General features: G+C 58.4%; 53 protein-coding genes and 1 other annotated feature (1 of these 54 only partly in view). Of the genes, 17 read left to right on the top strand and 36 right to left on the bottom strand.

The features are described 5' to 3' along the window. The 14 genes from QZL71_RS02515 to ybaK form a co-directional block, all read right to left on the bottom strand. On the bottom strand, window positions 1–863 hold an 863-nt coding region (locus QZL71_RS02515), incomplete at its 3' end, for a cell division protein FtsX (protein WP_294647620.1). Next, a complete protein-coding gene (gene ftsE, locus QZL71_RS02520; protein ID WP_097781588.1) occupies window positions 860–1,627 on the bottom strand; it encodes a cell division ATP-binding protein FtsE in 768 nt (255 codons plus the stop codon). The genes ftsE and QZL71_RS02515, both read right to left, overlap by 4 nt. Window positions 1,628–1,735: 108 nt before the next feature. Next, window positions 1,736–2,821 carry a PucR family transcriptional regulator gene (locus QZL71_RS02525; protein ID WP_005944450.1) on the bottom strand — a complete coding sequence of 362 codons (1,086 nt, stop codon included), beginning with the start codon at window positions 2,819–2,821 and terminating at the stop codon, window positions 1,736–1,738. A gap of 264 nt (window positions 2,822–3,085) precedes the next feature. Beyond that, window positions 3,086–3,787: a pseudouridine synthase gene (locus tag QZL71_RS02530; RefSeq protein ID WP_294647621.1), complete on the bottom strand. Its 702-nt coding sequence runs from the start codon at window positions 3,785–3,787 to the stop codon at window positions 3,086–3,088. Between the two features lie 251 nt (window positions 3,788–4,038). Beyond that, window positions 4,039–5,484: an adenylosuccinate lyase gene (purB, locus tag QZL71_RS02535; RefSeq protein WP_097775220.1), complete on the bottom strand. Its 1,446-nt coding sequence runs from the start codon at window positions 5,482–5,484 to the stop codon at window positions 4,039–4,041. A gap of 167 nt (window positions 5,485–5,651) precedes the next feature. Next, window positions 5,652–9,344 (bottom strand): phosphoribosylformylglycinamidine synthase, encoded by a 3,693-nt coding sequence (locus tag QZL71_RS02540; RefSeq protein WP_294647622.1) that lies wholly within the window; start codon window positions 9,342–9,344, stop codon window positions 5,652–5,654. Window positions 9,345–9,546: 202 nt separating this feature from the next. Further along, entirely contained in the window at window positions 9,547–10,851 is a 1,305-nt protein-coding gene (gene purD, locus QZL71_RS02545; protein ID WP_294647624.1) for a phosphoribosylamine--glycine ligase, read from the bottom strand. 14 nt (window positions 10,852–10,865) lie between these two features. Further along, window positions 10,866–12,047, bottom strand: a complete 1,182-nt coding sequence (locus QZL71_RS02550) for a phosphoribosylaminoimidazolecarboxamide formyltransferase (RefSeq protein WP_097775217.1) — start codon at window positions 12,045–12,047, stop codon at window positions 10,866–10,868. Window positions 12,048–12,076: 29 nt separating this feature from the next. Then, entirely contained in the window at window positions 12,077–12,883 is an 807-nt protein-coding gene (locus tag QZL71_RS02555; RefSeq protein ID WP_097775216.1) for an IMP cyclohydrolase, read from the bottom strand. 120 nt (window positions 12,884–13,003) lie between these two features. Next, on the bottom strand, window positions 13,004–13,600 hold the full coding sequence (purN, locus tag QZL71_RS02560; RefSeq protein ID WP_005944461.1) for a phosphoribosylglycinamide formyltransferase: 597 nt from the start codon (window positions 13,598–13,600) through the stop codon (window positions 13,004–13,006). Next, window positions 13,594–14,640 carry a phosphoribosylformylglycinamidine cyclo-ligase gene (gene purM, locus QZL71_RS02565; protein WP_097775215.1) on the bottom strand — a complete coding sequence of 349 codons (1,047 nt, stop codon included), beginning with the start codon at window positions 14,638–14,640 and terminating at the stop codon, window positions 13,594–13,596. Before purM ends, purN begins: the two co-directional genes overlap by 7 nt. A 4-nt stretch (window positions 14,641–14,644) precedes the next feature. Then, window positions 14,645–16,123 (bottom strand): amidophosphoribosyltransferase, encoded by a 1,479-nt coding sequence (gene purF, locus QZL71_RS02570; RefSeq protein ID WP_097775214.1) that lies wholly within the window; start codon window positions 16,121–16,123, stop codon window positions 14,645–14,647. Between the two features lie 10 nt (window positions 16,124–16,133). Continuing rightward, window positions 16,134–16,634 carry a 5-(carboxyamino)imidazole ribonucleotide mutase gene (gene purE / locus QZL71_RS02575; protein ID WP_294647626.1) on the bottom strand — a complete coding sequence of 167 codons (501 nt, stop codon included), beginning with the start codon at window positions 16,632–16,634 and terminating at the stop codon, window positions 16,134–16,136. Window positions 16,635–17,080: 446 nt separating this feature from the next. Continuing rightward, window positions 17,081–17,563, bottom strand: coding sequence for a Cys-tRNA(Pro) deacylase (gene ybaK / locus QZL71_RS02580; protein WP_005944468.1), 483 nt, complete (start codon window positions 17,561–17,563; stop codon window positions 17,081–17,083). Window positions 17,564–17,960: 397 nt separating this feature from the next. Here ybaK and aroF point away from each other — a divergent pair, with 397 nt between their 5' ends. Continuing rightward, the gene (gene aroF / locus QZL71_RS02585) at window positions 17,961–18,974 is read left to right on the top strand and encodes a 3-deoxy-7-phosphoheptulonate synthase (protein WP_097775212.1); all 1,014 of its coding nucleotides are present in this window, start codon (window positions 17,961–17,963) and stop codon (window positions 18,972–18,974) included. A 220-nt stretch (window positions 18,975–19,194) separates the two neighbouring features. Here the strand turns inward: aroF and QZL71_RS02590 are convergent, their stop codons facing one another. Beyond that, entirely contained in the window at window positions 19,195–20,541 is a 1,347-nt protein-coding gene (locus tag QZL71_RS02590) for a hypothetical protein (RefSeq protein ID WP_294647628.1), read from the bottom strand. 881 nt (window positions 20,542–21,422) lie between these two features. On the opposite strand from QZL71_RS02590, the gene QZL71_RS02595 reads away from it, so the two are divergent. Together QZL71_RS02595 and QZL71_RS02600 are read left to right on the top strand one after the other, a co-directional pair. Next, window positions 21,423–21,845: a DUF3783 domain-containing protein gene (locus QZL71_RS02595; protein WP_294647630.1), complete on the top strand. Its 423-nt coding sequence runs from the start codon at window positions 21,423–21,425 to the stop codon at window positions 21,843–21,845. Further along, complete coding sequence (locus QZL71_RS02600) at window positions 21,842–22,924, top strand: FAD:protein FMN transferase (RefSeq protein WP_294647632.1); 1,083 nt, start codon at window positions 21,842–21,844, stop codon at window positions 22,922–22,924. The genes QZL71_RS02595 and QZL71_RS02600 overlap by 4 nt, the downstream gene beginning before the upstream one ends. A gap of 54 nt (window positions 22,925–22,978) precedes the next feature. Here QZL71_RS02600 and QZL71_RS02605 read toward each other — a convergent pair whose 3' ends face one another. From QZL71_RS02605 to fucO, 3 genes are all read right to left on the bottom strand, one after another. Further along, complete coding sequence (locus QZL71_RS02605) at window positions 22,979–23,941, bottom strand: calcium/sodium antiporter (RefSeq protein WP_294647634.1); 963 nt, start codon at window positions 23,939–23,941, stop codon at window positions 22,979–22,981. Between the two features lie 239 nt (window positions 23,942–24,180). Continuing rightward, window positions 24,181–25,488: a putative ABC transporter permease gene (locus QZL71_RS02610; RefSeq protein ID WP_294647636.1), complete on the bottom strand. Its 1,308-nt coding sequence runs from the start codon at window positions 25,486–25,488 to the stop codon at window positions 24,181–24,183. 236 nt (window positions 25,489–25,724) lie between these two features. After that, the gene (gene fucO / locus QZL71_RS02615) at window positions 25,725–26,873 is read right to left on the bottom strand and encodes a lactaldehyde reductase (RefSeq protein ID WP_112090254.1); all 1,149 of its coding nucleotides are present in this window, start codon (window positions 26,871–26,873) and stop codon (window positions 25,725–25,727) included. A gap of 260 nt (window positions 26,874–27,133) precedes the next feature. On the opposite strand from fucO, the gene QZL71_RS02620 reads away from it, so the two are divergent. The 3 genes from QZL71_RS02620 to QZL71_RS02630 are packed head-to-tail and all read left to right on the top strand — an operon-like array spanning window position 27,134 to window position 29,011. Beyond that, a complete protein-coding gene (locus QZL71_RS02620) occupies window positions 27,134–27,511 on the top strand; it encodes a GntR family transcriptional regulator (protein ID WP_120020920.1) in 378 nt (125 codons plus the stop codon). Next, the gene (locus QZL71_RS02625) at window positions 27,504–28,205 is read left to right on the top strand and encodes an ABC transporter ATP-binding protein (RefSeq protein WP_097775205.1); all 702 of its coding nucleotides are present in this window, start codon (window positions 27,504–27,506) and stop codon (window positions 28,203–28,205) included. Before QZL71_RS02620 ends, QZL71_RS02625 begins: the two co-directional genes overlap by 8 nt. Then, on the top strand, window positions 28,199–29,011 hold the full coding sequence (locus QZL71_RS02630; protein WP_294647638.1) for an ABC-2 transporter permease: 813 nt from the start codon (window positions 28,199–28,201) through the stop codon (window positions 29,009–29,011). Before QZL71_RS02625 ends, QZL71_RS02630 begins: the two co-directional genes overlap by 7 nt. A gap of 161 nt (window positions 29,012–29,172) precedes the next feature. Here the strand turns inward: QZL71_RS02630 and QZL71_RS02635 are convergent, their stop codons facing one another. The 9 genes from QZL71_RS02635 to QZL71_RS02675 form a co-directional block, all read right to left on the bottom strand. Next, entirely contained in the window at window positions 29,173–30,021 is an 849-nt protein-coding gene (locus QZL71_RS02635; RefSeq protein ID WP_120120292.1) for a sugar phosphate isomerase/epimerase family protein, read from the bottom strand. Window positions 30,022–30,193: 172 nt separating this feature from the next. Continuing rightward, the gene (gene atpC, locus QZL71_RS02640) at window positions 30,194–30,601 is read right to left on the bottom strand and encodes an ATP synthase F1 subunit epsilon (RefSeq protein ID WP_154259085.1); all 408 of its coding nucleotides are present in this window, start codon (window positions 30,599–30,601) and stop codon (window positions 30,194–30,196) included. Further along, the gene (gene atpD / locus QZL71_RS02645) at window positions 30,601–32,013 is read right to left on the bottom strand and encodes a F0F1 ATP synthase subunit beta (RefSeq protein ID WP_097775203.1); all 1,413 of its coding nucleotides are present in this window, start codon (window positions 32,011–32,013) and stop codon (window positions 30,601–30,603) included. The genes atpC and atpD overlap by 1 nt, the downstream gene beginning before the upstream one ends. Before the next feature lie 33 nt (window positions 32,014–32,046). Continuing rightward, a complete protein-coding gene (gene atpG / locus QZL71_RS02650; RefSeq protein ID WP_097775202.1) occupies window positions 32,047–32,928 on the bottom strand; it encodes an ATP synthase F1 subunit gamma in 882 nt (293 codons plus the stop codon). After that, window positions 32,915–34,669 carry a F0F1 ATP synthase subunit alpha gene (gene atpA / locus QZL71_RS02655; protein ID WP_005944488.1) on the bottom strand — a complete coding sequence of 585 codons (1,755 nt, stop codon included), beginning with the start codon at window positions 34,667–34,669 and terminating at the stop codon, window positions 32,915–32,917. Before atpA ends, atpG begins: the two co-directional genes overlap by 14 nt. Next, window positions 34,659–35,150 (bottom strand): ATP synthase F0 subunit B, encoded by a 492-nt coding sequence (locus QZL71_RS02660; RefSeq protein ID WP_005944489.1) that lies wholly within the window; start codon window positions 35,148–35,150, stop codon window positions 34,659–34,661. The genes atpA and QZL71_RS02660 overlap by 11 nt, the downstream gene beginning before the upstream one ends. Window positions 35,151–35,165: 15 nt before the next feature. Next, on the bottom strand, window positions 35,166–35,393 hold the full coding sequence (gene atpE / locus QZL71_RS02665; RefSeq protein WP_005944490.1) for an ATP synthase F0 subunit C: 228 nt from the start codon (window positions 35,391–35,393) through the stop codon (window positions 35,166–35,168). Window positions 35,394–35,432: 39 nt separating this feature from the next. Then, window positions 35,433–36,116, bottom strand: coding sequence for a F0F1 ATP synthase subunit A (locus QZL71_RS02670; RefSeq protein ID WP_291014986.1), 684 nt, complete (start codon window positions 36,114–36,116; stop codon window positions 35,433–35,435). 504 nt (window positions 36,117–36,620) lie between these two features. After that, window positions 36,621–37,085, bottom strand: coding sequence for a DUF2798 domain-containing protein (locus tag QZL71_RS02675; RefSeq protein ID WP_294647639.1), 465 nt, complete (start codon window positions 37,083–37,085; stop codon window positions 36,621–36,623). A 1,167-nt stretch (window positions 37,086–38,252) separates the two neighbouring features. On the opposite strand from QZL71_RS02675, the gene QZL71_RS02680 reads away from it, so the two are divergent. The 8 genes from QZL71_RS02680 to QZL71_RS02715 all read left to right on the top strand — a co-directional run bounded on the left by QZL71_RS02680 (window position 38,253) and on the right by QZL71_RS02715 (window position 43,960). Further along, window positions 38,253–38,570, top strand: a complete 318-nt coding sequence (locus QZL71_RS02680; RefSeq protein ID WP_294647641.1) for a hypothetical protein — start codon at window positions 38,253–38,255, stop codon at window positions 38,568–38,570. Between the two features lie 19 nt (window positions 38,571–38,589). Then, window positions 38,590–38,901 carry a hypothetical protein gene (locus QZL71_RS02685; protein WP_223389121.1) on the top strand — a complete coding sequence of 104 codons (312 nt, stop codon included), beginning with the start codon at window positions 38,590–38,592 and terminating at the stop codon, window positions 38,899–38,901. Between the two features lie 9 nt (window positions 38,902–38,910). Then, window positions 38,911–39,132 carry a hypothetical protein gene (locus QZL71_RS02690; protein ID WP_294647643.1) on the top strand — a complete coding sequence of 74 codons (222 nt, stop codon included), beginning with the start codon at window positions 38,911–38,913 and terminating at the stop codon, window positions 39,130–39,132. A 74-nt stretch (window positions 39,133–39,206) separates the two neighbouring features. Continuing rightward, entirely contained in the window at window positions 39,207–39,509 is a 303-nt protein-coding gene (locus tag QZL71_RS02695) for a Dabb family protein (protein WP_294647645.1), read from the top strand. Between the two features lie 45 nt (window positions 39,510–39,554). Continuing rightward, window positions 39,555–39,796 (top strand) — a binding site (T-box leader). Window positions 39,797–39,865: 69 nt separating this feature from the next. Then, window positions 39,866–41,863, top strand: coding sequence for a methionine--tRNA ligase (metG, locus tag QZL71_RS02700; protein WP_294647647.1), 1,998 nt, complete (start codon window positions 39,866–39,868; stop codon window positions 41,861–41,863). A 3-nt stretch (window positions 41,864–41,866) separates the two neighbouring features. After that, entirely contained in the window at window positions 41,867–42,826 is a 960-nt protein-coding gene (locus tag QZL71_RS02705) for a DMT family transporter (RefSeq protein ID WP_294647649.1), read from the top strand. After that, window positions 42,823–43,638 (top strand): TatD family hydrolase, encoded by an 816-nt coding sequence (locus QZL71_RS02710; protein WP_294647651.1) that lies wholly within the window; start codon window positions 42,823–42,825, stop codon window positions 43,636–43,638. The genes QZL71_RS02705 and QZL71_RS02710 overlap by 4 nt, the downstream gene beginning before the upstream one ends. An 88-nt stretch (window positions 43,639–43,726) precedes the next feature. Continuing rightward, window positions 43,727–43,960 carry a hypothetical protein gene (locus QZL71_RS02715; protein ID WP_005944505.1) on the top strand — a complete coding sequence of 78 codons (234 nt, stop codon included), beginning with the start codon at window positions 43,727–43,729 and terminating at the stop codon, window positions 43,958–43,960. A gap of 148 nt (window positions 43,961–44,108) precedes the next feature. Here QZL71_RS02715 and QZL71_RS02720 read toward each other — a convergent pair whose 3' ends face one another. From QZL71_RS02720 to QZL71_RS02735, 4 genes are all read right to left on the bottom strand, one after another. Further along, window positions 44,109–44,921, bottom strand: coding sequence for an ATP-binding cassette domain-containing protein (locus tag QZL71_RS02720; RefSeq protein ID WP_165852618.1), 813 nt, complete (start codon window positions 44,919–44,921; stop codon window positions 44,109–44,111). Between the two features lie 7 nt (window positions 44,922–44,928). Beyond that, a complete protein-coding gene (locus tag QZL71_RS02725; RefSeq protein WP_294647653.1) occupies window positions 44,929–45,870 on the bottom strand; it encodes an ABC transporter permease in 942 nt (313 codons plus the stop codon). A 371-nt stretch (window positions 45,871–46,241) separates the two neighbouring features. After that, window positions 46,242–47,339: an ABC transporter substrate-binding protein gene (locus tag QZL71_RS02730; protein ID WP_097781564.1), complete on the bottom strand. Its 1,098-nt coding sequence runs from the start codon at window positions 47,337–47,339 to the stop codon at window positions 46,242–46,244. 446 nt (window positions 47,340–47,785) lie between these two features. Next, window positions 47,786–50,173 (bottom strand): YfhO family protein, encoded by a 2,388-nt coding sequence (locus QZL71_RS02735; protein WP_294647655.1) that lies wholly within the window; start codon window positions 50,171–50,173, stop codon window positions 47,786–47,788. 131 nt (window positions 50,174–50,304) lie between these two features. Here QZL71_RS02735 and yfbR point away from each other — a divergent pair, with 131 nt between their 5' ends. Then, entirely contained in the window at window positions 50,305–50,895 is a 591-nt protein-coding gene (gene yfbR, locus QZL71_RS02740; protein WP_005944511.1) for a 5'-deoxynucleotidase, read from the top strand. An 8-nt stretch (window positions 50,896–50,903) separates the two neighbouring features. Here the strand turns inward: yfbR and dusB are convergent, their stop codons facing one another. The 5 genes from dusB to QZL71_RS02765 all read right to left on the bottom strand — a co-directional run bounded on the left by dusB (window position 50,904) and on the right by QZL71_RS02765 (window position 56,414). Then, on the bottom strand, window positions 50,904–51,923 hold the full coding sequence (dusB, locus tag QZL71_RS02745) for a tRNA dihydrouridine synthase DusB (RefSeq protein WP_044954051.1): 1,020 nt from the start codon (window positions 51,921–51,923) through the stop codon (window positions 50,904–50,906). A 239-nt stretch (window positions 51,924–52,162) separates the two neighbouring features. Further along, window positions 52,163–53,977 carry an arginine--tRNA ligase gene (argS, locus tag QZL71_RS02750; protein ID WP_294647656.1) on the bottom strand — a complete coding sequence of 605 codons (1,815 nt, stop codon included), beginning with the start codon at window positions 53,975–53,977 and terminating at the stop codon, window positions 52,163–52,165. A gap of 33 nt (window positions 53,978–54,010) precedes the next feature. Beyond that, a complete protein-coding gene (locus QZL71_RS02755; protein ID WP_097775187.1) occupies window positions 54,011–54,487 on the bottom strand; it encodes a DUF1934 domain-containing protein in 477 nt (158 codons plus the stop codon). Window positions 54,488–54,502: 15 nt separating this feature from the next. Then, window positions 54,503–55,330, bottom strand: coding sequence for a glutamate racemase (murI, locus tag QZL71_RS02760; protein WP_005944516.1), 828 nt, complete (start codon window positions 55,328–55,330; stop codon window positions 54,503–54,505). Continuing rightward, window positions 55,323–56,414, bottom strand: coding sequence for a D-alanine--D-alanine ligase family protein (locus QZL71_RS02765; RefSeq protein WP_097775185.1), 1,092 nt, complete (start codon window positions 56,412–56,414; stop codon window positions 55,323–55,325). The genes murI and QZL71_RS02765 overlap by 8 nt, the downstream gene beginning before the upstream one ends. 308 nt (window positions 56,415–56,722) lie before the next feature. Between QZL71_RS02765 and rpmG the strand changes: the two genes are divergently transcribed. Together rpmG and secE are read left to right on the top strand one after the other, a co-directional pair. Then, on the top strand, window positions 56,723–56,872 hold the full coding sequence (gene rpmG / locus QZL71_RS02770) for a 50S ribosomal protein L33 (RefSeq protein WP_005920501.1): 150 nt from the start codon (window positions 56,723–56,725) through the stop codon (window positions 56,870–56,872). Between the two features lie 16 nt (window positions 56,873–56,888). Further along, window positions 56,889–56,968, top strand: partial view of a preprotein translocase subunit SecE gene (gene secE / locus QZL71_RS02775; RefSeq protein WP_005944520.1) — the 5' portion only. It continues 172 nt past the right edge of the window; the window shows 80 of its 252 coding nt (coding positions 1–80); the start codon lies at window positions 56,889–56,891; its stop codon lies beyond the right edge, outside the window.

Consider the following 56,968-nt stretch of genomic DNA (forward strand, 5'->3'; position numbering starts at 1 on the left):
CCCACAACGGCACCGCCGATGAGGCTGTACGGGATGATAGTGGACCAGACGGCGCTCACCGGCACCAGTGCCTGACCCATGATCATTTCCCACACGCCGCCCAGACCGTCGGAGGCCTGCACCATGTAGGAGTAGCCGCCCAGACTGATCGCTGCAGTGAGCACGCCGGAGATCAGGCCCATGGCCAGACCTTCCACAACGAAGGGCAGAGTGACCAGACCGTTGGTGGCGCCCACATACTTCATGATCTCAATTTCGCGGCGGCGCGCAAACACGCTCAGGCGGATGGTGCTGCCCACCGTGATGATGCTGACGACCATCAGCACCATCACGATGCCGCGGCCCACTTTGGTAACAGAGCGCTGCACCTGCACAAAGACGTTGGTCATTTCCACCGGGGCGGTAACGCTGTACACGCCCTGAATGGCCTGCATCTGCTTGCTCATGCTCTCCATCTGGCTCAGATCCGCGATGGAAACGCGGTAGTTGGCCTTGAAGGGGTTGTCATTTTCAAACTCATCCCACAGGGAGGAGTAATCTTCCATGTAATTGCGGTAGGTGTTCAGCACGTCCTGCTTGGAGACGAACTGCACATTGGTCACGCCGGGCATTGCCGCCAGCTTTTCGCCCACGGCCTGCGCAGTGGCATCATCACACTCCGGGTCCAGATAGACCACGGTCTCGTTCTGGCTGCCCAGATAGTTCACCATGCTGTCCACGTTCACCTCGGCAAGGCTTGCAAAGGTGTTCAGGGTCATACAGACACTGAGGGACAGGATGCACACAAAGGTCATGGCCCAGTGCTTGCCCAGATTGCGGATACCGCGCCGGACCAGAAAAAAGAAGGTAGAAGGTCTCATCATACGGTGGCCGCCTCCTTTTCTGCGGTGTCAGCAGGTTCCAGCTCGGTCTCGAACAGGCGTTCTTTGCGCTCTGCGCGTGCGCGGATGGCTTCCTTGTCGGCAGGCACATCCGAAATGATGCGGCCCTTTTTCAGGGTGACGACGCGCTGGTGGAACTGGCGCACCAGCTCGTGCTCATGGGTAACGACCACCACGGTGATGCCCGTTTCGCTCACCCGCTCCAGCAGCTCCATCATTTCCAGGCTCAATTCCGGGTCGATGTTGCCGGTGGGCTCGTCCGCAATGACCAGCTTGGGGCCGTGGGCAAGGGCGCGGGCCACAGCCACGCGCTGCTGTTCACCGCCGGAAAGGGTGTCCGGATAGGCCTTGGCCTTATCCTCCAGATGCACCAGCTCCAGCATGTACTCCACACGGTCGCTGATCTCCCGGCGCTTGACGTTGGTCACATGCATGGCAAAGGCGATGTTTTCGTACACAGTCATGGTGGGGATCAGCCGGAAATCCTGAAAGATAATGCCCATCTGACGGCGCAGATACGGCACCTGATGGCGGTGCAGGCTGGCAACATCCTTGCCCAGAACGGTCACCTTGCCCTCACTGGGCAGCTCTTCGCGCAGCAGCAGCTTGAGCAGGGTGGATTTGCCTGCGCCGGAATGGCCCAGCAGGAACACGAACTCGCCGTCGTCCACATGGAGGTTGATATCGTCCAGTGCCAGCGGTCCGCCCCGTTTATATTCCTTGGAAACGTGTTCTAAATCGATCATAGGGTAATATTAGCTCCTGACATTAAAATCTGTTTTCACAGCAAAAAGAACCGGCCAGCATCGGTTTCGAGCGGCCGGTTCTGCACTGCAGGCAGAGCCTGCAGCTTATTAGTATTTGGCCGGATTGTTGGACAGGTACTTCTTGACCATCAGTGCTACCTTAAAGACGATAGCATCGTCGAACTCACGCAGATCCAGGCCAGTCAGCTTTTTGATCTTTTCCAGACGATACACCAGCGTGTTGCGGTGCACAAACAGGCCGCGGCTGGTTTCAGACACATTCAGGTTATTCTCGAAGAAACGCTGGATGGTGAACAGGGTCTCCTGATCCAGGCTTTCGATGCTGCCCTGCTTGAACACCTCGCGCAGGAACATCTCGCACACGGTGGTGGGCAGCTGATAGATCAGGCGTGCAATGCCCAGATTATCGTAGCGGATGATCTGCTTTTCGGTGTCGAACACCTTGCTCACTTCCATGGCGATCTGTGCTTCCTTAAAGGAGGTAGCCAGATCCTTCACGTTGGAGATGGGGGTGCCGATGCCCACCACAGCCTTGATGTAATGCTCGCCGGACAGGGTATCCACGATGCTGGCAGCCAGCTTTTCCATATCGGTGCGGTCGATGCCCTTGCGGATCTCCTTGACCAGCACGGTATCCGTCTCGCTGATATTGAACACAAAGTCCTTCTGCTTGTCGGGGAACAGGCTGCTGACCACATCGTAGGCGGAGATATCGCCGCCGCTGGTAACACGCACGATGAACACCACGCGGGAAACATCGGTGGCAAAGTGCAGCTCACGGGCCTTGGCATAGATATCGCCGGGCAGGATGTTATCCAGCACCACATTCTTGATAAAGTTGGACTTATCAAACTTTTCGTCGTGGTACTGCTTGATGCTCTGCAGGCTGATGGACAGCATGGCGGCAAACTGACCAGCCGTCTCGTCCACGCCTTCCACGAATACTGCATAATCATTATGCTTGGCGCTGGAGAACTGCTGATAGGTGTAGCCATCGCGCACAAAGCGGTCGCCCGCGGTCAGACGCTCCGCCATGAAACCCTCGCGCACCTCGCCGATCAGGTTCAGTTCCGAGCAGGAAATAACAGCGCCGGTCTCATCCACCACGCCGACCACCCGGTTGATCGCGTCTTTCATCTGGTAGATCACGCTTTGAAATACTCTATTGGCCATAATGGATACCCCTTTTCCTCGTTTGTGCAAACCGCAGCGGCAGCCGGTCGTGATTTTTAACAATTTAGCTGCATTACATTTTATATTTTACACAAAAGAATTTACTTTTGCAACATATTTCAACAAAAAAGATAGTTTTTTCTTGTGAATATTATCTTCAGGGGCCATTCTGAACCAAAAAAGTGCCTTTTTGCGTGGTTCTGCCCCCTATTCTACCGGAAAAATGTGTTGCTTTTTTGAAATTCGGGTGAAAAGCCGACCCTGTCAGCTGGAAATTTTTGACACTTCTTTGGCAGAAAGCTCCCGCCACTGGCCCGGTGCAAGGGCCGGGTCGAGTGCAAGGCCGCCGATGGCATCCCGGTGCAGGCCGTTCACGCCTGCGCCATACACGCCGAACATCCGCTTGATCTGGTGGTATACGCCCTGCTTGAGCACCACCCGCACAGTGCAGCCATCGGCAGAAAGGGCCGTGACCTCCGCAGGCGAAAGTGCGGTGCCGTCGGCAAGGGTCACGCCCGCCGCAAAGCCGGTGCGCATCTGCTCGGTCAGCGGCGTGTCCAACACCACGGTGTAAGTCTTGGAGACGTGGCGCTTTGGAGCAAGGATGTCGTGGGCAAAGGTGCCGTCATCGGTCAGCAGCACAAAGCCGGTGCTGGTCTTGTCCAGCCTTCCCGCCGGGAACAGCTGCCGCCGCGGGTAGGCATCCCCCACCAGATCGACCACGGTGGTGTCACGCTTGTCCGTGGAAGCGCTCACCACGCCCTCGGGCTTGTTGAGCATGATGTACACGAACTGCTGATAGCTGAGCGCCCTGCCATCCACAGCCACAGTGTCACTTTCTTTGAGCTGGGTGTCTCCTTTTTTGCAGACAGCACCGTTCACCTGCACCCGCCCTTTGGAAAGCAGCGCCTTAGCCTCGCTGCGGGTGCACTGGGCCGTCTCGGCTAAGTATTTATCCAATCGCATATGCGGTTCTCCTTTGTTGATGATGCTCCCAGTGTAGCATGACAGCGGATTTTTCTCAAGGGGGGACAGGCATCAAAAAAGGCCGCCGCCTTTCGGCGACGACCTTTTAATATTTACTGCAGCTACCCGGCAGGACGGCAGGAAGTTTCTCCAGCGAATGTCCTGGGGGTGGGACCCTGCCGCCGCAGGCGGTAGGGCGGGACTGGAGTCCCGGGCTGTTCGCGGAGAAAGCTCCCTGATGGCCTGCCCTATTACACGCTCAGGGATGCGTGCTGCTCCACGGCATCGGGGTTAGCATCGAAGATGGGCTTGAGCACATTGGCGATGAACTCCTCCACCTGCTGCGGTGCACGGCCCACAAAGTTCTCCGGCACAAGGCCCGCCACGATCTCCTCGCGGGTCAGGCCAAAGGCAGGGTCGGCAGCAATACGGTCCACCATATCGTTGGGCAGGCCCTCTTCCTTGACCTGCTTGCCGGCGGCGATGGCGTGCTGGCGCAGACGCTCGTGCAGCTCCTGACGGTTGCCGCCCTTTTCCACAGCCTGCATCATGATGTTCTCGCTGGCCATGAAGGGCAGCTCTGCCATCAGACGGCTGCGCACCACCTTGGGATACACCACGATGCCGTCGGTGACGTTGAGCATGATGTTCAGGATAGCGTCGGTGGCAAGGAAGCCCTCAGCCATGGCGACACGCTTGTTGGCGCTGTCGTCCAGCGTGCGCTCAAACCACTGGGTGCCGGTGGTGAAGCTGGGGTTCAGCACATCCACCATCAGGTAGCGGCTCAGTGCGCAGATACGCTCGCAGCGCATGGGGTTGCGCTTGTAAGGCATGGCGGAGGAACCGATCTGGTTCTTTTCAAACGGCTCTTCCATCTCCTTGAAGTTAGCCAGCAGACGCAGGTCGGTGGCAAACTTCATGCAGCTCTGGCCAATGCCGGCAAGGGCGTTCAGGATGAAGGCATCCACCTTGCGGCTGTAGGTCTGGCCGGACACGGGGATGACCGCTTCGGGCGCAAAGCCCATCTCCTTGGCGATGGAAGCATCCACGGCGCGGATCTTATCGGCATCGCCCTTGAACAGCTCCATAAAGGAAGCCTGCGTGCCGGTGGTACCCTTGACACCGCGCAGTTGCAGAACAGCAAGACGGTGGTCGATCTCCTGCAGGTCCATCACCAGCTCGTTGGCCCACAGGGTGGCGCGCTTGCCCACGGTGGTGGGCTGAGCGGGCTGGCAGTGAGTGTAGGCCATGCAGGGCATGTCCTTGTATTCCTCGGCGAAGCGGCCCAGCTTTGCCAACACACCGATCAGCTTTTTGCGCACCAGTTCCAGACCCTGACGCATCACGATGATGTCGGTGTTGTCGCCCACATAGCAGCTGGTGGCACCCAGATGGATGATGCCGGCCGCCTTGGGGCACTGCTGGCCGTAGGCGTACACATGGCTCATCACGTCGTGGCGCACCAGCTTTTCGCGCTCGATGGCCACTTCATAGTTGATATCGTCCACATGGGCTTCCAGCTCAGCCACCATATCGGGGGTGATGTTGGTCAGGCCCTGCTCCATTTCAGCCCGGGCCAGCGCCACCCACAGGCGGCGCCATGTGCGGAACTTATTATCGTCCGAGAAGATATACTGCATCTCGTCCGAGGAATAGCGGGTGGAAAAGGGGCTGATATAACGATCATGCTGAGACATTGATTGTTTCCTCCTGAAAATAACCCTCTCAGTCTCGCTTTGCTCGCCAGCTCCCCCGAGGGGGGAGCTTTTTGCGCTCTGCCGGTCAGCACCAGAAAGCCTCCCCCTTTTTCGGGGGAGGTGGCACGCCGCAGGCGTGACGGAGAGGGTTTTTCTCTATTCTACCATCAAATCTTGAAATAGTCCACGCCGCCCTCAAAGATCGGCTGATATTTGTCACCGGTAACGTTCTTGTACAGGTACTCGCCGCTGCGCTCCGAGTGGCCCATCTTGCCGAACACACGACCATCCGGGCTGGTGATGCCTTCGATCGCCAGCACAGAGCCGTTGGGGTTATAGCTCTGATCCATGGTGGGGTTGCCCTCGATGTCCACATACTGGGTGGCGATCTGGCCATTCTTCATGAGGGTGTCCAGCACCTCCTGCGGAGCCACGAAGCGGCCCTCGCCGTGGCTGATGGCAACGGTGAACTGTTCGCCCACCTCGCACTTGGACAGCCACGGACTGCCGGTGGATGCAATGCGGGTGCGCACCAGCATGCTCTGGTGGCGGCCGATGGTGTTGAAGGTCAGGGTGGGATCGTAAGCGGTGATGGGGCGGATATCGCCGTAGGGGACCAGACCCAGCTTGATGAGGGCCTGGAAGCCGTTGCAGATGCCCAGCATCAGGCCGTCGCGCTGCTGCAGCAGACGGCGCACCGCCTCGGTGACTTCCGGGTTGCGGAAGAAGGATGCAATGAACTTTGCGCTGCCGTCCGGCTCATCGCCGCCGGAGAAGCCGCCGGGCAGCATGACGATCTGGCTGTTATCGATGGCCTTGACCAGTGCCTTGCAGCTCTCGGCCACGTCGGCGGGGGTCAGGTTGCGGATGACCAGGATCTCCGGGTCGGCACCGGCGCGGGCAAAGGCCTTGGCGGTGTCGTACTCGCAGTTGGTGCCCGGGAACACCGGAATGATGACCTTGGGCTTTGCCACACCGATCTTGGGTGCGGCGGGTGCGGTCAGCTTGCCGTTGATCTTTTCCACGGTGGGGCCTGCCTTGCGGTAGGGGTACACCGGCTCCAGCTTGCCTTCCCAGATCTCCTGCAGCTGGGCCATATCCAGCTTTTCGCCGCAGGCTTCAAAGACGTATTCCTTGGTGGTCTCGCCCAGGATCTCACCGGCGGGCGAATCGGACACCATTTCCAGAACGATGGAGCCATACATGGGCTGGAACATCTCATGGGTGGTCTTATCCGCGCGCATCTTGAAGCCGATGTGGTTGCCAAGGCCCATCTTGAACAGAGCCTCGGCAATGCCGCCGTAGCCCACAGAGCAGGCGGATGCCACCATGCCCTCTTCGATCATGTCCTCCACGATCTTGTAGTTGGCCTTCAGGGAGAAGAAGTTGGGGCAGCCGGTCTCGGAGTCGATGATGGGCCGGATGAGCACCACCGTGCTCTCCGGCTTCTTGAATTCGGTGGACACCACCTTGTTTGCCTTGCCGATGGCAGTTGCAAAGGAGACCAGCGTGGGAGGCACATCCAGCTTTTCAAAGGAGCCGGACATACTGTCCTTGCCGCCGATGGATGCAATGCCCAGACCCATCTGAGCATCCAGTGCACCCAGCAGAGCGGCCAGCGGCTTGCCCCAGCGCTCCGGGGCGGTGCCCAGACGCTCGAAATATTCCTGGAAGGTGAGGTAAGCATCCTCATAGCGGAAGCCGGAGGCCACCAGCTTGGTAACGCTCTCAATGACAGCCATCTGAGCGCCCTTGTACTGGTCTGCGCTCATCAGGAAGGGGTTGAAGCCCCATGCCATGCCGGAGCAGGTGCTGGTCTCGCCGTCCACCGGCAGCTTTGCCACCATGGCGTTCTGCGGGGTCAGCTGATAGGCACCGCCAAAGGGCATGAGCACAGTGGCGGCACCAATGGTGGAGTCGAACCGCTCAGACAGGCCCTTCTTGCTGCAGATGTTCAAATCGCCCACCATGTTCTTCATCTTCTGGCTGAAGGTCAGGCCCTCCCACTGGGGCTGCCAGACCGTGGCCTTTTCCACATGGACCTTCTGGTGCTTCTCGGCACCGTTGGAGTTCAGGAACTCGCGGCTGATGTTCACGATGGACATGCCGTTCCACACCATGTTCAGGCGGGGCTCAGCCGTTACCTTTGCCACCGGAGTGGCCTCAAGGTTCTCTTCGTTGGCGAGAGCAATGAACTTGTCCACGTCCTCGGGGGCCAGCGCCACAGCCATGCGCTCCTGGCTCTCGCTGATGGCCAGCTCGGTGCCGTCCAGACCCTCGTACTTCTTGGTGACCTTGTTCAGGTCGATGTACAGGCCGTCGGCCAGCTCACCGATGGCAACGGACACACCGCCTGCACCAAAGTCGTTGCAGCGCTTGATCATCCTGCAGGCATCCTCGCGGCGGAACAGGCGCTGCAGCTTGCGCTCGATGGGAGCATTGCCCTTCTGCACCTCGGCACCGCAGTGCTCAAGGCTGTCCAGCTTGTGGGCCTTGGAGGAGCCGGTAGCACCGCCCACACCATCACGGCCGGTGCGGCCGCCCAGCAGAACGATGACATCGCCGGGGGCGGGGCACTCGCGGCGGACGTGGGAAGCGGGGGTAGCGCCTACAACGGCGCCGATCTCCATACGCTTTGCCACATAGCCGGGGTGATAGATCTCGTCCACCTGACCGGTAGCAAGACCGATCTGGTTGCCGTAGGAGGAATAGCCTGCGGCAGCAGTGGTCACCAGCTTGCGCTGGGGCAGCTTGCCGGGCAACGTCTCACTGACCGGCTTGAGCGGGTCGCCTGCGCCGGTGACGCGCATGGCCTGATAGACGTAGCTGCGGCCGGACAGCGGGTCACGGATGGCACCGCCGATGCAGGTAGCTGCACCGCCGAAGGGCTCGATCTCGGTGGGATGGTTGTGGGTCTCGTTCTTGAACAGGAACAGCCAGTCCTCATCCTTACCGTTCACATCGCACTTGATCTTGACGGTGCAGGCGTTGATCTCGTCGGACTCGTCCAGATTTTTCAGGATGCCCTGCTTCTTCAGCTCCTTGGCACCGATGGTGGCAAGGTCCATCATGCAGCGGGGCTTGTTCTCGCGGCCCAGATCGGCGCGCATGGCCATGTAGCGGTCAAAGGCCTTCTGCACCACGGCATCGTCGATCTGCACATCGTCCAGAATGGTGCCGAAGGTGGTGTGGCGGCAGTGATCGGACCAGTAGGTGTCGATCATCTTGATCTCGGTGATGGTGGGGTCGCGGTGCTCCGAGCGGAAATACTTCTGGCAGAACTCGATATCGCCAAGATCCATGGCAAGGCCGTTGTCCGCAATGAACTTTTTCAGCTGCTCTTCGTCCAGCTGGTTGAAGCCCTCCAGCACCTTGACCGGGGCGGGCACAGGGTACTCCATTTTCAGGGTCTGCTTGGTGTCCAGCGAAGCCTCGCGGGCCTCCACCGGGTTGATGACGTATTTCTTGATCTCGGCCACCTGCTCGTCAGTCAGGGTGCCTTCCAGCAGATAGACGCGGGCAGAGCGCACCAGCGGGCGCTCGCCCTGACTGATGAGCTGGATGCACTCAGCAGCGGAGTCTGCGCGCTGGTCGAACTGGCCGGGCAGATACTCCACTGCAAAGGACACGCCGTCGCTGGCGGGCAGCTCGGCATAGGTGTTATCCACCGGCGGCTCACTGAACACGGTGTTTGCACACTGGTTGAACAGTTCTTCGTCGATGCCTTCCACATCGTAGCGGTTCAGCAGACGCAGACCGGTAAGCGACTGGATGCCCAGCAGGCTGGTGAGCTCATTTTTCAGGCCCGTGGCTTCCACATCGAAGCCGGGCTTTTTTTCCACATAAATACGATAGACCATTGGGTAGGTTCCCCCTTTGTATTCTTTGAACCGACCCTCTCAGTCACGGCTTACGCCGTGCCAGCTCCCCCGAAAGGGGGAGCTTTTTCTGCTGGCGGAAAGTACCGCGTTCGATGGCAAACCTAGGCTTGCCCATTTTCCCGCATAAAGCTCCCCCTTCGGGGGAGCTGTCGCCGCCAGGCGACTGAGAGGGTTTTCTTTCTTACTGCTTCTCTGCCAGTGCCTTCAGGGCTCGCAGGCCGATATCGCTGCGCTTGTGCAGCTTTTCAAAGCTGATCTTATCTGCCGCCTCATAGGCATGGCTCAGCGCATTGGTCAGCCGCGGGCCGGTAGCGGTGACACCCAGCACACGGCCGCCGGCCGTGACAAGGGTGCCATCCTCGGTGATGGCGGTGCCGGAGTGGTAGACCGTCACATTCTCCTCGCCGGGCAGCTGGCCGTCCACAAGGCCTGTGATGGGCTTGCCCTTCTCGTAAGCCACCGGGTAGCCGCCGGAAGCCAGAATGACGCAGGCGGCAGCGCCGTCCGAGAACTTGACCTCCTCGTTTTCCAGCGTGCCGTTGGTGCAGGCCTGCATGATGTGCAGCAGGTCGCCTTCCAGCAGGGGCAGCACCACCTGCGTTTCGGGGTCACCAAAGCGGCAGTTGTACTCGATGACCTTCGGGCCGTCCGGGGTGAGCATCAGGCCGAAGTAGAGGCAGCCCTTGAAGGGGCATCCCTCGGCGTTCATGGCCTTGATGGTGGGCAGGAAAATTTTCTCCATGCACTCAGCGGCCACTTCCGGGGTGTAGTAGGGGTTGGGAGCAATGGTGCCCATGCCGCCGGTGTTCAGGCCGGTGTCGTGGTCGTTGGCACGCTTGTGGTCCATGCTGGACACCATGGGCTTGACCACCTTGCCGTCCGTAAAGCTCAGCACACTGACCTCGGGGCCGGTGAGGAATTCCTCCACCACCACATGGTTGCCGGATGCGCCGAATTTCTTATCCAGCATGATCTCCTTCACGCCGTCCGCAGCCTGCTGCTCGTTTTCGCAGATCAGCACGCCCTTGCCCAGTGCCAGACCGTCGGCCTTGATGACCACCGGGTACTTGCCCTCGGCCTTGATGTACTCCATGACCTTGGCGGGGTCGTCAAAGGTCTCGTACTTTGCGGTGGGGATGCCGTACTTCTTCATCAGGTCCTTGGAGAACACCTTGGAGGCTTCGATGCGGGCAGCGGCCTTATCCGGGCCAAAGGCCGGGATGCCCACTGCTGCCAGCGCATCCACCATGCCCAGAGCCAGCGGATCGTCCTGCGCCACCACAACGTAATCGAACTTTTCTTCTACAGCAAAGCCCACCATGGTGTCCACATCGGTAGACTTGATGTTTTTGCACTTTGCGTCATAGCTGATGCCGCCGTTGCCGGGTGCGCACCAGATCTCGCCGCAGTCAGGGCTCTTTTTCAGTGCCTTGATGATGGCGTGCTCGCGGCCGCCGCCGCCCACTACCAGAATTTTTTTGCTCATTTTTACACCTTCTCTTAGTGATGGAACAGCCGCAGGCCGCAGAAGGCCATTGCAATGCCGTACTTGTTGCAGGTGTCAATGACCTGCTGGTCGCGGATGGAGCCGCCGGGCTGCACGATGGCGGTCACGCCGGAGCGGCGGGCACGCTCGATGTTGTCGCCGAAGGGGAAGAAGGCATCCGAGCCAAGGCACACGCCGGTCACCTTGCTGAGATATTCCTTCTTTTCCTCAGCGGTCAGCGGGGCGGGCTGCTCGGTAAAGGTCTCGGCCCACACATCGTCGCCAATCACATCCTCGGGCGTATCGCCGATGTAAACATCAATGGCGTTGTCGCGGTTGGGCTTTGCCACATCGTCGCGGAAGGGCAGGTTGAGCACCTTATCCATGTGGCGCAGCTGCCAGTTGTCGGCCTTCTGGCCTGCCAGACGGGTGCAGTGGATGCGGCTCTGCTGGCCTGCGCCCACACCGATGGTCTGTCCATGATAGGTGTAGCACACGCTGTTGGACTGAGTATACTTCAGGGTGATGAGTGCAATGACCAGATCACGCTTCTGCTCCTCGGTCACGTCCTTGTTCTCGGTGACCCAGTTGTTCAGCATGGTGTCGGCGTTGATGACCAGCTCGTTGCGGCCCTGCTCAAAGGTGATGCCGTACACCTGCTTGTGCTCGATGGGAGCGGGCTTGTAGGCCGGGTCGATGGCGACCACATTGTAGTTGCCCTTTTTCTTGCCGGACAGGATAGCCAGTGCCTCCGGCTCGTAGCCCGGGGCGATGATGCCGTCGGACACCTCGTGCTGGATCAGCTTTGCGGTGGGCACATCGCAGATGTCCGAAAGGGCGATCCAGTCGCCAAAGGAGGACATGCGGTCCGCACCGCGTGCACGGGCATAGGCATTTGCCAGCGGCGACAGCTCCATATCCGGGGCAATGTGGTACATTTTGCGTTCCACATCGGTCAGGGGCAGCCCCAGCGCTGCGCCTGCCGGGGAAACGTGCTTGAAGGAAGCTGCTGCGGGCAGACCACAGGCAGCTTTCAGCTCCTTGACCAGCTGGATGGAGTTGAGCGCGTCCAGAAAATTGATGTAGCCGGGCTTGCCGTTCAGCACAGTGACCGGCAGGTCAGAGCCATCTTCCATATAAATGCGGCTGGGCTTCTGGTTGGGGTTGCAGCCGTACTTCAGTGCCAGTTCGTTCATTGGTGCATCCTCCTTATTTCTCTATTGTTTTAGTCCTGTTTTTCCTCTGCGTCAAGCTTTTTGAGCAGTTCCAGCTCTTCGGGCAGCAGCTCCGGCTCCTCGGGGTCGTCCAGATCGCTGCACACGGCATCGTACTTGTTAAAGATCATGTCGCCGGTCTCGCCGGAGTCCAGATCAATGACCCGGGCAAACAGGCTCACCTTGTTGTCCGGGTTCAGGCTGCTCCACAGACCCTGTGCAAAATCGCCGATGGTGCGGGGGCAGGCAAAGCGCAGCGGCTCACCCTCAAAGCTGGGGATGGGATTTCCGTTGTGCTTGTAGGTGCTGATGAAATGGCCCTCGCCTGCAACGGGCTGCGGGTAATCAAAGAAATAGCGCTGCACGCTGTCGCCATTGCCGTCCGCAGACTTGAGAATGCTCATCTGATAGCTGCCGTCGGCGTACACCACAGCGGAGATGCGGGGGGTGTAGTTGGGGCCGTCCGGCTCAAAGGTGCGGGTGCGCAGGGCATCGGCAAAGCTCTTACCCTGACTCATCAGGTCATAAATGGTATCGGTCTGGTCACCGTTGGTCACGATATGGGTCTTGCCCAGCGTCAGCACCGGATTGTAAATAATGAGGCTGGGGTCCTCCAGCTTTGCGGGGTCCGCTGCGATGGTGCAGATGCCGCCGCGCTCGGGCACGGGGTCAAACACGCGGTTGCGGCTGTTCTCGCTGCGGCCCATGATAAAGTAGCCAATGAACATCTGGCGGCCATCCGGAGCCATTGCCACAGCAATGCCGCGGCCGGGATACTCGTTGGATGCCAGATACTCGTTCAGGTTGATCTTTTCCATGTCAAATTCTCCTATTACGGAACTCCCCCAGTCGCCTGCGGCGACAGCCCCCTCGGAGAGGGAGCCTTGCCTCCCTCCTTGAGGGAGGTGGCACGCCGTCAGGCGTGACGGAAGGAGTTTTCACTCGATCTCTCCGCTGCACACCATAGCCACGGCCTTGGGCAGCAGCTTCCACTCGGCCTGCTCCATCACACGCTTCTGCAGCACCTCGGGGGTGTCGCCGGGCAGGATGTCCACGGCCTTCTGCAGCAGGATGGGCCCGCCGTCGCACTCTTCGTTCACGAAGTGGACGGTGGCACCGGTCACCTTACAACCCCGGGCCAGAGCCGCCTCATGCGGACGCAGACCGTACATGCCGGGCCCGCAGAAAGACGGGATGAGCGCCGGGTGCACATTCAGGATGCGGCGGGGATACGCTTCAATGACACTGGGCCCCAGCACGGACAGAAAGCCTGCCAGCACCACCAGATCGATGTTGTGGTCTTTCAACGTTTTCAGCAGAGCTGCGTCAAAATCCTCACTACTGGCGTAATCCTTGCGGCGCACCACGCAGCCTTCCACACCGGCCTTTGCGGCCCGTTCCAGCGCATAGACACCGGGCTTGGAGGCCACCACAAGGGTGATCCTGCCGTTGGGGTTCTCGCCCCGGGCTTCGCTGTCCAGCAGAGCCTGCAGGTTGGTGCCGCCGCCGGAGACTAAAACTGCAATGTTCAGCACAGCTCCACGCCCTCACCTTCTGCAATGACGCCCAGACGGTAAGCTTCCGGCTCGCCATTTGCGTGCAGGATGTCCAGTGCCTTGTCGGCCTGCTCTGCGGGGACGGTGAGCACCATGCCAACGCCCATGTTGAAGGTGTTGAACATATCGTGCTCGGAGATATTGCCGGTCTTCTGCATCAGCTGGAACAGAGCCGGGGTGCGGACATCTGCCTTGTTGATGCGTGCGCAGCAGCCCTTTTTCAGGCTGCGGGGAATGTTCTCGTAGAAGCCGCCGCCGGTGATGTGGGAAATGCCCTTCACATCCACCTCTTCCAGCACCTTGAGCACAGGCTTGACGTAGATCTTGGTGGGAGCCAGCAGGGCCTCGCCCAGCGTCTTGCCGCCCAGCTCTGCAGGGGCAGTGTGCAGCACATCGGGGTTTGCGTCAATGTCAAAGATCTTGCGCACCAGCGAGAAACCGTTGGAGTGCACACCGGTGGAAGGCAGGGCAAGGATCACATCACCGGCTGCCATGGTCTCGTTGCTCAGGATCTTTTCCTTATCCACGACACCCACGGTGAAACCGGCCAGATCGTACTCCTCCTCCGGCATCATGCCCGGGTGCTCGGCAGTCTCGCCGCCCACCAGAGAGCAGTCGGCCTGCACGCAGCCCTCAGCCACACCCTTGACGATCTCTGCGATCTTCTCGGGAATGTTGCGGCCGCAGGCGATGTAATCCAGGAACACCAGCGGCTTTGCACCGGCGCAGATGACATCGTTCACGCACATAGCCACGCAGTCGATGCCGATGGTATCGTGCTTGTCCATGATCATGGCAATTTTCAGCTTGGTGCCCACGCCGTCGGTGCCGGAGATCAGCACCGGGTGCTTGTAGCCGGTGCAGTCCAGCTCAAACAGGCCACCAAAGCCGCCCAGACCGCCAATGCAGTGCTCGTTCATGGTGCGGGCCACATACTGCTTCATCAGTTCAACAGAGCGATAACCGGCGGTGATATCCACACCAGCGGCTGCATAGCTTTCAGAATAGCTTTTTTCCATGGTCTTACTCTCCTAACTTTTTCTCGTCCTTGGGACGGTCGTTCAGGTGGCGTTCGTGAATATCGGTGGAAAGCACCTCGTCCGGCTTCACGGCATATTCGCCGGTAAAGCAGGCGGTGCAGAATCCGCATTTTGCGTTCTTTGTAAGCTGGACAACATGCTCAGTGGAAAGGTAGCCCAGCGTATCGGCCCCGATGACCTCATTGATCTGCTCGACCGTGCGGCCGGTGGCCACCAGCAGCTTCTGATCCGGGATGTCAGTGCCGAAGTAGCAGGGGTACTTGAACGGCGGGGCCGACACCATAAAGTGCACCTCGGTGGCACCGGCGTCCCGCAGCAGCTTGATGATGCGGGCAGAGGTGGTGCCGCGCACGATGGAGTCATCCACCAGCACCACGCGCTTGCCCTTGACCGTGCTGGAAACGACGTTCAGCTTGATGCGCACGCTGTTCTCGCGCTGCTTCTGACTGCCCTGAATGAAGGTGCGGCCGATGTACTTATTCTTAATAAAGCCGATGCCATAGGGGATGCCGCTCTCCTGTGAGTAGCCGAGAGCTGCATCCAGACCAGAATCCGGCACGCCGATGACCACGTCCGCTTCCACGGGGTGTTCCTGTGCAAGGAACCGGCCGGCCTGCTTGCGGGCCTCGTGCACCGAGCTGCCCTCGATGATGCTGTCCGGACGGGAGAAATAGATGAACTCAAACACGCACATCTGGGTGTCCGGCCGACCGCAGTGATCCTTGATGCTGCGCAGCTCACCGGTTTTTGCGTCTGCCACCACGATCTCGCCGGGCTCCACGTCCCGCAGCAGGGTGGCACCGGCAGCGTCCAGTGCACAGCTCTCACTGGCAAATACGTAGCCGCCGCCGGGCAGCGTGCCGATGCACAGGGGCCGGTAGCCGCGGGGGTCACGCACTGCAATGAGCTTGGTGGCCGACATGATCACCAAACTGTAGGCACCCTCCAGCACATCCATCGTCTTGCTGATGGCTGTCTCGATGCTGCCCATGCGCAGGCGGTTGCGGGTGATCAGGTAGCAGATCACCTCGGTATCGGAGGAGCCGTGGAAGATGGCACCTTCATTTTCCAGCTGGCGGCGCAGCTCGATGGCGTTGGTCAGGTTGCCGTTGTGGCACAGTGCCATGGTGCCGCGGCCGTGCCGGACGATCATGGGTTGTGCATTGGCGCGCACACGGCTGCCTGCCGTGGCGTAGCGCACGTGACCGGTAGCCATGTGCGCATTGGGGTTTGCCAGACTTGCCAGCACCGCCGGGGTGAACACCTCGTTCACAAGGCCGAGGTCGCGGTGGCCGTTGATCACGCCATCATCGTTCACGGCGATGCCGCAGCTCTCCTGACCACGGTGCTGCAGGGCATACAGAGCCGAGTAGGCCGCAGCGGCCACATCCTCGGTACCGGCACGGTCGTAAATGCCGAAAACGCCGCATTCTTCGTGCAGCGGATATGCAAAATCAGACATTGGTTCTCCTTTACAGCTGGGCGATCTCAGCCTGCAGCTTTTCCTCTTTGGCAGCGATCTGTGCGGCCATGGCGGTGCGCTCTGCTGCCAGCTTTTCGGCCAGAGCGTCGTCGCTCAAAGCCAGAATTTCCGCAGCCAGCCATGCGGCGTTCTTGGCACCGTTCAGAGCCACCGTTGCCACCGGGATGCCGCTGGGCATCTGCACCGTGGCAAGCAGGGCATCCATGCCGTCCATGGCACCGCCCTTCATGGGAATGCCGATCACCGGCAGGGTGGTGTTGGCAGCAAAGGCACCCGCCAGATGTGCTGCCATGCCTGCTGCGCACAGGATCACGCCGAAGCCGTTGGCGCAGGCGCTTTTGGCAAACTCCGCTGCCCCGGCAGGGGTGCGGTGTGCCGAAAGGATGTGCGCCTCAAAAGGGATGTCCAGCGCTTTCAGCTGGGCACATGCGCCCTTTACCACCGGCCAATCGCTGTCAGAACCCATGATCACAGCCACTTTACGAACCATATCCAAACCTCTCTTTCTCAACCGACAAACAAAAAAGGCTGCGGTACACCCGTACCACGGCCTTTAATTCTGCGTATGCTCTCCCGACGCTTTGCACAAAGTTGCACGATGCCCCTGACATGCCCGAATGTTGTTTCGACCCATGAGACCCGGCAGCATCTTCATCATTGAAGTTCTCCTCCGCAGTTCCTTGTGCTTGCGTTTTCAGGCGGCGGAAAAGCCCTTTCTGCGGGCCGCCGTCCCTGTACTACATACAGTTTACGGCAAAAAAACATCTTTGAAAAGAGTGTTCCCACAAATTCTACCTTGTGTTTTCATGCCGTCAAAAAACTTTCAAAAGTTTTGTGCAGTTTCGACATTGTTTTTCTTTTTAAGTATGACTTATAGTTTAAGTATATTTTATGTAAATAGGATGCGTTAACTTTTTGTACAATAGACGGACTTTTTTAAAAAATAATTTTTGCTGTAATTGCCCGTGCAGCGCGGATGAGGTCCGCCGGGGCACAGCACACCTGCGTGCCGATGCGCCCGCCGGAGACATAGACCTTCTCCTGCGTCAGCACGCTCTCATCGAACACAGTCTTATACTGCTTTTTCATGCCTACCGGGCTGCAGCCACCACGCACATAGCCGGTGACCTTGTTGATATCGGCCACATGGATCATGGCAACGCTTTTTTCGCCCACACTGCGGGCAGCGGCTTTCAGATCCAGCTCTGCTGCCACCGGAATGACGAACACAAAATAGTTTTTGCTATTGCCCTGCGTCACCAGCGTCTTATACACGCAGGCAGGGTCTTCGCCCATGCTGCCTGCCACATCCACACCTGCCACGGCAACGCCCTCTTCATGAGCGTACTCGTGGGCGGTGTAGGGCACCTTCTCGCGCTCCAGAATGCGCATGGCATTGGTTTTTGCTTCTTTTCCCATTGTGGTATTCCCCTTTATATTTAGCTGGTTCTATTCTTAAGTATGATGGCATTGGGTCAGCGTCCTCGCCCTCTCCGTCATTGCTAACGCAATGCCACCTCTCCCAAAGTGAGAGGCTTTGGCAATCCACGCAAAGTTTCCGTTTTTGCCAAGGGCTCCCCCTTTGGGGGAGCTGCTGAGCGCAAGCGAAGCTGAGAGGGCGAGCCTGCTTTTCCTTTTCCTGCCCCCATTCTACCACTTTCTTCAAAAAAATTCAAAATTCTCTTGACTTCAGTTTCCTGAAGTGATATCATAGCGTCACACACTTCAGAACCCTGAAGTTTGACACTGCAAGCTGCGGCAAAGGAGCCGGTCTCCCTCGCCGTTTCACACGATAAGGCAAAGGAGACAAAACACTATGATCATCGTACTCAAACAGAACGCACCTGAGGTACAGGTACGCGAGTTCTGCCACGAACTGCAGGATATGGGCCTGCAGATCAACGATTCCAAGGGCAGTGAGAGCCACATTCTGGGCCTGATCGGTGACACCAAGGCCGTGGCCGAGAGCTGGGTGCTGGCAAACCCGGTGGTGGAGACCTGCCGCCGCGTGACCGAGCCTTATAAGAAGGCCAACCGCAAGTTTCACCCGGACGACAGCGTGATCGATGTGGACGGCGTAAAGATCGGCGGCGGAAACTTTGCGGTCATTGCAGGCCCCTGCAGCATTGAGAGCGAGGAGCAGATCACCTACTGCGCACAGCGCGTGAAGGCTGCGGGTGCTTCCCTGCTGCGCGGCGGCGCATTCAAGCCCCGCACCTCGCCCTACTCCTTTCAGGGTATGCGCAGCGAGGGCCTCGACCTGCTCAAGCTGGCACGCCGCGCCACCGGTGCTCCCATCGTGACCGAGATCATGAACACCGAGCACCTGCCCCTGTTCGAGAATGTAGACCTCATTCAGGTGGGTGCCCGCAACATGCAGAACTTTGAGCTGCTCAAGGCCGTTGGCCGTCAGAAGAAGCCGGTGCTGCTCAAGCGCGGCCTTGCCAATACGCTGGAAGAGTTCGTGATGAGCGCCGAGTACATCATGGCTGAGGGCAACGAGAACGTCATCCTCTGCGAGCGCGGCATCCGCACCTTTGAGACCAGCATGCGCAACACCCTCGACCTTGCCGGTGTGGTGATGCTGCACAAGATGACCCACCTGCCCGTTATTGTGGACCCCAGCCATGCCTGCGGCCACGCATGGATGGTGCCGGATCTGGCAAAGGCCGCTGTTGCTGCCGGTGCCGACGGCCTGATGATCGAGGTGCACAACAACCCCGCCAAGGCAAAGTGCGACGGTGCCCAGAGCCTGACCCCCGATCAGTTCGACGAGCTGATGCAGTTCATCGGCAAAGAGGTGGAGTTCTTCGGCAAGAAGCTGAACTGATGATTTGAAAGATCCTCCGCATCGCTCTGGATATATTCAGCGGAAAGAATATTTTTGATATTGCAAACAAGCCAGACCTGCGGGTCTGGCTTGTTTGCTTTTTCACGGGAGGGTTCGTGGATATAAACGGCATCTTCCGGTTCTGCCCCTTTTCCTGTGAAAAAACAACCCCGGGGCGCTTGCGGTCACCCCGGGGTTGTTACAAGAATGATCTACTTTTTCAGGAGATCAGGCTCTTTTCCTTGGCCTTATCCCAGACAAGGCAGGTTTGGAGCTTGGTCACATAGCGATAGGGGCGGAACTCGTTTTCCTTCACATCGTCCATCAGACCCTGCTCTTCCATCCAGCTGGCAGCCTGCCGCAGATGAAGGTCGGTGTCATCGATGTCGCTGAAGCTCTTCACCGTCTGCGGTTCCGGGCAGCCGGCCTTTTCCCAGATCAGGGTCGCCAGACCGGCGCGGTTGGAGGGCATGGGGACACCGGGCATATTCAGCACGCGATAGATGCCGGTTCCGGTTTCGTAAATGCCCCACACGGCTGCACCGGTCAGCGCAACAGCCGCAATGCCGGCCACCACATCGCTGCTGCTGCCGCCGCCGGGATTGACAGGGTCAACATTTCCACCCTGATACAGCGCTTCGACGGTCACGTTGCAACCGGGCATCTTAAAGTGTGCGGTCTGCTCATCGCCCAGATCCAGCGCTTTGCCATCGTCACGCACGGCGCTCCAGCCGAGGAACTCTGCGCCCTCTGCGCCCTCCGGGAGGTTTGCCGTCACGGTCACGGTGGTGTTTTCCGGCACAACGGTGGCAGTATCCAGCTCCTGCTCCCCGGCACCGAGGTTAGCGGTTGCCTTCGCATTTACAGCGTTGACGATGTTGCCGTTGGCATCTGCCAGATAGCGGTATTCCACGCCATCATCGCCGCGCTTATAGCCGATGATGTAGCCAGAATTCATGCTGAAGAGTTTCAGCTTGTTCTGATAGCTGAGATCCTCGTTGTCCGTTGTGATCTGACGGCCCCGCGCAGGGTCATCCACCCGGATCTTTGCCGTGCCGGCAAAGCTTTTTTTGATGTTGATCTGCTGGTCATTTCCCAGACTAATATCATCAGTATTATTCTCAAAGGTCACAGCCTTCAGGTCGATCTCCGAATCGCCTGCATCGGCCACACGGACACCGGTGACGCTGTTGCGGATGGTGCCGCCGTTCAGCTGCACATCGCCGCTTTCGCCCGAAATGTCAATGGCGGTGCCGTTCGGCGCTTCGACCGTGCCGCCATTAAGGCGCAGACCTCCGTGGTTTTTGACAGCAATCCCGGCGTCCGTAGTAAAGCTGCCGCCGTTGATCCGTACCTGACCCCAGTTGTTGTCAATGCAGCTGGCACCCTCAGACGCAAAGGTTCCCTCTGTTGTGATGCCCTTGTTAATGGTCAGGTTTGCAGAGTTGTTGACAAAGCAGCTTTTTGTGCCGGTGGTTTTGAAGTCGCCGCCATTGACGTCCACCGTGCCGGTACTGTTAAGGATAACAGGTTCCTCGGAGGTCGCTGTAACATCGTTCAACGTCATGTGGCCGCCATTAAAAATCCAAAAAACAGCTCTTTCTTCTGCCGGGTTTTTATCATGTATATACGTACCCCCGTTAATAATCACCCTTCCAGAACCTGAAGCTGTCAGACAGTAAGCATTCGATTCCATTTCTGCATCATTTACCGTAAGTGTACCTGCAGAAACCATGCCTACATTGAGACCTTTCGATGTGTATTTACCTTTTTCAATTGTCACCTGTGCTGACGGAGATGCTACCATTATGAAGTGTTTTCCATACGTTGCACAGTCAACTTCATAATCGGCTTCACTCTTAATATTTACGATTCCTGCATTTTCCACGTCGATAAAAGGATCAGGACCGTTGAATGTAATATTACCTTTAATGGCAATATTCACCGGCTGTGTCGTATCGGTTACATTGATCACAATTTTACCAGTATAAGGCCCCGCCGGGATCTCGTAATTGCCGCCTTTGGTGATGGTGGTCACACCTTCAAGCGGGATCTGTGTGGCTGCGGTATCTTCCTGCGCAGTTACGCCATTTTCAGGCGTACCCCCCCCAGAGCAAGTGCATTGACCGGAAGGACAGATGTCATCATGCATGCCGCAAGCACTGCACTGATGAGCCGCATCTTCTGTTTTTTCATCCTCAAAACCTCTGCTTTCTGTTAAATTTCTGAGACTTATGTCTCGCATTTTTAGTATAGCACCTCTATTTTCTGCATACAATCTTCACCTGCACTGAAATTTGCCTTGTAATTTCTTCTAATTTTTGTTGCCTTTGCTCGAAATTTTCCGAAACTTCTCCCGGTAGTACCGCCCCCCCCGGCATTCCATTTTTTGCGTATTTGTGTTATACTATAGTGTATTTGCAATCCACCCTGAAATGAGGTTTTTTTATGAAAGCACATATCGCACGCAACCAGAACGCCGGTGTCCCGCTGGTTCTGGGCTGGAACCTTTCCCCCGCCGACCGCGGCAAGCTGGAAGGCATGGCTCCTGCTTTTGGCATGAAGGTGCTGCTCGTCTCCCCTGCCGATGCGGGCAAGACCGTGGCACAGCTGCTGGGCGAGGTGGAGACCAAGGCCGCCCGCACGCTGGTGCTGGAACCGGGTGCCTACCCGCCGGCAGTGGTTCTGGCCAACTTCAAGGAGAAGGATGTGGACACCCTGCTGGATCTGATGAAGCAGGCACAGGTTATCATTCCGCTCAAGGCCGTTGTGACTCCCTCCAACCGCAATTGGGTGTTCGGCGATCTGCTGGCCCACCTGCAGGAGGAGCACGCCGCCTTTACCGCCGCAAAGGAGAACCACACCGTATGAAGACCCGCGCAAAACGTTTCGTCAGCGCCCTGCTGGCCGGGGTGCTCTGCCTGAGCCTGCTGGCAGGCTGTGCCTCCAAAAAGAAAGAGCTTACCCGCTATTCCACCGTTTTTTATGATGTGTTCGATACCGTAACGCAGGTGATCGCCTACTGCGAGAGCGAGGAAGAATTCAATACCCAGATGGATGCCCTGCACGCAGACCTTATTACCTATAACCAGCTGTATGATATCTACAACGATTACCCCGGCGTGACCAACGTCAAGACCATCAACGACAATGCCGGCAGCGCTCCGGTGGAGGTGGACGACCGCATCCTCTCCATGCTGGAGCTGGCCGACCAGATGTACCAGACCACCAACGGCAAGCTGAACATTGCCATGGGCAGCGTGCTGAATATCTGGCACAATTACCGCGAAGCTGCCGAAGCCGCCGAGACGGATGCCGACAACAAGCTGCCCACCATGGAAGAGCTGGAAGCAGCCGCCCAGCACTGTGATATCAACAACGTGATCATCGACGCGGATGCCAAGACCGTTTATCTGGCCGACCCGGAAATGTTGCTGGATGTGGGCAGCGTGGGCAAGGGCTACGCCGTGGAAATGGTGTGTCAGGCTGCCGAGGCCCGCGGCCTGACCAGCGCTCTGGTGAGCGTGGGCGGCAATCTGCGCGCCATTGGTGTAAAACCGGACGGCAGCCAGTGGACCGGCGGCGTGGAAAACCCGTGGAGCTCTTCGGATATATACACCTCGGATTCCATGCTGGACGGTGCCATCAACATGAGCGATATGGCCCTTGTGACCAGCGGCGACTACCAGCGCTACTACGTGGTGGACGGCAAGCGCTACCACCACCTGATCGACCCGGACACCCTGTTCCCCGCCGCCTACTTTAACGGCGTGACCGTGCTGTGCAGCGACTCCGGCCTTGCCGACTGCCTGACCACCGGCCTGTTCTGCCAGCCGCTGGAGGACGGGATGAAGATCGTGGAAAGTCTGGACGGCGTGGAAGCCATGTGGTGCACACCGGATCAGCAGGTCATCACCTCTTCCGGCTGGGATTCCCATTTGAAAAAGTAACCCTTAAAACGGCAAAAGGCCGACGCAGTGCTGCGTCGGCCTTTTGCTGTTTTATCAGATGGTGAACTGCACCACACAGAATGCCGCGTAGATGCACAGCAGCGCAATGCCCTGCGGGCGGCTCAGCTTGCCCTTGAAGAGGGCGGGCAGGGTGAGCAGCAGCATCACGGCGAACATGACCGGGAACTCCAGCACCAGCGATGCATTGTGGCCAAAGAGCAGGGAGTTCTGCGGGATGGTGAAGGGTGCCACCGTGGCGGAAACACCGCTCACCAGCACCAGATTGAACACGTTTGCACCAATGACATTGCCCAGCGAAAGTGCACCGTGGCCCTTTGCCAGCGAGGTGATGGCCGTGACCAGCTCCGGCAGCGAGGTGCCCAGTGCCACAAAGGTGAGCGCGATCACCGACTCCGGCACGCCCAGTGCCTGTGCGATCAGGGTGCCGTTGTCCACCAGCAGGTTGGCACCCACGGCAATGAGCACAGCGCCCACGGCCAGCAGACCCAGCTCCTTGGCAAAGGACGCATTTTCTTCCGGTTCTTCCTCTTCTTCCGGGGCGGGGGCGTTCTTCATGGCCATCACGTTGCAGATGATATACGCTACGAACATGGCCAGAAGGATCAGGCCCACCGGGCGGGAGAAGTAGCCGGTGGTGTAGGCCACACCGGCATAGAAGGCCGCTGCCACAAAGAAAAACAGCACCGGCGTGCGCAGGCTCTTGGGGTCTACCTTGCCCGGCTTCACCGCAATGGTGAGGGCCGCAATGAGCGATGCATTGCAGATGATCGAACCGATGGCGTTGCCATAGGCGATCTCGCCGTGGCCGGTAAAGGCCGAGGTGGTGGAGACCATCACCTCCGGCAGGGTGGTGCCGATGGACACCACGGTGGCACCGATGAGCAGCTCCGGCACATGGAAGCGGCGGGCAATGCCCGTGGCACCATCCACGAACCAGTCACCGCCCTTGATGAGGCACAGCAGGCCCACGATGAACAGCAAAACAGGAATGAGCATAGTTTTCTCCTTTTGTTTTTGGCAGAGCAGCAATAAAAAAGAGGCCTTTATTACATCCTGCCCAGAAACGGGAAAGTGTAATAAAAGTCTCAAGCTTCTGGTGACACAGCGGGCATTTCTGCCGGGATGTCGCTGCGCCACAGCGCACCGTTTTTGCAAAACGAGCGCCCTTTACTCCCTTTTATCCGAAAAACATTATACCGGTTTTTGCACCAAAGTGCAAGAGGAGCGTTGAAATTTCATCCGGCCTTGGCTACTTTCTTCGCGTTGGGATAAATACGCTCCATGCGGGCATCGTCAAAATGCGCATCCAGCAGCATATCGATGCTGTTCTTGGGGCCTTCACCGCTGGTGCGGGCATCGTACCGGGCCAGCGCCAGCGCACTGGTGAGCGTGTTCACCGCCATGAATACGGCCAGCAGGACGGTCATCCATGGGCGGACGCGGCTGCGCACCTTCTCCATGCCTCTGAGCACCAGCGGATAGCCGTAGCGCATCCATACCACCGCCGCAATGCCCCAGAAAAAGCAGTACAGCAGGTTGATGCGCCCGCCCAGATTGAACTTGAACTTGCTGTAGTCCCAGAACACGGTGCCGAACAGCAGCTCGGTGACGGCGCTGCACACGTATTCGTACACACCGCCCATGACGGTGCCGAAGGCGAACAGGTAGCGGTCGCTCCGGTCCTTTTCCTGACGCAGCAGCACCGTTGCCAGCACCAGCGCCAGACCCCACACCACGCTGAACGGCCCCCAGACCAGACTGGAGCGGCTCATCCAGACCCCGGCGGTCACGCGGCAGAACACCGTCTCCACCATGTCGCCCAGAAACGCGCCGATCACGAACAGCCACAGCAGGTCGGACACGCTGAGGAAGTTCTTTTCCCCCTTCCGGAGCGCAGTCTGCTCCTGCCGGGCCGCAGCCGGGTAAGCATACTGGATGCGTTTTTCAATGTAAAGCGCGATCCTGCGGCGCAGCGTGTCCGACCGCTCCCCCAGTCTCTGGTTGAGCTGCTCCAACATCGGGTGCCGGGCCGCATACTGCTGCACCAGCACCGCCGAACCGATCTGGTCCAGCACCGCCACCGTCAGCGAGACCCATACTGCCGGGCGCAGCAGCCAGACAGGGATATGCGCGCACAGCTGCAGCAACACATTATTGCCCCACAGCACACTTGCCGTGCCCAGCGCACCCCACAGCAGCGAATACTGCAGGCACACATAGCCGTTCAGATTGAATTTTTTGCCGGAATAGTCCCACCACTTGCGGCGGTGCAGGCGTTCCAGCAGTTTGGCGGTGATCCATTCCATCACCGTTGCCGCCATCATACAGGCAAAGAACAGGTAGACCGGCTCGGTGCGCAGGTCGCCGAAACTCACGGCCAGCAGCACGCCGGTGGTACCGTAGATAAAGCAGAACGGGCCTGCCGCCGCACCGCGGTTGGCAAACCTTCCGCCCCGGATGGTCGCGACTACCGTCTCAGCCACCCAGCCCAGAAAGGAATATACTAGATAAATAACACCCAGAGTATAGAAGTTCAGCGTCATAAGGTTCCTTTCGCTTCCAGTTTTTTCTTACTGCATTGATTGTACCTGTTTTGGGCGCTGTGTACAAGAGCCGTGCAGAAATTTTGTCACTCTGCGACGCGGCAGGCTCTCCGGGCATCTCTGAAAAGACGAAGATCCAGTCTGTTGCTTTGTTTTCAGATACATCTTAGAAAAAGGCCCTGCCATCCCGAAGGACAGCAGGGTCCAAAATTACAGCTTGAATTTACAGAGCGGAATCACAGCTGGCTCTTATACAGCTCCACGATCTCTTCCACGCTGGTGTCGCGGGGATTGCCGGGACGGCAGGCATCCGCAAATGCGGACTCGGCGAGGAACTGGATATCCTCTTCCTTCAGGATGCCGTGCAGATTTGTGGGGATGCCCACGTCTGCGCTCAGCTGCTTGACGGCGGCGATGGTGGCGTCAGCGGCTTCCACATCGTTCATCTCGTCGATGCCCATAACGCCCATGGCCTTGCCCACGGCGCGGTAGCGCTCACCGGCAACGCTCTTGTTGTACTCCAGACCCACCGGCAGCAGGATAGCGCAGGCCACACCGTGCGGGGTGTCATACAGAGCGGACAGGCCGTGTGCCATGGAGTGGACGATGCCCAGACCCACATTGGAGAAGCCCATGCCGGCGATGTACTGGCCCAGAGCCATGCCCTCGCGGCCTTCCGGGGTGTTCTGCACTGCGCCGCGCAGGCTCTGGCTGATGAGCTTGATGGCTTCCAGATGGAACATATCGGAGATGACGCAGTGACCCTTGGTGATGTAGCCCTCGATGGCGTGGGTCAGAGCGTCCATGCCGGTGGCGGCGGTCAAGCCCTTGGGCATGGAGGACATCATATCGGGATCGACCACGGCGATCTCGGGGATATCGTTGGTATCCACGCAGACGAACTTGCGCTTCTTCTCCACATCGGTGATGACGTAATTGATGGTGACCTCAGCAGCAGTGCCGGCAGTGGTGGGAACAGCGATGGTGAACACCGCGTGCTTCTTGGTGGGAGCAACACCTTCCAGAGAGCGAACATCCGCAAACTCGGGGTTGTTGATGATGATGCCGATGGCCTTTGCGGTATCCATGGAGGAGCCTCCGCCGATGGTCACGATGCAGTCAGCTTCAGCAGCCTTGAAAGCGGCCACGCCGTCCTGCACGTTGGCGATGGTGGGGTTGGGCTTGATCTCACTGTAAACAGCATAGGCAAAGTTTGCAGCATCCAGCAGATCGGTGACCTTCTTGGTGACGCCGAACTTGATCAGGTCGGGATCGGAGCAGACGAATGCCTTCTTGTAGCCGCGGGCGGTCAGTTCGGGAACGATGTTCTCAATGGCACCGTGGCCATGGTAGGAGATGGTATTCAGAACGATGCGGTCAGCCATAGTTATTTTTCCTCCAAATCTCTTTTCCGCCGCTTTCCGGGCGGAACTCTCTGTTTTTCAGCATAGCACATTGTCAAAAGCTTTGCAATGTGAAATTGTTTGAATTTATTGTAAATTTTTATCAATGTGCAGTGTTTTATGGGCACTTTTTCCGATTTCCCACAATTTTATGATGTTTTTTCTTTTTCCCCTTGACAAGTAGCGCAAATCGTGTATTATTGTATCAAGCGCTTAATACAGCAAGACAAGGAGATGATACCATGGGCGAACAGTTTGATGCCAGCCGCCCGATCTATGCCCAGCTTGTGGAACGGCTGAAGGCCCGGATCCTGGCCGGCACCTACCCGCCGGGCGGGCATCTGGATTCGGTGCGTGATCTGGCCGCAGCCGCCGGGGTGAACCCGAACACGATGCAGCGGGCCCTTGCCCAGCTGGAGACGGAAGGTCTGGTGCACACCGAACGCACCGCAGGCCGCTATGTTACGGAGGACACTGCATTGATCGAACAGCTTCGCGCCGACACCGCCCGGACGCTGGCGTCGGATTTTCTGGAAAAGATGCGCGGCATCGGCTACAGTCCCGCACAGGCGGCCGCGCTTTTGGAACACTGGGACGCAAAGGAGGACCGCAATGAATGAACTTTTGAGCTGTGAAGCACTGACCAAGTGCTACCAGAAGGATAAGACCGCACTGGAAAATGTAGACCTGCACATCGGCTTTGGCCGCATCGTGGGTCTGCTTGGCCCCAACGGCAGCGGCAAGACCACCCTCATCAAGCTGGCGAACGGTCTGCTGCAGCCCAGTGCAGGCAGCATCCGGATCGCCGGCATGACCCCCGGGCCGGACACCAAAGCCATCGTGTCCTATCTGCCGGACGCCGACTGGCTGCCGGACTGGATGCGTGTGGAGCAGCTGGTGGAAATGTTCCGCGAATTCTATGCCGATTTTGACCCCGCCAAGGCGAACGAAATGCTGGCCCGGCTGGAACTGGAACCGAAGGCGCGGCTCAAGACCCTCTCCAAGGGCAGCAAGGAAAAGGTGCAGCTGATCCTGGCCATGAGCCGCGCCGCAAAGCTCTACCTGCTGGATGAGCCCATTGGCGGCGTGGATCCTGCCGCCCGGGACTACATCCTGAGCACCATCCTGAACAACTACAGCCGGGATGCGACCGTCATTCTATCCACCCACCTCATCGGTGATATCGAGCCCATTCTGGATGAAGCCGTCTTTTTGAAGGATGGCCGGGTTTTCGCCCACCGCAATGCCGAAGAGCTGCGCGAGACCGAGGGCATGAGCGTGGATGCATATTTCCGGGAGGTATTCAAATGCTGAAACAGCTGTTAAAATATGAATTCAAGGCCACCGGCCGCACCTACGGCGGGCTGTATCTGGCCCTTGTTGCGCTGGCAGTGCTGAGCGGCTTTTCCCTGCGCAGCTCTTCCAAGGACAACTTTGCATCTCTGCTGCTGTTCGCCTACATGGTCGTAGCCGTTGCGGTGGCAGTGGTGTCCGTGATGACCATTGTCACCCGCTTCACCCGCAATCTGCTGGGCCGCGAAGGCTACCTGATGCACACCCTGCCGGTGACGGAAAGCCAGCTCATCCTTTCCAAGCTGATCTCCAGCGTGGTTTGGATGCTTTGCAGCAGCATCGTGGGCATTTTCTCCTTTGCGGTGATGCTGCTGGCTCTGTCTCTGAACAGCGCGGCCCTGCAGCAGCTGCCGGAGCTGTGGCAGAAAGTGGTAGAGATCTTCCGAGAGATCTTCCGCATGACCGGCAGCTCCGGGTGGCTCTGGCTGGCCTTTGAAACGCTGAATGGGCTGGTGGCACTGGTGTCCAGCATCCTGTGCATCTATGCCGCATGCATGATCGGCCACCAGTTCAAAAAGCACATGGTCCCGGCCGGTATTCTGGCATTTTTCCTGCTGTCCTTCCTGCAGAACTGGCTGAACTCCAGTGTCAGCAGTGCCGACATGCTGCAGGCTGTTTCCGATCCCACCCTTGGCGGTGTAGATGTTTCCATTGCTGCGCCCAGTGCGTTCACCACCCTGTTCGGGCTGGCGGTCAGCATTGCCTTTGCCGCAGGATACTTTCTGCTGACCCGCTGGCTGATGGAGCATAAGCTGGATCTGGAATGATCTTAATGTCCTCCGCTTTCGTTCTGGGCATTTTCAGCGAAACTACTTCTTAATTGCAATTTGTAAAAGGCCGAACCATAAACTTCATCTGATACAAAAAACATCTGCAAGCTGCCCCATACCGGGCAAAGTTTGCAGATGTTTTTCTTGTTATAAAGTGTTCAGCACTCGTCGTACTGCTTTTTCAGGTAGTTCAGGCATTCCACCGCGTTTTCCGGGGTGGTGTTCTCCAGCGTTGCAAAGATATAGGGCTTTTCCTGCTTTGCAAACCGCAGGATGGTGCGGTAGTCCTCCATGCCTCCCTGCCCTGCACCCGTAGCAGCCAGCTGGCCGCCTGCATCCTTGCGCAGAAAATCCTTGAAGTGGATCATGGCGATATCCTTACCCAGAAGCTCGATGGCCTCGGCGAACACTTCCTCGCGGCGGTCCACATTTTCCATGTTCAGCAGGTTGACGGGGTCGAACAGGATCTGCAGGTTCGGGCTGCCGATCTCATCCAGCACGGTGCGGGCGCGTCTGGCATCGTACACGATGTGCTTGACTACCGGCTCAATGGCAATGGTCACGCCGTACTGCTCGGCACAGCGCACCACCGGCTTGAAGTTCTTGATAAAGGTGGAAAGTGCGGCATCGCTGCGGCACTCCGGACAGAATTTGTACTCCGCGTTGGGCGCACCGGTCTCGGTGCCCACCATGCCGCAGCCCAGAAGACTTGCAAAGCGGATATGGGCATAGTATTTTTCCTGAATGGCGTGCAGGGCATCCGCATCCGGGTGGGCAAGGTTCAGGTAGTTGCCCAGCACGGCAATGTCGATGCCGTTTTTCTCAAACAGATGCCGCAGATACAGCGCATAGCCGGGGGTCAGGGCGCTGGGGGTGCAGGGCAGCTCCTTGAAGGATTTACTCAGAGCCACATGGGCGCAGGTAAAGCCTTTCTGGCGCACCAGCGGCAGCACCTGTTCAACGGGCAGCTTTTCCGCGTCATGCAGACGCAGGCCGAATTGGATCATGGAAAACCTCCTCCTTTCCCGCACAACACGCGGGGTTGCATTGACCTTATTATACACGAAAGCTGCGTTCCATGGAACCGCCTGAAATAAAAAAAGAGCATCACTTTGCACCCTCAATGGATACAAATGATGCTCTTTTTTCAGATCTGGTCCTGGCAGATGCGGCTCATTCTCAGCGCCGGTACTTTGCAGCGGCCTGCAGGCGCTGCATCGCACGGTCGAGCGCGATCTTGCTCTGATAATATTCATGCATGCTCTGCTGATGCTGCAAACGCTCCTCGGCACGGATGCGGGCAGCCTCGGCACGGTTCTTGTCGATATCCTCCGGGCGCTCGGCGCTGTCCACCAGCACCATCACATAGGCAGGTGTCACCTCGGCAATGCCGTCGCCTACCAGGATGTCCTGGCTTTCACCGTTCACCTCAAAGTGCAGGATGCCCATGTGGATGGCCACCAGCACCGGGCTGTGTCCAGCCTGTATGCCGTACACGCCATCGCTGATGGGCAGCACAAGGTCTTCGCAATCGCCCTGATAGTACTCACCGCTGGACGCAGTGATGTTCAGCATGAACTTGTTCATCAGACGGCACCGCCCTTTTCCTCAGCCAGCTTTTCCGCTGCCTTCTGGCGGGCATCTTCCAGCGTACCAACGTTGAAGAAAGCCCACTCCGGCAGATCATCGGCCTCGCCGTCCACAATGGCGGCAAAGCCGCGCACGGTATCCTGCAGCGGCACATACTTGCCCTTCAGGCCGGTAAAGTTCTCGGCCACAGCAAAGGGCTGGGAGAGGAACTTCTGCAGCTTGCGGGCGCGGGCAACGGTGAGCTTGTCGTTCTCGTCCAGCTCGTCCATGCCCAGAATGGCGATGATGTCCTGCAGTTCCTGATAGCGCTGCAGAATGGACTGCACCTTGCGGGCCACGCGATAGTGCTCCTCGCCCACAATATCCGCTTCCAGAATGCGGGAGGTGGATGCCAGCGGGTCCACGGCCGGGTAAATGCCCTGCTCCACGATCTTACGGGACAGCACGGTAGTGGCATCCAGATGTGCAAAGGTGGTGGCGGGGGCCGGGTCGGTCAGGTCGTCGGCGGGGACGTAGACGGCCTGCACGGAGGTGATGGAGCCTTCCTTGGTGGAGGTGATGCGCTCCTGCAGAGCGCCCAGCTCGTTGGCCAGAGTGGGCTGATAGCCCACAGCAGAGGGCATACGACCCATCAGGGCGGACACCTCGGAGCCTGCCTGCACGAAACGGAAGATGTTATCGATGAACAGCAGCACGTCCTTGTGGGTCTCCTCACGGAAGTACTCTGCCATGGTCAGGCCGGTCTCGGCAACACGCATACGTGCTCCTGGGGGCTCGTTCATCTGACCAAAGACCAGTGCGGTCTTATTCAGAACACCGGACTCGTTCATCTCGCCCCAAAGGTCGCAGCCCTCGCGGGAGCGCTCGCCCACGCCGGTGAAGATGGAGTAGCCGCCGTGCTCGGTGGCCACGTTATGGATCAGTTCCTGGATCAGCACGGTCTTGCCGACGCCTGCACCGCCGAACAGACCGATCTTGCCGCCCTTTGCATAGGGGGCCAGCAGGTCGATGACCTTGATGCCGGTCTCCAGGATCTCGGTCGCGGGCTTCTGCTCTGCAAAGCTGGGGGCCTTGCGGTGGATGGGCCAATGCGGCACATCATCCACAGAGCCCTTGCCGTCGATGGGTCTGCCCAGCGGGTCGAACATGCGTCCCAGCGTGGCTTCACCCACCGGTGCGGTCAGGCCGTGGCCGGTAGCGGTCACGGTCATGCCCTTGCCCAGACCCTCGCTGGCGGAAAGCATGATGCAGCGCACAGTGGTCTCGTTGACATGCTGTGTCACTTCCATCGTGCGCTCGGTGCCCTCGGCGGTCACGGTAAGCGCTTCCTGCAGGGCAGGCAGCTTGCCTGCGGTGAACTGCACGTCCACCACAGGGCCGGCTACGCGAATAATAGTTCCCTGTATCATACGATTGCCTCTATACTAATTTGTAAATACGTTTTATTCCGCCCGGTCCTGCACGGCAGCCGCACCACCGATGATCTCGGTGATCTCCTGTGTGATGGAGCCCTGACGGGTGCGGTTGTATTCCAGCTGCAGCTCCCGGATCATATCGTTGGCGTTCTTGGTGGCGGAATCCATGGCGGTCATGCGGGCGCTCTGCTCTGCGCAGAAGCTCTCGGTCATGGCACCAAAGATCATGCCGTGCATATAAATGGGCGCGATCTGTTCAAACACCGTCCATGCAGACGGGAACATCTCCACATCGCCCTTCGGATCGCCCAGACCCTTGGGGGCAGGCTGCAGATGGGCGCGGTCCAGCGGCAGCAGACGCACCATGGTGGGCTCGCTGGTCAGTGCATTCTCGATGCGGGTATAGATGAGATAGATCTCATCCAGCTTGCCGGTCTTGAAATCATCGATGGCGTCCATCGTGATATCGCGGGCACGCTGCAGCGTAGGCTCCGTGGCACCGTAGTGGAAATCCTCCACCAGCCGCGGATCCTTGTGGTACAGGGCGCGGTAGCCGGTCTGGCCGATCACATAGAACCGGTCGTTCTCATCCGCATTTTCCTTGAGGAACTTGATGATGTTCTGGTTGTAAGCGCCTGCCATGCCCTTATCTGCCGTCAGCACGATGTAGGCCCGCTTGGGGTTTGCGATATTACGCTCGTGGAAGAACGGATGCACCGGCTCTTCCGGCAGGTGGGGCACCACGCGGGAAATGGTATCGCGCATACGGTTGAAGTAGGGCGATACATTCTGGTAGTTCTTACGTGCCTTGCGCAGCTTGGACGAGGAGATCAGGTACATGGCGTTCGTGATCTTCATGGTGTCCTGAATGCTCTCGATGCGCTCCTTCAGCAGCTTACTGGACGGCATGGCTGTCGCCTCCCGCATAAGCTTTCCAGGCGTTCAGGATGGCATCGACCATTTCAGGTTCCAGCTTGCCGGTGGCGGTGATCTTATCCATCGTACCGGACACATCCGCGCGGAACTGACGCACAAATGCGGAAGTTTTGGCGCGCAGCTCGGCAGTGGGCAGTTCGTCCAGCACGCCGTGGGAAGCCAGCACCAGCGTGACCACCTGCTCGGCGTCGGACTTGGGCTGATACAGCGGCTGCTTGAGCATTTCCATCAGAGCCTTGCCGTGATCCAGCTGGCGGCGGGTCTCCGCGTCCAGATCCGAGCTGAACTGTGCAAAGGACTCCATATCCTTGTACTGTGCCAGCTCGATACGCAGGTTGGCGTTGGCCTTTTTCATGGCCTTGGTCTGGGCAGCGCCGCCCACACGGGACACCGACAGACCCACATTGACGGCCGGGCGGTTGCCTGCATTGAACAGGGCGCTCTCGAGGAAGATCTGACCATCGGTGATGGAAATGACATTGGTGGGGATGTAGGCCGAAACGTCGCCTGCCTGCGTCTCTACGATAGGCAGTGCGGTGATGGAACCGCCGCCCAGATCGTCGCGCATCCGGCAGGAGCGCTCCAGCAGACGGGAGTGCAGATAGAACACATCGCCGGGGTAAGCCTCACGGCCCGGAGAGCGGCGCAGCAGCAGAGAAATGGCACGGTAGGCCACTGCATGCTTGGACAGATCGTCGTAAACGATCAGCACGCTCTTGCCCTGACTCATGAAGTACTCGGCCAGTGCGGTGCCGGCATAGGGTGCGATGTACTGCAGGGGAGCGGAATCCGAAGCAGTAGCCGCCACGATGGTGGTGTAGCTCATGGCACCGTGCTTCTGCAGATCGCCTGCCACGCGGGCAATGGAAGAAGCCTTCTGGCCGATGGCCACATAAATGCACAGCACACCGGTGTTTTTCTGGTTCAGGATGGCGTCCGTGGCGATGGAGGTCTTGCCGGTCTGGCGGTCGCCGATGATCAGCTCACGCTGGCCGCGGCCGATGGGGAACATGGAATCGATGGCGAGGATGCCGGTGTGGAGCGGGGTATCCACGCTCTGACGTTCCAGAATGCCGGGGGCCTGCTTTTCGATGGGGTTGTAGCCCACGGCTTCAATGGGGCCCTTGCCATCGATGGGCTCGCCCAGCGGGCTGATGACACGGCCCAGGAAGGCATCGCCCACCGGGATGCCGGCACGCTTGCCGCTGCGGGTCACCATGGTGCCCACGCCGACGGTCTCAGCTCCGTCGAACAGCATGATGCCCAGCTGTTCGGGGTCCACGCTCTCCACCATGCCCTTGGCACCGTTGTCGAAGGTGACGATCTCGCCGTACACGGCGCGGTTCATGCCTTCGACGTGCACGATGCCGTCGGCAGAGGAGATGACCACGCCACCCTCCGCAGAGGTCTCGGCGGGCTTGTAGTCCTCAATGCGGGTCTTGAGGGTAGCCAGCGAGGGCTTGCCCTCCATCATCTTGTCCAGCTGATGACGGCCGGAGTTATCGAACACGCGGTCGCCCACCTGCAGGACATAGCCGGACAGCAGGCTCTCGTCCACCGTCACGTTCAGGATGACCTCGGTGGCATCATACAGCTTGCGTACCTCGGCGCGGATCCGGTTCAGCTCCTCTTCCCGGGGCTTGCGGGCGCTGCGCAGCTCGGCCTTGACGATGCGGTTGTCCGCAAAAAATTCACGACTGAATTCAGTTGCCATTGCCTGCACCTGCTTTCTCCAGCAGATCGTCCAGCAGACGTGCGTCGTCCTGGGCGGTCAGATTGCGGGCCAGCAGCTTCTCGCACATCGCACGGGCCAGTGCCGTGGTCTGGGCATCGGCTTCCCGCAGCTTGCTCTGGCGTTCGGCCTCGGCGCTTGCCTTGCCGGCTGCCACGATGGCGTCTGCCTGCTTGCGGGCATCTGCCAGCAGCTGCTGCTTTTCGACCTCAGCCTGCTTTTCGTAGGCTTCGCGGCGGGCAGCGGCCTCATTGTCCACATTGCGCAGTTTTTCCTGTGCGGCGTTCATGGTCTCTGCGGCTTCCTTCTTGGAGGTCTCCGCATCGGCCAGGTTTGCGTCCACCATCTGCTGGCGCTTTGCGATCACGTCCTGAACAGGCTTGAACAGGAACTTGCGCAGCACCGCATACATGACGAGGACGTTCACGACGGTCCACAGCAGGTTAATATCCAACTTCAGCATTCGTCTGCGCCTCCGTTACTGACCCAGGAACAGGATGATCAGCAGTGCAACGACGAAGCCGAAAATTGCAGTACCTTCTGCCAGAGCAGCGCCCAGCAGCAGGTTGGTCTGGATCTTGCCGGATGCCTCGGGCTGACGGGAGATAGCCTCCGTTGCCTTACCCGTTGCGATGCCGATGCCGATACCGCCGCCAATGCCGGTCAGCGCTGCAATGCCAGCGCCCAGAGCAATCAAACCATTCATAGTAATAATCTCCTTTTAAATTCAGTAAATATCAATGGATCAGTCTTCTCCGCCCATGGTCTCTTTCATGAACAGCGAAGTCAGGAACACGAACACGTAGGTCTGGATCAGACCGTCGAACAGGTCAAAATACAGGCTGAACACCGCCGGGACGAACACAGGCACCACGAGCTTGATCAGCTCCATGATGACGAATGCACCCAGCACGTTGCCGAACAGTCGCATGCACAGGCTGGTGGGGCGGATGGCGACCTCGAGGATGTTCATAGGGGTCATGACCGGCGTGGGGGCAGCCAGACTCTTGAGGAAGCCCACGCCGCCGCGTGCCCGGATGCCGGCACCCTCGATCAGGACGATGCTCATCAGCGCCAGCGCTGCGGTCACATCCAGATCCTTTGTGGGGGGCTTGACGCCGAACACGCCGATCAGGTTGCTGAAGGCGATGTAGATGGCCACGGTCATCAGGTAAGGCACATAGCGCCTGCCCTTTTCGCCCAGCAGACCTTCAAAGAAATTGGTGCCTGCGAGGTAGGCCATTTCCAGCACGGCCTGACGCTTGCTGATGTGGTCCACCTTCAGGTTTCTGGTAAGCAGGATCGAGCCGATGGTGACGATGGCCAGGATCACCCAGCTGATGACCACGGATTCCGGGATCTGCAGCGGGCCGACCTTGACGTATTCGACGGTCAGCTCTTCCATCAATGCTTTGGTCAGATTATTCAATTGTTTTTCCTCCTTCCTGAAGAATAGGGTTCCGGGGGTAAGACCGCCGCACCGCCCCGGCGGCGCAGCGTCCTTCTTATCGCTCGAAGAAAAGGCGCAGCTTTGTGAAAAAAGTAAGGAAGGCGTTCGGCTTTGTCCGGTCACACCCTCCCTCCTGCACGGATCACTTCGTCTTTTTTCGTTGTGTATGATAGTACGATTGACGAAAATTGGCAAGTGGCTTTGTGCACATTCTACATTTTAGGTGGTTCTACTGCATTGATATATAAAAAAAGTTGTGCATCTTGTCCAACAAAACGCTCTTCACATGTACTTTTTCCACAAATTTCTTAGCCAATTCTTAGGTTTCAATGGCTTTTTCAGGGCATTCCGGGAAATATTTCCATCAAAAATGCCCCATTGTACATGCTTTATATGCCCGATATATAAAATTCGTATAGGCGCCTCGTCCGTTATTCCATCCCGTTCTATACATATTTATTATCGTTCCATATCCGGGAGCTATCAGTCCGTCTGCTTTTCGCCCCGGCGGAACATCAGCCGGAAGATGGCACGGGTAAGCGGGCCGCAGTACAGCAGCTGCCAGCACAGGGCCATGGGCATATTGCAGCCCCAGGTATGCACCCAGGTGCCAAAGCTTGGTTCTTTAAACAGCACCGTTGCGATCAGGCTCATCACCGGGCACATGATGCACACGATCATCAGCGAGATGGCATAGGTGATGAACTGCGGACGATCTGTGGGCCGCATGAATATAAACGCCAATCGGGTGGCCAGTTTCTCCACCACGAAAAATTCCAGCACGCAGGCAATGGGAACCATGATCGGCATCTCGTGCAGAGCCATAACAAAGGTGGCATTGGTGACACCGCCTGTGTTCAGCGCCACATTGTAAACGATCATGCCATAGACCATAATTGCAGCCATGACAATGGTAAAGAAGATACGTTCCGGTAAAGTTTTAGGCATTTTGATTGTGTCTCCATTTCTTTTATGTGTAAATTTTTGCCGCAAAAAAGCCGCCCCGCGAAACTTTCATCTCGCGGGGCGGCGGCGACTACCATTCATTGGCGCTATTTTAGCACAAACAAATCCATCACATAATACCCTGCCGACATTTTCTCCCGTTTTGCGCAAAATCCTCCACAAACGGCCCGGAACTTCTGGGCAGCTTTGCTGTTGACTTCCTCGGCAGCCCTCCCTGCAGGGAACAGAGTTCCTCTCCAAAGGGTATGATCGTCCGGACATACCGCACAGAAAGCGGCATTTTGTACGTTCCATCTGCCATTTTTCAAGAACTGCACAATTTTATGTTTTTATCCTTGTGTATTCTGCGAATAGACAAATCAATCAGGAATATGTATAATAAAGCCAGAAACCAGAGAAGTACAGCAGAAGCTCAAGAGAGAGCTAATCCCGCTGACTTGAAGCAGAAAGGAGCGAGACCGATGGTCGATATGGAACCCGCACAGCAGGGACAGGCTGTCGGGATTCGCTGAGAAGCAAAACAGAGGCTCACCACAAACGGGATGTTTCCCCCGTATAAAAACACAACAAAAATGAGCCAGTCTTGAGCATCAAAAATGCGATTATACGACAACCTGTCGATAAACTTAACCCCCAGTGATTCAAATAGATCCGCCGGAGATGATTCCTATGAAGGTATCTTTTGTACGGAGAACATTATTTGAATAGCAAAAAAGGAGTTCTACCAATGTACTAAGTAGTTTGCCCCTGGCGAATCTAACTCGAAAGAATGTGGTAATATGAAATTCATCTTTAGAATCTCGGTGCCGCACTCCATCAGTTAAGAGAAGGGTCAATCCAATGTACTAAGTAATCAGTCCCCTTGAAATAGATTCTCAGTTTCCAGTAGTTTCTAAGGAGAGTCACCCTATGAAACGTTTACTCCGAAAATGAGGAACCCCAAGGAGAAGAGGCTTATGACTCCGAAGAAGTAAGTATCCAGCCGGACGAGGGCTTGCAACCGCCTCGTCCGGCTGGTTTTATTTTGTGCTGTTTTCACCAACAGTCAACGTCCGATTTGTGCAAATTTTACGCTGCGCGGTTGAATACCGTCCTTTGTTTTTGCACTTTTCTGTGGTATACTGTGGAAAAAGATGGGAGGTGCATTTCATGGAGTCGTTCGTTTCGGTTTCCACTCTGTTCAACCTTGTGCTGACCGTTATCTGGTTCATCTCCGGCATTCGGGATCTTCAAGGCAAAGACCCGTTCCTCGATCTGCCGTTCAACCAGTATCACCGTGACCCGGAGTACCGCGCCTTCTGGCAGAAAAAGAACGGCGTGTTTTACATGCTCAACAGTATCGCCTTTCTGATCTTAGCCTTCACACCTGTCACATCGCTGATTTACCGTATCATCTTCGGCATCGCCATCGTGGGAGACCTTCTTTATCTTGTCGCTTACGAAAGCTGGAACCATAGTGCGGATTGACAGCCGGAAAGGGGCCACCATGAATTTGAATCTTTCGGACTGGGATTGGCTGAACGCCGCGCTGGGTGTGCTGTTTTTGTACCGCGGCATCCGGGATCTGTACAATGGCACCGGCACCGGATGGAGCAGTGAGGACGAAAAGAAGCACTTCCGCAAATTTTACGGCATTGCTTCGATCCTTTGCGGTGCACTCTATCTGGTCAACACCTTTCTTCCCAGGGTCGAGCCGCTGCACTCCATTTTGATGGTGGCGGCGCTCGTGTTGTGCGCTGCCCTGCTGATCTCGTATCTGTGCTATACTCTGAGCAGGGACGACAAAACCAAAAAGTGAGGGGTTGCTATGGAAGTCATCTTATCGATCTTAGCCGCCCTTTTCGGCATCGGGTTCGGCATTTTTATGGCGCTGCAGCCGGAGGATGCCATTGCCCTGCATGACCGTGGGCGGTATACGCAGGCACCTGAGCCCACGGAAGAGTACATCAAATTGACCCGGCTGGAGGGCATCGGACTTTCGGTGCTCTGTGCCGTGCTTCTGGTGGTGTTGCTGTTCGCACCCCAATAATACTTTGCAGCTTTCCTCTTGCGTTCGTTTTCTCATCCTGCTACAATGAGAAAAAACGCAGGAGGTATTTTATTATGGTCAAGCATGTGATCCTGTGGCAGCTGAAGGACGAGCTGTCCGATGCCGAAAAAGCCGCCGTCAAGGCAGGCATCAAGGAGGGGCTGGAAGGTCTGGCAGGCAAGGTCCCGGGCCTTGTGGAAGTGCATGTCAACATCAACGGTCTCCCCTCTTCCACTGCCGACCTGATGCTGGACACCACCTTTGAAAGCGCCGAGGCCCTCAAGGGCTACTCCGTCCATCCCGCCCATGTGGCTGTGGCCGACAGCAAGGTGCGGCCCTACACCAAGGCACGGTTCTGTCTGGATTACGAGATTTAATGTTGACAAACCCACCGTTTTTGCGTATTATAGACATAACAATGTAAATTGGCTGTGAAGAGAAGAGTACGCACCGTCTGCGCCTGACAGAAAGCCCGAAGGATGGAACCGGGCAGGCCGCGCGATGCCGAAGATGGTCTCGGAGCTGCGCAGGTGAAAATTGAGCCTGCGACGGGTGCGCCCGTTACCGCGCTGCGCCGTGCTTTTTGGCCCGGCAAAAGGCTGCGCCCGCAAGGGTGCGGCGAAGCAAGGTGGTACCACGAAAGTTTCAGGCTCTCGTCCTTGTCCGGCTCAGTCCGGCAGGATGAGGGCTTTTTTCGTCCCCCGCCAAATCAGGAAAGGAAGAGTATCAACCTATGAGTGAGCACAAGACATTCTACATCACCACTCCCATCTACTACCCCAGCGACAAACTGCACATCGGCCACAGCTATACCACTGTCGCCTGCGACGCACTGGCACGCTTCAAGCGGATGCAGGGCTATGACGTCATGTTCCTGACCGGCACCGACGAGCACGGCCAGAAGATTCAGGATAAGGCCGCCGACGCCGGTGTGACCCCCAAGGAATACGTGGACAAGATCGTAGCCACCGTCAAGGATCTGTGGAAGCTGCTGGACGTCAGCTACGACCGCTTCATCCGCACCACCGACGACTACCACATGGAGTCCTGCCAGAAAATTTTCACCAAGCTGTATGAGCAGGGCGACATCTACAAGGGCGAGTACATCGGCCACTACTGCAAGCCCTGCGAGAGCTTCTGGACTGACAGCCAGCTGGTGGACGGAAAGTGCCCGGACTGCGGCCGCGAAGTGTACGACGCACACGAGGAAGCCTACTTCTTCAAGACCAGCAAGTATGCTGACCGCCTGCTGAAGCTCTACGAGGAGAACCCCCAGTTCATCCAGCCCGAGAGCCGCAAGAACGAGATGATCGCCTTCATCAAGCAGGGCCTGCAGGATACCTGCGTGTCCCGCACCTCCGTGAAGTGGGGCATCCCCGTGCCCTTCGACCCCAAGCACACCATGTATGTGTGGGTGGACGCCCTGAGCAACTATATCTCCGCGCTGGGCTACGGCAACGAAAAATATCACGACTATGACAAGTTCTGGCCTGCCGACTTGCACATGGTGGGCAAGGAGATCCTGCGCTTCCACACCATTCTGTGGCCTGCCATGCTGATGGCACTGGATCTGCCCCTGCCCAAGCGGGTGTTCGGCCACGGCTGGCTGCTGATGAACGGCGGCAAGATGTCCAAGTCCGTGGGCAATGTGGTGGACCCCGTGATCCTGTGCGACCGCTACGGCGTGGATGCCATCCGCTACTTCCTGCTGCGTGAGATTCCCTTCGGCAACGATGGCATGTTCACCAACGAAGCCCTGATCACCCGCATCAACAGCGATCTGGCGAACGATTTGGGCAACCTGCTCAGCCGCACCGTCGCCATGTGCGAGAAGTACTTCGGCGGCACCGTGCACAATGTGGCCGGTACCGAAGCCATCGACACCGAGCTGGAGACCATGGTCAACGAGCTGACCGCCAAGGTCACGGCCGACATGGACAGCCTGACCATCCCGCAGGCCCTGATGGAGATCTTTGCGGTCATCCAGCGCGCCAACAAGTACATCGACGAGACCGCTCCCTGGGCGCTGGCCAAGGACGAGGCCAACAAGCCGCGTCTGGAGAGCGTGCTGTACCACCTGTGCGAGGCACTGCGCGTGTGCGGCATCCTGCTGAACGCATACCTGCCCACCACCGCGCCCAAGATGATGGAACAGCTGGGTCTGGACGCATCTGCTCTGGACCTGACCAAGACCACCTACGGCGCACAGGAGACCTACACCGTGCACAAGGGCGAGGCACTGTTCCCCCGCATCGATGTGGCAAAGGAAATTGCCCACCTGAAGGAAGAGGACGAGAAACGCAAGGCCGCTGCCGAAGCTGCCAACAAGGCCAAGGCCGAAGCAGAGAAGAAGGCTGCCGCCCCCGCCGAGGAGAGCACCGTGGACTTTACCCACGAGGAAGAGATCGACTTTGACACCTTCTGCAAGGTGGAGCTGCGCGTGGCCGAGGTGCGCGCCTGCGAGAACCTGAAGGAGAGCAAGAAGCTGCTGCACCTGACCGTGTTCGACGGCGAGCGGGAGCGCTGCATCCTTTCCGGCATTGCAAAGTGGTTCAAGCCGGAAGACCTGATCGGTAAGAAGATCGGCATTGTGTGCAATCTGGCTCCCCGCCCGATGATGAAGGGCAAGTACGTCAGCGAGGGCATGATCTTTGCTGCTGATACCGCCGACGGCGGCTGCTCCATCGCTTTCTACGGCGACGACACCCCCGTAGGCAGCCGCATCCACTGAGCCATGGAAACTGTAAAGCTTTCCCGTGCCGAAAGGCTGGATAAAATTTTCGGCACGTCAGTGTTTGCCGTGCTGCTGGCCATTTTCTGCAATGTACTGTGGGGTTCGGCGTTCCCGTTCATCAAGCTGGGCTACCGGCTGTTCTCCATTGAGACCAGCAACACCGCCTCCATCTTCTGCTTTGCCGGTGTGCGGTTCATGCTGGGCAGCTTTCTGGTGCTTCTGGGCAGTGTTCTGTTGCAGAGCCGCCTGCCCAAGTTTCCCCGCGGCAAAGTGGCAGCGGAGTGCTGTGCTCTGGGCCTGTGGCAGACCACGATCCAGTACGCATTCTATTACATCGCTGTTGCCATGCTCACGGGTGCCTTTGGCGGCATCCTGAACAGCACCCAGAGCTTTCTGGGCGTGATCTTTGCCCATTTCATCTACGGCAACGCCGACCGCATGACCCCTGCCAAAACGCTGGGCTGTGTCATCGGCTTTGCAGGCGTGCTCATCGGCACGCTGGGAAACCACGGCAGCGGCAGCGGCTGGGGCGTGTTCTGCATGATGGCCGCTACCATCATCTTTACCCTGTCCGGCCCATGGAACAAATCCGTGACCAAAAAAGCAGACAGCTTTGCCGTCTGCTTCATCAACCTGTTCGTGGGCGGTCTGGCACTGTTCGTGCTGGGCACTGTGCTGGGCGGCAGTCTCCATGTGCAGAGCGCACTGGCGGTGGTGGTCATGCTGTATCTGGCCTTCATCTGCGGGGCAGGCTATGTGCTGTGGGCCCTGCTGATGAAGAACAACCCGGTCAGCCGCATTGCCATCTTTGGCTTCGTGAACCCGGTGGTCAACGTGCTGCTGAGCGCCGTGCTCAACGGCGAACCGCTGTTCCGCTGGCAGTATCTGGCGGCGCTGGTGTTCGTGTGTGTGGGCATCTGGCTGGTGAACAAGGCCCCCGCCAAAAAGGAGGGCAAATGACCGGCCCCATTTTTGACACCCACGCGCACTACAGCGCCCGCGCCTTTGACACCGACCGCTATCCCCTGCTGGACAGCCTGCCCGGCAAGGGTGTGGTGGGCGTGTGTGAACAGGCCACCCACTCCGGGGATGCACCCAAAGTGCTGGAGCTGGCGCACCGCTACCCGTGGGTGGTGGCAGCTGTTGGCATCCACCCGGAAAGCCTGCTGCCCGCCGCCGACTGCGGCGAGGAAGGCCCGGCTCCTACGGTCTCGGTGTACGGCGGCGACTGGGCCGCCGAGATGCGTGCCCTGATGCCCTATTATGCCGACCCCAAGGTGGTGGCAGTGGGGGAGTGCGGGCTGGACTACCACTGGCCTGTGCCCAAGGATGCCCAGCTGGCCATGTTTGAGGCACACATCCGGCTGGCGCTGGAACTGGACAAGCCCATCATCGTGCACGACCGCAACGCCCATGCCGACGTTTACGCCCTGCTCAAAAAATACCAGCCCAAGGGCATCGTCCACTGCTATTCCGGCAGTGCCGATGACGCGGTGTGGCTGGCAAAGCAGGGACTGTTCATCGGTTTTGGCGGGGCGTGTACCTTCAAGGGTGCCAAGCGAGCGGCAAAAGCCATCAGCGCCCTGCCGCTGGAAAGCATCGTGCTGGAGACCGACTGCCCCTACATGGCACCGGAGCCGGTGCGCGGCACCCGCTGTGACAGCTCCCTCATCCGCTATGTGGGCGAGTATATCGCCCAGCTGCGGGGCATCTCTGCCGAAGAGGTGTTCCGCACCACAGCCGAAAATGCCCGCCGGGTATACGGGCTGTGATTCGTTTTTCGCAAGTTGCACAGGTTTTTCTCTGTGCTTCTGTATAAATCAACAATCAAAATCCAAACTGTTATAAGGAGAACCTACCATGAAAGCACGTATTCCTAAGCACCGCGAGTTCATCATCAACTTCCCCGACAGCATCGACCAGAACAAGGCCAACGAGGGCTGGGCAAAGCTGCAGCAGATCGTTGAGGACTACAAGAAGGCCCACAATGGCGCTTCTGTCTACGCCCCCACCTTCATCGAGGACTGCGAGGCCGAGGTGAAGAAGCTGCAGGAAGAGTACGGCTTCGAGTACACGGTCGAATACGTTCAGTAATTTCTGATATTTAAAATCCCCTCTGTGCATCTGCGCAGGGGGGATTTGCTGTTTCAGGGGGAACCGCTTTTTCCCTGCGGTGTGCTCCTGCAAAAATACAGCCCCGGCAGACTGCATGGTCTGTCGGGGCTGTGCTTTCCTGTCCGGGTCACTTTTCCACTTTACTCAGCAGGATGCGGTCGTTATCCAGATTCTTGCCTGCGTTCTCGCGGAACTTTTCAAGCAGGTCGTCCACGGTCATCCGGCTGCGCTCCTCGCCCTTCACGTCAAAGACGATGCGGCCGGAATCCATCATCAGGGTGCGGTTGCCCAGCTCCAATGCCTGATGCATGTTGTGGGTGACCATCAGGCAGGTGATCTTCTTTTCAGCCACGATGCTCTTGGTCAGCTCCAGTACCTTTTCGGCGGTGGCGGGGTCCAGTGCGGCGGTGTGCTCGTCCAGCAGCAGCAGCTTGGGGGTGACCAGCGTTGCCATGAGCAGGGTCAGCGCCTGCCGCTGGCCGCCGGAAAGCAGTCCCACCGGCTGTTTCATGCGGTCCTCAAGGCCCATATCCAGCAGCGCCAGCTTTTCGCGGAACACTTCCTTGTCCTTGCGGGAGATGCGGGAGAAGATGGCGTGGGGCGCGGTGCCGGCACGCAGATAGGCCAGTGCAAGGTTTTCCTCAATGGTCATGTTGGGTGCGGTGCCCTTGAGCGGGTCCTGAAACAGGTGGCCGATGACCTTGCTGCGCTGGTGCTCCGGCGCAAAGGTGATATCCTGTCCGCCCAGCAGGATGCTGCCCTCATCCGCGATGAAGCCGCCGGTGATGGCGTTGAACAGGGTGGATTTGCCCGCGCCGTTGGAGCCCACGATGGTGGCAAAGTCCCCGGCTTCCATGTGCAGGCTGACACCGTTCAGGGCCACTTTTTCATTGACCGTGCCGGGGTTGAAAGTCTTGTGCAGATCGTTCAGCTGAAGCATTTCCATCTTACTTTCCCTCCTTGCCGGTAGTCACGCGGCGGCAGGCCCCATGCTTGCGCTGCTCAAAGGCGATTTTTTCCTTGATGGCCGGCATCGAAATGGCGATGGCCACGATGATGGCGGACACCAGCTTCATGGCGGCGGCAGGCACATTGAAGCGCAGGGCCACAGCCACGATAAAACGGTACAGGCAGCTACCGAACACCACGCCGATGATCCGGCGCAGCATGGTGCGCTTGCCAAGCAATGTCTCGCCGATGATGAGGGAAGCCAGTGCGATGGTCACCATGCCGGTGCCCACATTGATATCGCAGCTCTTCTGATACTGCGCCAGCAGTCCGCCGGAGAGGGCGCACAATGCGCCGGAAATGCACAGGCCCACCGTAATGGTGAAAGCCGGGTTAATGCTGGAAGCACGCACCATAGCAGCGTTGTCACCGGTGGCGCGGATGGACAGGCCCAGCCGGGTGCCCAGAAAGCCCAGCATCGCCGCACCGGCAAGCAGGATCATGGCCAGCGCGATGGCCAGCTTATACCAGCCGCCAAGGAAGCTCAGCGAGCCCTTTGCCAGCGAGAAAACAGTGTCGGTCTTGACCAGCGACATGGTGGAGGAAAAGCCCATCACGGCCAGATTGATGGTGTAAAGGCCGGTGTTGACGATGATGCCTGCCATGATGCTCTCCACGCCAAGGCGGGTCTGCAGAAAAGCCGTAACAAAGCCGGAGCACACACCTGCCGCCATGGCTGCGAACAGGGCCAGAATGGGGTGGCCGGTCAGTGCTACCTGACAGGCCACGGCGCAGCCCAGCGTGAAGCAGCCGTCAGTGGAAAGGTCTGCGATGTTCAGGATGGAATAGCTCAGGAACAGTGCCAGCGCCACCAGGGCATAAATACAGCCCAGTTCCAGCGCCGTCTGTAGGACGTTGAGCGAAAAGATACTCGCCAGCATGTGTGTGCTCCTTTTATGTTTCTTTTTGATTGGACGATTTAAAATGGCCTCCGCTTTTGCTCTGGCCATATTCAGCGGAATTGGGTTTTTATTCGGGATTCAGAAAAGCCTGCGGGCTTTTCTGAATCCCCTTTTCACGAGTAGGGTCGTGACGGAAAACGGCATTTGCAGCGCCGCTTTCTGCGAAAGCGCGGCGCTGTGGGCGGCGTCCTCGCCCTCTCAGGCGCTTACGCGCCAGCTCTCCCAAAGGGAGAGCCTCTGGCAAAGCTGCACACTTTGCAATTGAATCGAAAACTTTTCCTAAAGCCGCCAAAAGCTCCCCCTTCGGGGGAGCTGGCAAAACCGTCAGGTTTTGACTGAGAGGGTACTTTTTAAGAGAAGTTCTCTGCAGTGGTCACTTCCACGATCTCGGTACAGTAGGGCTTGAAGGCCTCCTTCACGGTGTCGAGGTCAAGGCCCAGCGCTTCGCATGTCTCGGTGTTGATGGTGACGATACCGTTATCAAAGGTCTGGTAGGGCAGGTCTGCAGTGGTCTTGCCCTCGCACAGCAGCTCTGCCACCATATCGGCAGTGGCTTCGCCCAGCTGGACGTAATCCACGCCGTAGCCCACGAACGCACCGTTCAGTGCAAAGCTGTCAGCACCGGTGTAGTGCTGCACGCCTGCCTCGGTAAAGGTCTCGTAGATGGACAGCTCTGCGGTCATCACGGTGTTGTCGGTGGGGGTGAACACGGCCTTGACGCCGGAAGCGATCAGGGCTTCGGCCGCCATCTGCACCTCGGCGGTGGTGGTGCCGTTCTTCTCAATGTACTTGATGCCGTTGGCATCACAGAAAGCCTTTGCATCGGCAATGGCCTGGGTGGAGGCATCCTGACTCAGGTCGTACAGCAGGCCGATGGTGTCAATGTCCGGGTTGACAGCGGTGATTAGGTTCATGATGGCCTCGGTGTTCAGTGCGTCGGAGGTTCCGGTGATGTTCTCCTCGCCGTCAAAGCCTGCAGCGGCGGGGTCGGTGACAGCAGAGTAGACAACGGGAATATCGGTATCCTCCACAGCGGCCAGCATGGTTGCGGCGGTGGGGGTAGCCACAGCCACGATCACATCCACGCCGTCCCCTACGAGGTCGGCACCGATCTGGTTCAGGTTGGACTGGTCAGCCTGTGCATTTGCGTAGTAGTCGGCGTAGTCGAAGGTAACGCCCTTCTCTGCCCCCAGCTCATCCAGACGGCTCTCCACAGATTCCACGATCTGGTTGAGGGAAGCATGATCCACATAGTTGACGATGCCCACCTTGAAGGTCTGGCCGCCCTCGGCTGCTGCGGAAGCGGCAGCGGAAGAAGCAGTGGAAGATGCAGCCACGGTGCTGGAAGCGGAGCCGCCGCAGCCGGTGAATGCCAGTGCAGAAACGGCGGAAGCAGCCATAGCGGCCTTGAGGAAGCTGCGGCGGGAGATCATGGTAACGTTTTTCATAACAGTAAACTCCTTTCCCGGAGCGGGCGGCAAAAGTAAAAGACCCGCTCCCCTTGCGGGACGGGTCTTACAAATAAAAACGACCCTGTCCCTGTGTGTTATCCACAAGGACAGGATCGGTAAAGTTCGATTCTGCGGTGCCACCTTGCTTGCCCTGCTTTGCAAACTGCAGAGCCTCTCACGGAGAGCCAACACTCCCCTGTCCTGTAACGGAGACTTCCGTCCAAAGCTACTAAGGCTTGCTGCCCATTTGCCCGGCCCTCGGCGGCCCACGAAGCTCTGCCCCGCTCTCGCCCGTTTTCACTGTCCGGGCTCACTGAAGATGCGCTGTGCAGGTTCTCTTCCGCCTCATCGGTTTGATTGCATTATACACTTTATTGGCATAAAGTCAAGAGGAAATTTCAAAAATTTCTTTTTTCTACAGCACAAAGTCATTCTTCCGTGCATCAGGCCCGCTTTGTGCGGCGCTTGCGCCAGACGAAGTACGCCGTGTACGCCAGCCATACCACAATGCCGCCCAAGGTCAGCGGGCGGCTCAGCCGGATGCCGTCGGGCTGGTAGACAAAATCGATGCTGTTTTCACCTGCCGGGCACAGCACAGCCATCAATCCCTCGTCCACCTCCACAATGTCGGCCTCCTGCCCGTTGACATAGGCTGTAAAGCCGTCATCGTAAGGCACGGAGAAGAACACGAGGTTCTCTTTTTCCAGCGTGATCTCGGCGTGGAAGCCCGAATTGTTCATCTGGAACACACTGGCAGCCGTGGCACGGCGCTCGCGGCAGTCCTGCACGTAGGACTCATAGTACAGCTCCTCCCGTCTGCCTTCCGGCAGATGGGTGAGGTACTTGCCGTAGACTGCAGCATCCTCGTCGGTAAGCACCAGTGCACGCATCAGGAGGTTTGCGCGGGTGGCCTTGGCTGTTTCTTCGTACTCGGTCTGGGTGAGGTAATAGTCATAGGCAAAGCCCATGGGCACGTAGTTCGTGTTGCGGTAGACCGCATAGCCGTCCTTTGCAAAGGCATATTCCCAGCCGTCGTCGGCTTCGTTTTCAAAGTCGGTCTGCTTTTCCGGCGTGGTGATAAGGTACTCCACACTCAAAAGGCCCCGCAGTGCATAATTGGAAAGCTCCGGCTCACTGCGCACATCCCGCTTGACCCCCAGCGCCGGGTAGAAGCTGAGGATGCTGGGGGCTGCCGTGCTGCCAAAATACTGCAGGCAGCTCTTATCCAGCCACATGCCGATGTTGTCGTGGATCTTGTACGTATCCACGCGGTAATCGCCTTCGGGCAGGTCGTTTTTCAACAGCAGGGCGCTTGTGTCCTGCTTCACAAGGTCGCTGTCGGTATACCACTGGCCGAACTTGCCAATGCCGATGTGCACCACGCTGAACAGGAAGGCAAACGCCAGCACTGCCGCCGTCATGCGCTGGGCAAAGCGGCTGTCGCCCCGCCACTTCTGGCAGAGATAGCGGTACAGCAGCAGGCCCAGCAGGCCAAAGCCCAGCACCGCACAGTACTGACCGGGGTTCTTGAGCACGCCGAACGACCAGCTGCCGGTGTCGCTGTCCTGCACCGGCACCACCGCAAAGGCCACCGTGGCGATCATCAGCCAGCTGATGCCGCGGGCCGGGCTGTCCAGATCGGTGTTGTGGTCTTCCAGCGCGTTCACGGTCATTGCGGCCAGCACCAGCACCGGCATATAGTACCAGCGCGCATAGTAGCTGGAATTGAGGGCGTAGAACGCACTGTTCAGGATGGGCACCAGTGCGAACACGGCGCAGGTGCCCACGATGCGCTTTTTACTGTCGCCGCGCTTTGCTTTCCAGTAGGCCACGGCACCGGCCAGACTGCACAGCGGCAGATAGGCCGACATGCTGGTCCACTTGATCACGCCCTCCGACCAGATGGATGTGAGGTAGGGAGAATCCGGCGGCATGATCCAGCTGACGAGAATTGCAAGGTACTGCTGCACCTTGCTGTAGGTCAGAAAGCCCCAGCCGGAGGAAAGATCGATGGTGCGCGGGTTCTGCAAAATGGAGAGCACCGCAGGCACCAGCAGGATGCTGCCCATGGCAGCGCCCAGCAGGCTTTCAAAGGCCAGCAGCCCGAACTTTTTTGCAGTGAGACGGAAGTCCCTTGTGCTGAGCTTGCAGATGAAGTAGATGGCCAGAAATACCACCTGACCGATGAAGAAGAAGTAGTTGTTGACAAGGTTCACCGCCACCCAGAACGCAAACCAGCTGCGGCGGTCGTTGTAAAGGGCCTCGTCCAGCGACCACAGCAGATACGGGAACAGCGCCACCACATCTACAAAGTGGTTGAAGAACACATTGTATACCGTAAAGCCGGAGAAGGTATACAGACAGGCTCCCAGCACGGCGTAGTCGATATTTTTGACGTAGCGGCGCAGATACAGGTACGCACCGCCGCCCGCCACGGCAAACTTGAGCACCAGCAGCGGCACCATGAGGTAGGGCAGCCACCCCTGCGGGAAGAGCAGCGAGAACCAGAAGAACGGCGAGCCGTACAGGTAGAACGAATAGGCGTTCATCACGCCGCTGCCAAGGTCGGTGGCCCATGAGAAGGTATTGTGCACCGAGGTGAACGCACTGTCCGGGTAGCCTGCGCCCTTGATAAAGCCGTTCATATAGCGGTAAAAGCTGATCTGCTGGCTGTTGAAATCGCCTGCATAGTGGAAAAAGCCGCCGTCGATGATATAAAACGGCAGAAAGAACAGGGCCGCCGTGAGGGCACACAGGCCCACCGTCAGCCAGAATTTATCCTTTTTTTGTCCCAGCAGCTGCGGCTGCCGGGCAGTACCAGACCGCTCCATGGTTTCCTCTTTTCTCTGCCAAAGCGGCAGAAAGTTGGTTTATTTTAGTATAGCACGAACACTGCACAGAAAAAAGGGCTTGACAACGCTCTGCCAGACAGGTATGTTGGAGAAAAAAGGAGGAAGCTGCCATGCTGTACCCGTTCAGTGCCCTGCTGGCGCGCATGAAATACATTACCCGCTGGAGCCTGATGCACTCCACCCGGGCCGAATCTCTCAGCGAGCACACCTGCGATACCGCCCTGCTGGCCCACATGCTTTGCCTGATCGCACGGCGGTACACCGGCACGCCCTGCCGCCCCAAAACGGTAGCAGTGGCGGCGCTGTACCACGACGCGCCGGAGATCATTACCGGCGACATGCCCACACCGGTCAAGTACAGCAGCCCCACCCTGCGGGATGCCTACAAGGCGTTGGAAACTGAGAGCGTGCGCTGCATGACCGGCCTTCTGCCGGACGAGTTGAGCGAAGAGCTGTCCCCGTTCATCTCCGGGGAACTGCTCACCGCCGAGGAAAAGCGCCTGCTGAAGGCCGCCGACCGGCTGAGCGCCCTCATCAAATGCACGGAGGAGCAGCGCAGCGGCAACCACGAGTTTGACGCGGCGCTGGCCCAGCAGAAAGCGGCCCTGCAGGCCATGCACTGCCCGGAAGCCGACTGGTTCATAGAGCACTGTCTGCCCTGTTACACCCAGAATCTGGATGAGCTGACCCGGCAGCAGTAATATTCCCCTTACGGAAACGGCACCTCGCGCACGTCGTCCGGGTCGATGCCCGCTTTGCGCTGTTCTTCAAAAACAGCATCGATCAGCTCGTCCAGATCTTCCAGATGGGTCAGGGTGCAGCAGTAGCGGCGCAGATTGGCCGCACCTTTCAGCCCCTTCATATAGTGCATGGTCTGAGAGCGGGCCTGCGGCATGGCGACGAACTCGCCCTTCTGCTCCACCATCTCCTCCACCTGACGGCGCAGCGCATTCATGCGGGCCTGCAGGTTGGGTGCCTTGGGTGCGGGCAGGCCTTCAATGGCGGCGTTCACCCGCTCAAAGAGCCACGGGTCGCCCAGCGCGCCCCGGGCGATCATCACGCCGTCACAGCCGGTGGCCTGCATCATCTCCACCGCATCCTCTGCCGAGTGGATGTCGCCGTTGCCCAGCACCGGCACTCTGACGGCATCCTTCACCCGGGCAATGATCTCCGGGTCGATGCCGGGGGTGTACATCTGCTCCCGGGTACGGGCGTGCACCGCAATGAGGGCTGCGCCGGCCTGCTCACAGGCCTTGGCACACTCCACTGCAGTGATGTGGTCGGCATCCCAGCCCTTGCGCATTTTCACGGTGACAGGCCGTTTTGTATTTGCCACAACCTGCTCCACGATGCGCCCGCAGCGGTCCGGGTCCAGCATCAGCTTGCTGCCTGCGCCGCCGGAAACGATCTTGGGGGCCGGGCAGCCCATGTTGATATCCACAAAGTCGAACTCGTACTGTTCGATGGCGGCGGTGGCTTCGCCCATGATCTCGGGCACTTCGCCAAAGATCTGCACGCCATAGGGTGCACCGTTGGGTTCGGCCTTGAGCAGGCTCACCGTCTTGTGGTCGCCGTACACCAGCGCCCGGCTGGACACCATTTCGCTCACAGTAAAGCCTGCACCGTGCTGGGCCATCAGGCGGCGGCAGGGTGCATCCGTAAAGCCCGCCATCGGGCCGAACACCGCCCGGTGCGGCAGGATGATATTGCCGATTTTCAAAGGTTCCATTGGTTGTTCCTCGCTGTTATCGAAAAAAGCTCCCCCGCAGGGGAGCCAGATTTTTGGGGTACGAACCCTCTCAGTCACGGCTTGCGCCGTGCCAGCTCCCCCGAAAGGGGGAGCCTTTTCATCTGCCCGAAACAGGCTTCTTGCGGGTGAAGAAATCGTTTATCTTCATAGCGCATAAAGCTCGCCCTTCGGGAGAGCTGGCAAAACCGTAAGGTTTTGACTGAGAGGGTTTTTGCATGTTACATCTTCTCCGGCACGTTGATCTTGAACATGGTCAGCACGTTGAAGATGGCATTCTTCACGCCGATGCACAGAGCCAGACGTGCCTGCTGCACAGCGGGGTCTGCACCCTGAATGCGGCAGCTGCCGTAGAAGCGGTGGAAGGCGCTGGCCAGATCAATGACAAAGCGGTTGATGCGGCTGGGGTCGTACTTCTCGGCCGCCATGACGATCTCCTGCGGGAAGGCTGCCAGCATCCGGATCAGATCCATCTCGGAAGGCTCGGTGAGCAGGGTGGCATCCACCTTCTCGGCACCGGCAAACTGCACGCCCTCGCTCTCCATCTTTTTCAGGATGGAGCAGATGCGGGCATGGGCATACTGCACATAGTACACGGGGTTATCGTTATCGGTCTTGACAGCCTGATCGAGGTCAAAATCGATGCCGCTGCCTGCGTCGTGCATATTGAACAGGAAGCGTGCGCTGTCGATGGGCACCTCTTCCAGCAGGTCGGTCAGGGTGATGGCATTGCCTGTGCGCTTGGACATCCGCACAGGCTGGCCGTCGCGCATCAGGTTGACCATCTGCATCAGCACAACGTCCAGATCTTCGCCGTTCAGGCCGATGGCATCCATGGCACCCTTCATGCGGGCCACATGGCCGTGATGGTCTGCACCCCAGACATCGATGGCCTTGGCAAAGCCACGGGTGGCCAGCTTGTTGTAGTGGTAGGCGATATCGGCGGCAAAGTAGGTGGGGATGCCGTTGGCACGGACGAGCACTTCGTCCTTGGCTTCCTCCTCGGTTCCGTCCTCGGTCTTTTTCTTGTTCACCGTGCCGTACTTGGCAGCGTACTGGGCGCTGCGGTACATGATGGCACCGTCCTCTGCCTTATAGCATGCGCCCAGCTCCAGCAGCTTATCCACCACGGCCTTCACCGCGCCGGACTCATGCAGGGTGCTCTCATGGAACCACACATCGTAGTCGATGCGGTACTTGCCCAGATCGCGCTTGAGGGCAGCAATGTTCTTGGGCAGAGCGTAGGCCACCAGTGCGTCCTTCAGGGCGGCAAAGGCCTCGCTCTCGAACAGAGTCTCCTCGTCCATCCCCTTGCAAGCGGCAACGTACTTGTCGCCGTTCAGCTCGGCAAACTCACCGGCCAGCACCTTGATGTCGCCGCCCTGATAGCACTCGGCGGGCAGCGGATAGGCTTCCTCGCCGCAGTACTTCTGCAGGTAGCGCACGGCAAGGCTCTTGCCGAACTTCTGGATCTGGTTGCCGGCATCGTTGATATAGAACTCGCGGGTCACATCATAGCCGGACCAGTCCAGCACAGCGGACAGACAGTCGCCCAGAGCGCCGCCGCGGGCGTTGCCCATGTGCATGGGGCCGGTGGGGTTGGCGGAAACGAATTCCACATTGTACTTGGCGCCCTTTCCGTGATCGGTGCGGCCATACTCCTTGTTGGAGCAGGCACTCAGCACCACACTGGCCCAGAAGGACGGAGCCAAAAACAGGTTGATGAAGCCGGGGCCAGCCACTTCCACCTTGGCAAACACACTGTTCTCAATGGAGGGCAGATGTGCCAGCAGCGCATCCGCGATCATCTTGGGAGCCTTGCGCCAGCTGCGTGCACCGGCCATGGCGATGTTGGAGGCGATATCGCCGTTCTTGGTATCGGCGGGGATCTCCACGATGAAGGCGGGCAGCTCAGCTTCCGGCAGAGCACCATCGGCCATGGCGGCCTTGGCGGCAGCGGTCAGCAGAGCGCGTGCCTCGTCCAGCGCAGCCTGACGGGGGTTATAGTTCTGGTAGATCTTTTCAAATTCAGTCATTGGTCTGGTTCCTTTCACAGTCTGGGAAATATCTCAGTTTACGTGGGTCACGGTCACTTCAAGGCGGTTGCGGCTCACAAGCTCGGCGCTGTTGGCATCCAGCAGGTAGCCGAACTTTGCGGTGCCGCCCTTCTCGGTCAGGCCGCACTCGATCTCGTCGGCGGTCACGCCCAGCGTCATAGAGCCGTAGCCTGTCTCGTAGTGGCAGAGGTTGCGCTTGCCTTTTTCGATCAGCAGCTGGGTGCCGGCCCCGCCGCCCTTGCCAAACCGCAGCATCGCCACGCGGCTTCCGTCGGCGGCAATTTTCAGGGTGGTGGTGCAGCCCTCGTAGCCGGTGGTCTCGGTCTCTTTATAGGTAATGTAGTAGCTGCCGCCCTTCTGCACGAACTGGCCGCGGGTCATCAGCTCCACAAACTCTTCCTTTTCTTCCTGCTCCACAGGCTCTTTCACATGCTGCTCAATGCGGCTCTTGATGCGGATGATATAATCTTCCTTCAGCGGTTTGCTCACGTTTTTCTGTCCTTATCAATATTTATCAATGGCGATCTGATCCACCGGGCCGCCCTTGTACTCGCCCAGGAACAGGTCTGCCGTCTGCACAAAGCTGTCCGGCACATCGCTCACGTAGAAGTGCGCCTGACCCTCGTGCTCCTGCGCCGCTTTCAGGCCGCGCTCGGAGAGCATCTGTTCCAGATGGTGGGCGGCGGTCTTGGCCGGATCCACCAGCGTCACGCTCTGGCCCATGAACTCGCCGATCATGGTCTTGAGCAGCGGGTAGTGGGTGCAGCCCAAAATCAGGGTGTCCACACCGGCCTCACGCACCTCGGTCAGGTACTGAGCGATCACCAGCTTCGTCACCTGCTGTCGGCTCTCCTCGCTGTGGTCCACGTAACCGGCCTCCACCAGCGGCACGAACAGCGGGCAGGCCTGCGCGGTGATCTCCACCCCCGGTACCAGCTGACGCAGCAGCTTTTCGTAGCTGCGGGAGCGGATGGTGGCAGCGGTGCCGATCACGCCGATGCGGCGGTTGCGGGTAGCAAAGGCTGCTTCCCGGGCGGCAGCATCCACCACGCCCAGATAGGGCACCGGCAGCTTTGCCGCTTCTGCAGCCGGGTAGGTGCTGGACACGGTGCCGCAGGCCGCCATGATGCACTTTACATTTTTAGAGAGCAGGAATGCCACGTCCTGACGGGCATACTGCAGAATGGTCTCCGGGCTGCGGCTGCCATAGGGCACGCGGCCGGTATCGCCAAAATAGATGATCTCCTCGTGGGGCAGGCGCTTGCGCAGCTCCCGCACACCGGTCAGGCCGCCAAGGCCGCTGTCGAATACGCCGATCGGGCGGTTATCCATGCTGCTTTTCCTTCCTTTCCAGCGCCAGCGCGATCAGCCGGTCGATGAGCTGCGGCACCGGCAGGCCCTCGTGCTCCATCAGCTTGGGATACATGCTGATGGACGTGAAGCCCGGGAAGGTGTTGATCTCGTTGATCAGCACCCGGCCAGTACCCTTTTCCACAAAGAAATCGCAGCGGGCAAGGCCCTCGCAGTTCAGGGCAGTGTAGGCCATGGCGGCGTAGGTCTTCACCTCGTCCAGCTTTGCTTCCGGCAGGTGAGCCGGGATGACGGTCTGGCTCACGCCGTTTTTGTACTTGTCGTCGTAGGTATAGAACTCGGCACCGGCAAGGATCTCGCCCGGACGGGTAGCCACGGCGGGGTCGGAGCCGATCACGGCGCACTCCACTTCCTGTCCGTCCACAAAGGCTTCAAACACCACCTTGCGGTCGTTTTCCAGTGCAAGGTCGATGGCCTTTTTCAGCTCGTCACGGCTGGACACCTTGGAGATGCCCACGCTGGAACCGGCGTTTGCGGGCTTGACGAACACGGGCCAGCCCAGCTTCTTTTCCACACCCTCGCACACGCCTTCCAGATCGGACTCGATCTCCCAGCGGTCGGCAGCCAGCCATCTGGTGTGGGGCACACCGTTGGCCTCGAACAGAGCATTGGCCACGGCTTTGTCCATGCACACCGCGCTTGCCAGCACGCCGCAGCCCACGTAGGGGATGCCGGCCAGCTCCAGCAGGCCCTGCACCGTGCCATCCTCGCCCCACAGGCCGTGCAGCACCGGGATGACCACATCCACATGCACTTTTTCCACATGGCCTTCCGGGGTGAACAGGATCATGCCGTGGTCGGCGCGGTCCGGACTGATGACGCAGGCCATGTTGCCTGCCAGCTCTTCCCAGCTGCCATCGGCCATCTGGGCGGCCGTGGCCTCGGTGTACAGCCAGCGGCCCTCCTTGGTGATGCCCACAGTGAGCACCTCATATTTTTCACGGTCAATGTTGTTGACGAAGTTGCCCACAGAAACGCGGCTGACCTCGTGCTCGCTGGACATACCGCCGAACAGCAGCACAACGCACATTTTTTCAGACTGCATGATAACTCTCTCCTATTTACAAAGCCCAAGACCTGGGCGGGATATAACCGGTAAAAATGCCGTTCTGGCTTATTATACAATATCTATGCGCGCGATGCAAGCAGAATGCCAAAAAGCTGCCGGTGGGTAAAAGAGATATTTTTCAAAAAAACTTTCCAAAAATCGAAGATTTCCGCTTGACGGATGGAAAAGTGCGTGGTACAATGATATCACCTCTTTTGCGGGGTTATTAAGTGCGCCTGTTTTACAGGTACCACCCGCAACCCGAGGGAGGTTCAAAACAACCGTTATAATGGAGGTGTCAACAAATGACCGTTAAAATCACTCTGGCCTGCACCGAGTGCAAGCAGCGCAACTACAACACCACGAAGAACAAGAAGAACAACCCCGATCGTCTCGAGATGAAGAAGTATTGCCGTTTCTGCAAGAAGCACACCGTTCATCGCGAAACCAAGTAAGAAAGGCGGACGCATCATGGCAGACAAAACCGAGAACAAGCCGGGCTTTGTGGCCAGAGCAAAGGCCGCTGTGAAGAACTTCTTTGGCAAGTGTGC

Origin of the sequence: uncultured Faecalibacterium sp. (assembly GCF_900066275.1) — a bacterium.
Lineage (GTDB): Bacteria > Bacillota > Clostridia > Oscillospirales > Ruminococcaceae > Faecalibacterium > Faecalibacterium taiwanense.

What these genes read in the sequence shown, in the direction of transcription:
- ftsE (WP_097781588.1), bottom strand. Translation starts at nt 1,627, where the DNA reads ATGATCGATTTAGAACACGTTTCCAAGGAATATAAACGGGGCGGACCG.
- QZL71_RS02525 (WP_005944450.1), bottom strand. Translation starts at nt 2,821, where the DNA reads ATGGCCAATAGAGTATTTCAAAGCGTGATCTACCAGATGAAAGACGCG.
- QZL71_RS02530 (WP_294647621.1), bottom strand. Translation starts at nt 3,787, where the DNA reads ATGCGATTGGATAAATACTTAGCCGAGACGGCCCAGTGCACCCGCAGC.
- purB (WP_097775220.1), bottom strand. Translation starts at nt 5,484, where the DNA reads ATGTCTCAGCATGATCGTTATATCAGCCCCTTTTCCACCCGCTATTCC.
- QZL71_RS02540 (WP_294647622.1), bottom strand. Translation starts at nt 9,344, where the DNA reads ATGGTCTATCGTATTTATGTGGAAAAAAAGCCCGGCTTCGATGTGGAA.
- purD (WP_294647624.1), bottom strand. Translation starts at nt 10,851, where the DNA reads ATGAGCAAAAAAATTCTGGTAGTGGGCGGCGGCGGCCGCGAGCACGCC.
- QZL71_RS02550 (WP_097775217.1), bottom strand. Translation starts at nt 12,047, where the DNA reads ATGAACGAACTGGCACTGAAGTACGGCTGCAACCCCAACCAGAAGCCC.
- QZL71_RS02555 (WP_097775216.1), bottom strand. Translation starts at nt 12,883, where the DNA reads ATGGAAAAGATCAACCTGAACGAGTATCTGGCATCCAACGAGTATCCC.
- purM (WP_097775215.1), bottom strand. Translation starts at nt 14,640, where the DNA reads ATGGAAAAAAGCTATTCTGAAAGCTATGCAGCCGCTGGTGTGGATATC.
- purF (WP_097775214.1), bottom strand. Translation starts at nt 16,123, where the DNA reads ATGTCTGATTTTGCATATCCGCTGCACGAAGAATGCGGCGTTTTCGGC.
- purE (WP_294647626.1), bottom strand. Translation starts at nt 16,634, where the DNA reads ATGGTTCGTAAAGTGGCTGTGATCATGGGTTCTGACAGCGATTGGCCG.
- ybaK (WP_005944468.1), bottom strand. Translation starts at nt 17,563, where the DNA reads ATGGGAAAAGAAGCAAAAACCAATGCCATGCGCATTCTGGAGCGCGAG.
- aroF (WP_097775212.1), top strand. Translation starts at nt 17,961, where the DNA reads ATGATCATCGTACTCAAACAGAACGCACCTGAGGTACAGGTACGCGAG.
- QZL71_RS02590 (WP_294647628.1), bottom strand. Translation starts at nt 20,541, where the DNA reads ATGACGTTGAACGATGTTACAGCGACCTCCGAGGAACCTGTTATCCTT.
- QZL71_RS02595 (WP_294647630.1), top strand. Translation starts at nt 21,423, where the DNA reads ATGAAAGCACATATCGCACGCAACCAGAACGCCGGTGTCCCGCTGGTT.
- QZL71_RS02600 (WP_294647632.1), top strand. Translation starts at nt 21,842, where the DNA reads ATGAAGACCCGCGCAAAACGTTTCGTCAGCGCCCTGCTGGCCGGGGTG.
- QZL71_RS02605 (WP_294647634.1), bottom strand. Translation starts at nt 23,941, where the DNA reads ATGCTCATTCCTGTTTTGCTGTTCATCGTGGGCCTGCTGTGCCTCATC.
- QZL71_RS02610 (WP_294647636.1), bottom strand. Translation starts at nt 25,488, where the DNA reads ATGACGCTGAACTTCTATACTCTGGGTGTTATTTATCTAGTATATTCC.
- fucO (WP_112090254.1), bottom strand. Translation starts at nt 26,873, where the DNA reads ATGGCTGACCGCATCGTTCTGAATACCATCTCCTACCATGGCCACGGT.
- QZL71_RS02620 (WP_120020920.1), top strand. Translation starts at nt 27,134, where the DNA reads ATGGGCGAACAGTTTGATGCCAGCCGCCCGATCTATGCCCAGCTTGTG.
- QZL71_RS02625 (WP_097775205.1), top strand. Translation starts at nt 27,504, where the DNA reads ATGAATGAACTTTTGAGCTGTGAAGCACTGACCAAGTGCTACCAGAAG.
- QZL71_RS02630 (WP_294647638.1), top strand. Translation starts at nt 28,199, where the DNA reads ATGCTGAAACAGCTGTTAAAATATGAATTCAAGGCCACCGGCCGCACC.
- QZL71_RS02635 (WP_120120292.1), bottom strand. Translation starts at nt 30,021, where the DNA reads ATGATCCAATTCGGCCTGCGTCTGCATGACGCGGAAAAGCTGCCCGTT.
- atpC (WP_154259085.1), bottom strand. Translation starts at nt 30,601, where the DNA reads ATGAACAAGTTCATGCTGAACATCACTGCGTCCAGCGGTGAGTACTAT.
- atpD (WP_097775203.1), bottom strand. Translation starts at nt 32,013, where the DNA reads ATGATACAGGGAACTATTATTCGCGTAGCCGGCCCTGTGGTGGACGTG.
- atpG (WP_097775202.1), bottom strand. Translation starts at nt 32,928, where the DNA reads ATGCCGTCCAGTAAGCTGCTGAAGGAGCGCATCGAGAGCATTCAGGAC.
- atpA (WP_005944488.1), bottom strand. Translation starts at nt 34,669, where the DNA reads ATGGCAACTGAATTCAGTCGTGAATTTTTTGCGGACAACCGCATCGTC.
- QZL71_RS02660 (WP_005944489.1), bottom strand. Translation starts at nt 35,150, where the DNA reads ATGCTGAAGTTGGATATTAACCTGCTGTGGACCGTCGTGAACGTCCTC.
- atpE (WP_005944490.1), bottom strand. Translation starts at nt 35,393, where the DNA reads ATGAATGGTTTGATTGCTCTGGGCGCTGGCATTGCAGCGCTGACCGGC.
- QZL71_RS02675 (WP_294647639.1), bottom strand. Translation starts at nt 37,085, where the DNA reads ATGCCTAAAACTTTACCGGAACGTATCTTCTTTACCATTGTCATGGCT.
- QZL71_RS02680 (WP_294647641.1), top strand. Translation starts at nt 38,253, where the DNA reads ATGGAGTCGTTCGTTTCGGTTTCCACTCTGTTCAACCTTGTGCTGACC.
- QZL71_RS02685 (WP_223389121.1), top strand. Translation starts at nt 38,590, where the DNA reads ATGAATTTGAATCTTTCGGACTGGGATTGGCTGAACGCCGCGCTGGGT.
- QZL71_RS02690 (WP_294647643.1), top strand. Translation starts at nt 38,911, where the DNA reads ATGGAAGTCATCTTATCGATCTTAGCCGCCCTTTTCGGCATCGGGTTC.
- QZL71_RS02695 (WP_294647645.1), top strand. Translation starts at nt 39,207, where the DNA reads ATGGTCAAGCATGTGATCCTGTGGCAGCTGAAGGACGAGCTGTCCGAT.
- metG (WP_294647647.1), top strand. Translation starts at nt 39,866, where the DNA reads ATGAGTGAGCACAAGACATTCTACATCACCACTCCCATCTACTACCCC.
- QZL71_RS02705 (WP_294647649.1), top strand. Translation starts at nt 41,867, where the DNA reads ATGGAAACTGTAAAGCTTTCCCGTGCCGAAAGGCTGGATAAAATTTTC.
- QZL71_RS02710 (WP_294647651.1), top strand. Translation starts at nt 42,823, where the DNA reads ATGACCGGCCCCATTTTTGACACCCACGCGCACTACAGCGCCCGCGCC.
- QZL71_RS02715 (WP_005944505.1), top strand. Translation starts at nt 43,727, where the DNA reads ATGAAAGCACGTATTCCTAAGCACCGCGAGTTCATCATCAACTTCCCC.
- QZL71_RS02720 (WP_165852618.1), bottom strand. Translation starts at nt 44,921, where the DNA reads ATGCTTCAGCTGAACGATCTGCACAAGACTTTCAACCCCGGCACGGTC.
- QZL71_RS02725 (WP_294647653.1), bottom strand. Translation starts at nt 45,870, where the DNA reads ATGCTGGCGAGTATCTTTTCGCTCAACGTCCTACAGACGGCGCTGGAA.
- QZL71_RS02730 (WP_097781564.1), bottom strand. Translation starts at nt 47,339, where the DNA reads ATGAAAAACGTTACCATGATCTCCCGCCGCAGCTTCCTCAAGGCCGCT.
- QZL71_RS02735 (WP_294647655.1), bottom strand. Translation starts at nt 50,173, where the DNA reads ATGGAGCGGTCTGGTACTGCCCGGCAGCCGCAGCTGCTGGGACAAAAA.
- yfbR (WP_005944511.1), top strand. Translation starts at nt 50,305, where the DNA reads ATGCTGTACCCGTTCAGTGCCCTGCTGGCGCGCATGAAATACATTACC.
- dusB (WP_044954051.1), bottom strand. Translation starts at nt 51,923, where the DNA reads ATGGAACCTTTGAAAATCGGCAATATCATCCTGCCGCACCGGGCGGTG.
- argS (WP_294647656.1), bottom strand. Translation starts at nt 53,977, where the DNA reads ATGACTGAATTTGAAAAGATCTACCAGAACTATAACCCCCGTCAGGCT.
- murI (WP_005944516.1), bottom strand. Translation starts at nt 55,330, where the DNA reads ATGGATAACCGCCCGATCGGCGTATTCGACAGCGGCCTTGGCGGCCTG.
- QZL71_RS02765 (WP_097775185.1), bottom strand. Translation starts at nt 56,414, where the DNA reads ATGCAGTCTGAAAAAATGTGCGTTGTGCTGCTGTTCGGCGGTATGTCC.
- rpmG (WP_005920501.1), top strand. Translation starts at nt 56,723, where the DNA reads ATGACCGTTAAAATCACTCTGGCCTGCACCGAGTGCAAGCAGCGCAAC.